Below are 57,671 nucleotides of genomic sequence, written 5' to 3' on the forward strand. Positions count from 1 at the left end.
TTTACGGCGTGGCAACAGCAGCAGGATGCGCAGGAAGCCACGCAGCAGCAGCAACTGCAGCAGCGCGAAAATGCGGCGCGAGCGTTACAACAGGCCAAAGACGCGCATCTGGTACAGCAACAACAGTGGCAGCAGCAGCATAGCGCACAACTGCTGGCACAACAGCAACTGAACAACCTGCAGCAAACGCTGGATGAACTTAATCAGCGGGAAACGCAGGAACATAGCGCCTGGCAGCAGTTAGCGCAGCAACTGGAACAGCAGCTTACGGCACATCAGTTTGCGCTGCCCGAACGCGATGCCCGTGCCAGTTGGCTGGCTACGTTGCAGCAGCGCTGGCAAGCCTGGCAGCAGAGTGAGCGCTTGCTGGCTGAGTTACAGCCGCAACTGGCTAAAGCCGACAGCGAGCAGAACAACCTGCAAAGCAACCTGACGCGCGAGCAGCAGCAGCTGGAGACATTGCAGCACGCGCTCAGCAGCCTGCAACAGCAGCACGCAGAACAGCAGCAGCAGCGTCAGCAACTGTTTGGCGATCGTCAGGTGAGCGTTGCGCGTCAGCAGCAGCAGGCCTTGCTGCAACAGTGCGAACAGGCGCTGGCGCAGCAGTTACAACTGTGGCAGCAGGCACAAAGTCAGCTGCACAGCCTGAATGGTCAGTGTGAGCAAATTGATAGCCAACTTCAGGCCATGCATCTGCGTATGCAGGCGGCAGAAACGGCGTTTAACAGCGCACTCCAGCAGAGCGACTTCGCCGACGAGCAGGCATTGCGCAGCGCGTTGCTGGACGAACAGGACATTCAGCATCTGCGCCAGCATCTGCAAGCCCTGGAGCAACAGCGTCAGCAGCAGATTACCCTGCACCAACAGCTGGCGCAGCGCGTCACTGCCCATCAGCAACAGCGCCCTGCCACGCTAAGTGACGAAGTGGCGGCGGGTATCACTGAACAGCTGGAATCCCTGCGTCTGGCCCTGCGCGACAATGCCCGTCAGCAGGGTGAAGCGCAGCAGCAGTTGCACAGTGATGCCCAACAGCGTCAGCAGCAGCAATCATTACTGACGCAGATTGCCAATGACGAGGTGGAGCTGACGCAACTGGGTCGCCTGAATGATTTAATCGGTTCAGCCAAAGGCGATAAATTCCGCCGCTTCGCCCAGGGATTAACGCTCGATCATCTGGTATGGCTGGCGAACCGTCAGCTTGATCGCTTACACGGACGCTACCTGTTGCAACGCCGTGTCACCGATGAGCTGGAGCTGGAAGTGGTCGATACCTGGCAGGCCGATGCCACGCGCGATACCCGCACGCTGTCCGGCGGCGAGAGCTTCCTGGTGAGTCTGGCACTGGCGCTGGCGCTGTCTGATTTGGTCAGCCATAAAACGCGCATTGAATCGCTGTTCCTTGATGAAGGCTTCGGCACGCTGGACGCCGAAACACTCGACACCGCGCTGGATGCCCTCGACGCATTGAACGCCAGCGGTAAAACCATCGGCGTGATCAGTCACGTTGAAGCGATGAAAGAACGTATTCCGGTGCAGATCAGGGTGCGGAAGATGAATGGACTGGGTTACAGCAAGCTGGAGTTGCCGGGGGAATAAACGTCCGTCCCGCCATCAAATGAGCCTCTTTTCACAGGGTGCGGCTGTCTGGCCGCACCTGACATTCAGCTGTGCGTCGTGCGAGCCATTGAGCGAAAAATTCTGGATCTAATCAGAGTCAGAGAAATGCCATAGCAATCCCCTTACTGCTCGGTAAACTGGCCACCATGTTTTGCAAATCCGGGCAAATAGATGAACGTATTTCGCCGTATTGCTGGCACATTGTTGTTGAGTACCCTACTCAGCGCCTGCCAGCATGCCCCATCGCATCCCATGGAAAGTATGACCAACCTGTGCCAGCCACAGAGCGAACCGGGCAGCGCATCCTGCAAATGGACTGATGAGATGCAGCGACAGCTCAACCGGCAATTTTCCGATGCGGCACATTACGCGGGACAGCAATGTATGGTGCGACTGGAGTGGCAAAACAGCGGGCGCTATGCAGTCACGCAGACGCAAGGTGATGAAACCCTGTGCCTGCGCGCCTGGCAGTTGATTGGTCAGTCGAAAGGATTACCGCCGCCACCGGATCGCACCCAACCCGCGTGGTTCGGCTTTGCGCCGCATCAGGCTAACTCGCCAGCCCATCCTGTCGCCACTGGCGCGGGCTAATGCCAAACCAGCGCCGGAAGGCGCGTGAAAACGCACTGACTTCGGAATAGCCCAGTAGCAGCGCCATCTCCGAGATCGGCAACTGCTTTTGTTGCAGGTAGTGCGTGGCCATTTCGCAACGCACTTTATCCACCAGCGCGGTGAAGCTGATGCCCTCTTCGCGCAGCCGCCGTTGCAACGACCAGCTCGACAGCCCCATTTTATCCGCGATCTCTTCCAGCACCGGTTCGCCCTGCATCAACGATAAGTTGACCTGCGAACGCGCCTGCTCCACCACGCTTTGCAGTGAAGCGCTGCTATTCAGACGGCGGATGGCATCCTGCATCACCATTAACAACATCTGATCCTGCTCTGGCATGGTGCGCAGCAGATCGCGTTTGGGGATCAGCAGTGAGTTGAACGGTTGATCGAACCACACTGGCGCATCAAACACTTTGCAGTGCTCGTGCCACTGCTCCGGCCGGGGATGCTCAAAATGCACCTCGCGCGGCGCCCAGTTTTTGCCGGCCACGTGACGGATCAGATTGAGGAACATGCCGAGCGTCAATTCCGCATCCTGCCGACGTGAGAGGATCGCCCCGTGTCGCACCTGATAATCCAGCCGCCAGCAGTCGCCTTTATCGACCAGGCGCGTCAGCGTATCGTGCTGATGCCAGGGGAAAGCATTCACCACGTTGTGCAGCGCCTGCTCCAGCGTCGGTGAGCATAAGCCGATATAGCCAATCAGCCCTAATGACTGCGGTTTGAACTGCTTGCCGTAATGCAAACCGAAGTTATCAAAACCAGAGTGGCGCGCCGCTTCTTCCATCACTCGGCAATAGTTGACCAGACCAAGGCTGAGCGTCGGGCTGGCCAGCAGTTCGGAATCAATGCCGCTGATACCAAAAATACGATCAACATCGCCGCCTTTGTCGGTGATAAAGGTGCTTAAGCCGGTTGCAGCTGCTGCCAGCACGCCACGGTTGTTGGCTTGTGCCGAGAACGAGCTGTACGCTTCAGAAGGAGTCATCAGTGATTGCATCGGAACCTCACAGGGATCGCGCGAGTGAAACTAATGGTGGGATCCAGCAAGATTCGTACCATGACGCTTGAGGAGGCCGCCATCAATGACGACCCGACTAGATTCGGTACCCTTTCTCTGCGTGCGCGTTGATGCCCACCTTGCTAAAAGTCCAGTGGCATGCTGAAGCCTGTTCATTGGATTACATCTTGCTAAAGGTCCGGTGTCATGCCGAAGCCTGTGCAGTGATGCGCATCTGGCTAAGCGCAGCTCAAGGATACGGAGGCATTCCGTTGCGCCCCGCTCACGCTCAGCACACAGCATCAGGGAGCGATTTATGGCGCAACGGCGTGAAAGTCACCCCCAGAGATCGCAATTGATTGCGCTGCTACGACGCACTGCTGCCCGCTACTGGTGCAACTCAAACACCAACCGGCAGCTGATTGGTTTCCAGATAGCGACGGCATAGACGCACCGAGTGATCGGCCCAACGCGGCCCCAGGCTCAGCGCCATCTCGGTGTCTGCATGGGTGCCCATCCATGCGGTCATCTGGATACGACGTTGAATCAACAGCGTCGGCACCAGCGCCATCTCCTCATCAGTGATGTGCGCCACACGCTCGTAGCCCTGGATCCAGTTATCCACCCATTCGGCGGCACGCGGATGATGCTCAACAAAACTGATCGCCGCCGCCAGATCGTGCAGATACCAGCCCATGCCGCAGTCATCAAAATCGATCACCCGGGTTTCACCTTTGTGCAGCAGCAAATTGGTGAGGCGCAGATCAGCGTGGATCAAGCCATAACGATCCTGTCCTTTACCAAAGCCCTGCAACTCTTGCCCGACCCGCGCCACCGCTTCAGCGACAATGCCATGATCGGCAGGATTGAGATTGGGCGCATCCTGCCAGCGGCCCCAGTGGCTGTGATCGCTGACCATGGTGTGATGATCCCAAATGATACGCTGGAAGCCAGCCGGTTTTTGCCAGCTGCGACTGTGCTGATGCAGGCGCGCAGTGATGTGCCCGAGCTGCTGGAAGGCTTTGGGATCGACCTCGGTGGTGGGCATCTCGCCCTCGATCCAGTGGAACAGTACCGCATGTCGCACGCCGCCATCGGGCATGGCTATTGTCAGCACCGTTTCGCCATCACTGGCCGGGATCGCCTGCGGCACTATAATGCCAATCTCACGCAGCGCGTCGAGCCACAGCAGCTCACTCTGGATATCCGCTTTGCTGTGATAGTCAGGTCGATGCAGGCGCAACGCATAACGCTTACCGCCCGCCAGCAACAGGAAGGTGGCGTTCTCCGAGCGACAAAGTAGCTTCAGCTCGCCCTGCAAGGGCGCGGGATAACAGGCCAGCGCCTGCTGTGCCAGCACGGTGGTTTCCGCATCAGTAAGGGTATCGGATTGTTTGGCGCTCATTCATCTGTCTCCAGCATCAATCTTAAAGGAAGCAAGTGTTATCAGCATGGGATGACGGCGTTCTGACTGCTTGACCGCAGATAACCCAAAGTTGACCGCAGCGTACATCTGGCACTTTTCTTGCCTCAGAGTTGACCGTGGAGGACAAAACTCACTGCGCCTGCGTCAAGTTTTCCCGCTGCAGGCGGCGGCATTATCACTTCACTGTAGTGCATAGAACAAAACAGCGCGGTGCAGCCGCCGCACAACAATCACGACGGGGAGACGAATATGACGAGTAAGCTCAAACCCACGCTGGGCACTCTGCATTTGTGGGGTATAGCGGTTGGACTGGTAATTTCCGGGGAGTATTTTGGCTGGAGTTATGGCTGGGGCGTGGCGGGCACGTTGGGGTTCCTGATCACTACCGCACTGATCGCCACCATGTACACCTGTTTTATTTTTAGCTTTACCGAACTGACCACCGCCATTCCACACGCCGGTGGCCCGTTTGCTTACAGTCGCCGCGCCTTTGGTGAAACCGGTGGTTTGATTGCCGGTCTGGCGACGCTGATTGAGTTTGTGTTCGCCCCACCAGCGATTGCCATGGCGATCGGTGCTTATCTCAACGTGCAGTACCCGGATCTCAACCCGAAAACCGCTGCGGTCGGCGCTTATCTGGTTTTCATGACCCTCAATATCCTCGGCGTGAAGCTGGCAGCGATGTTTGAACTGGTGGTGACGGTGCTGGCGGTGCTGGAACTGCTGGTGTTTATGGGCGTAGTGTCACCGGGCTTCAGTATCGCCAACTTTGCCGCTAACGGTTGGGCGGGAAGCGATCATTTCGGTATGCCAGCCCTTTCCGGCATCTTCGCGGCTATTCCTTTTGCCATCTGGTTCTTCCTCGCCATTGAAGGCGCCGCCATGGCCGCCGAAGAGGCCAAAGATCCGAAGCGCACCATTCCCAAAGCTTACATCACCGGGATTCTGACGCTGGTGGTACTGGCGATTGGCGTGATGCTGCTGGCGGGCGGCGCAGGCGACTGGCGTAAACTGTCTGACATCAACGATCCGTTGCCGCAGGCGATGAAGATGATCGTCGGCGAGCATTCAAACTGGATGCATATGCTGGTGTGGATTGGCTTATTCGGACTGGTCGCCAGCTTCCACGGCATTATCCTCGGCTATTCACGTCAATTCTTTGCCCTGGCGCGCGCCGGTTATCTGCCGCAGGGTCTGGCGAAACTGTCACGTTTCCAGACGCCGCATCGCGCCATTATTGCCGGTGGCGTAATTGGTATCGCGGCAATCTACAGTGATGGTCTGATCAACCTGCAGGGCATGACGCTGACGGCGGCGATGATCACCATGGCAGTATTTGGCGCCATCGTGATGTACCTGATGAGTATGCTGAGCCTGTTCAAATTGCGCCGCACCGCACCCGACATGGAACGCAGCTTCCGCGCGCCGGGTTATCCGATTATTCCCGGTATCGCGCTGGTGCTGTCACTGGTGTGTCTGATTGCCATGCTGTGGTTCAACCCGGTGATTGGCGGCCTGTTCGTGGGGATTATGGTGGTGGGATATATTTACTTCCTCGCGACCAAAACTCAGCGTCAGAATGCGCCGCAGGATGCGATGTTGATGGGTGAGTAATCGCGGGACCAGAGGGCGCAAAACTGCGCCCCTGTCCAAAGGTCGCTATTGAGGCGACCTTTTTTCTAGGATTTCAGCGGCCACAACCATGCCGCACCGCGCACACCGCTTGAATCGCCGTGCACCGCTTTCAGCACTGGCGTTTCGCACTCGCGGCCAAACACCCACTGCTTCATCAGGGCTGGCACTGTCTGATACAGGCGATCGTTATTACTCATCCCGCCGCCCAGCACGATCACATCCGGATCGAGCAAATTCACTACCTGCGCCAGCGACTTAGCTAAGCGCATTTCGTAACGGCTCATCGCCAGCTCTGCTACCGGATCCTGCTGCTCAATCAGTTTGATGATCTCTGCGCCCTTCAATGCTTTACCGCTCAAACGCTGATAATCGATGGCAAAGCCGGTACCCGATACAAAGGTTTCAATACAGCCCTGCAAACCGCAATAGCAAGGTACTTCTTCGCGATGGCGAAGTTCATCTTCATCCATCCACGGCAAAGGATTGTGGCCCCACTCGCCCGCATTACCATTGCCGCCAATGCGCGATTCACCGCCAATCGCCACGCCCGCGCCCGAACCGGTGCCGATGATCACCGCGAACACCAACGGCTGACCCGCGCCTGCACCATCCACCGCTTCGGAAACCGCTAAACAATTCGCGTCATTGGCGATGCGCACGTCACGATTCAGCGCCTGCGCCAAATCCTTGTCCAGCGGCTGTCCATTCAGCCAGGTGGAGTTGGCGTTTTTTACCCGCTGGGTGTACGGCGAAATCGTGCCGGGAATGCCAATGCCCACCGTGCCTTTTTCCCCGGTTTTCTCCTCTGCCAGCAGCACTAAATCCACAATCGCCTGGACTGTGGCGGCATAGTCATCGCGCGGGGTATTGACGCGGTGACGGAACAGCTCTTGCCCCTGATCGGAGAGCGCAATCACTTCAATCTTGGTACCGCCTAAATCAATCCCAATACGCACGATTTATTCCTCATTATTCGTTCAGGTGACAGATACAGTAGAAGGCTGAATCGGGAAAGGCAATGAAACCAATCCGATGTTTCGCTATCATGCGCGCTGACTTTGAGACTTGTGCGCCCGATCGCACCCACGGTAAGGAATCCCGATGTTGTGGTTTAAAAATATGATGGTTTATCGTCTGAATCGTGACATCCCGCTGTCCGCAGACGATCTGGAAAAACAGCTCGACGCCTTCACGTTTTCGCCGTGCGGCAGCCAGGATATGGCGAAAACCGGCTGGGTGTCACCGATGGGCAACCGCGGCGAAGCGCTGACGCATGAAATCAACGGCCAGATCGTGATTTGCGCCCGCACTGAGCAGAAGATCCTGCCTTCGCCGGTGGTGAAGCAGGCGCTGGAAGCGAAGATCGACAAGCTGGAAGCGGAACAGAGCCGCAAGCTGAAGAAGACCGAGAAAGACTCGCTTAAAGATGAAGTGCTGCATAGCCTGCTGCCACGCGCGTTTAGCCGTTTCAGTCAGACGTTTATGTGGATCGACACCGTGAACAACCTGATCATTGTCGATTGCGCCAGCGCTAAAAAAGCAGAAGACACCCTGGCGCTGTTGCGTAAAAGCATCGGTTCGCTGCCGGTGGTGCCGCTAACGCTGGAAACCCCGATTGAGCTGACGCTGACCGAATGGGTGCGTTCTGGTGAATTGCCGGCCGGTTTCGCGCTGATGGATGAAGCAGAGCTGAAAGCGATTCTGAAAGACGGCGGCGTGATCCGGTGTAAGAAACAGGATCTGATCTCCGATGAGATCGCCACCCACATCGAAGCTGGCAAAGTGGTGACCAAACTGGCTCTGGACTGGCAGGAGCGTATTCAGCTGGTGATTGCCGACGATGCCTCGATCAAGCGTCTGAAGTTCAGCGACACGTTGCGTGAGCAGAATGACGACATCGACCGCGATGATTTTGCCCAGCGTTTTGATGCCGATTTCACCCTGATGACCGGCGAACTGGCCGCGTTGATCAGTAATCTGGTGGAAGCGTTAGGCGGCGAAGCCAAGCGCTGAAGCCTGAATCGTTTACCCCCCACCTGGCTACGCTGAAGCCAAAAAGAAACCGGGAATGCTAAAAGCATTCCCGGTTTAATGATGACTCATGCTGAAAGTCAGCGTTTACAGATAGCGGCACAGATAAGACGTTGGCTCAGCCACCTGCAAGTGGAATTCGCTGTGACCCGGCACGTTGAAAACCGAACCGGCTTCGTACCATTTCCACTCGGTTTCACCTGGCAGCAGCACTTTCAGTGCGCCACTCACGACCGTCATCTCTTCCGGCTGTCCTGTACCGAAGGTGTACTCACCTTCTGCCATCACGCCAACGCTGGCACGGCCAATGGTTACGCTGTCGAAACCAATGGATTTCACTTTTCCGTCGAAATACTCACTTACGTTGAGCATGTTACTTCCTCACAGCACATTATGGTGTCTGGCAGATTACAAGGGAACTCGCTGATCTGTCACGCGAAAAAGCAATACAGATCGCGACTTGTGATCGGCCTCAGTCAGACGATCAACTCTGCCGCTAACTTCGCCACCAGCACGTTGGATAACAGTACCGGAATGCCCAGCATTTTCTGCAGGAAATCCCGGTGCTTCTGGTGATAGCCAATACAGTCGAGCACCACCACATCTGCCCCCTGCTCTTGCAGCGACAGGCCCGCCTCGATCAAATCATTCTGCTGTGCCAGATAAGGGCTGGCGACGGCAAAGCATGGCGCGCTGTTCAGATTCCGCCATTTACTGGCCTGCTCAGCGATCTGCTCTTCTACCGGCACGACAATCCGCACTTTATGTTCCTGCACGATGGCCTTGACCAACGGTGGGATAATGCGGTCCGGCTCCAGCAACAGCGCCTTTTCGGTTTTCAGCGTGCCAAATTCACCGGTGCACAGCAGCAAAATCGTATCGTAGCCCTGCTGTTCCAGCGCCGTAATCTTGCGTTGCAGTCCCTGCTCAACTTTTGGCCCCGACAGGCGCACCTGCTCGCCGGTGGTCATACGCGAAACCAGCACTTTCTCACCCGCTTCAGGCGAGAAGAACTGCTCCACCTCAGCGAGTGTCAGGCCGTCGAGTAATCCGGCGTGAGCGACTTGCTCTTCCGGTAAGTGATCCTGCAGCAGCGGCAGAATATCGCTACGCGGGGATTGACCAATCGTTAAGGTAACCAGGGACTGTTTCATCATTAAGCTTTCCGCGTACGCAGGTGATTGAGACTACCATACAAAGAGTGTAGTAATGCGTACTCTTGTTTGTCATAGAACTGACAGGTTTCACGGCCAAACTCTTTCGCCACTTCCACCGCAAACTTCACGGTCGCCGCGATATCGACTTCATGGCTGGCACCGGTGCCGCAACCTGGCACGACCGATTCCGCGCAGATCGCCACGCCAACCACTGGCACATCGGTGGCGGTTGACGGCTGCAGGATGCTGTTAAGGTGATACACACCATTGCCATAAGGCGTGATGTCCTGCGTAGTGATCGGGAAGGTCACAGCAGGAAGACCGCTGGTCATCTCCATAATGCGCAGCAGATCTTCTGATACGCGCAGGATGTAACCCTCTTTCACTGTCGGCGAGATCGCGTAGCCTTTATAATTCAGGATACGGTTACCTTTGGTGGTATCGATGGAGAGAATCGCGTCCACGCCGTCGATCACTTCGTTGTCATTCATGGTGATGTCATCGCATGGCGAGTCCATGAAATCCACCGGCTCATGCGGACGGGTTGGCGCATCCGGGCAGATGTGAGTAGTGATAATCACGTCACCCGCCAGCACATCGCCTTTGGTCTGCATCTGTGTCAGCTTCAGCGCACTGCTCACTGCCGCTACTGCACCATCCGCATCCGACACCATACCGATACGCGTTGGACGCGCACCGATGCCGCCTAAACGACCGACAATGCCCAGCGTGGGTGCGGTGGCGCCTTTGCTCTTGCCCTGCGCACCAGGAATATCAATGCGCACGAAATCAGTACGCCCTTTCGGGCCGGTGACGCGCTTGAAGCTGGCGGTCACGCCTGGGTAGCCGGCAAAAAGATCCACCACCTGCTGGCCATCCACGTAGGCGCTATCGAGTAACTCAAAAACCTGCAGTGTCTGCTGTAAACTCATATTGAATTCCCTGGGTTATTTCTTGGTGCTACTGGCAAAAAGAGAATGGAAGAAGCTGTACAGCGCGTCGCCCGCAATAAAGCCTGCGGCCATCACCTCCATCGGTGAACGTCCACGCTCGCCCCACACTCGAATGATCAGGATACGCAGTGCGATCCCCACCATCACCGCCCAACCTGCTGCGGCGTTGTTGATTAACAAACCGGTCGCCAGCAATACGCCTAACTGACGCTTCGGCCCACCGATAAACTGAATAATCGCACCCGGAATCGCCCACATCAGCAAGCTTCCGGCAATGCCTGGCTCGGCACCGGCCTGAATGGTTTTGGCGTAAACGCGTGCCACTGGTGGCAGCAGGTTTTCGGCGAAGAACAGGTTGTGTGCGTACCACACCACTGGAATACAGATCACAAAGGCGATCATCGCGGCGATTAACTGGATACGGCGGCCCCACAGCTCTTGCTGTAGATCGGCACCGTTACCGCGCAGGATAAAGCCGGCTTTCAGGTCGTAGCCCATATCGGCAAAGGCCGGTCCTGTTGCGGCGGTGAAGCCACACAACAGGCAGAGCGCCAGCGGCGGGAAGCCGAGCAAAATACCGAGGATCAGGGTTATCAGCGCTACGGCAAAGGCCGGGAACCAGCCTGAGTGCATCGCGGCGATGCCGACAATCAATTCATGCACGAAGGCAGCAAACGCGGCATACACGATAAACAGCACCAGCATCGGCAAGCCCATCTGGCTCCACAAACCGCCCGCCAGTGCCAGCAGCGTGGAGATGATGATGTAGCCAACGGTGCCTAAGCCGAGAGAACGCTTCACTTCGCTGTCGCTGCGGCTGACATTCAGCTGATCGTTGCGACGGCTGACAATCACCTGCACGACCTGAATCAGCGCCACCAATCCAGCGCCGACCATCATGCCGTGTGGGATATACAACGCATTGATATCGATACCAGCAACCGGTTGCGCATATGCACGCAACAGAAAACCAATACCCAACATGCTCAGCGCCCAGATATTGCCAATAAAAGCAGTACCGAAGGCTGACATGGGGATTTTCAACATCGAACCGGCAATGCCGCCGACAATACCCACCACCAGCAACCACGCCTGACGGCCGCCTTTATCGCCGGCTTTGATCGCTTCCGCGGCTGCCACGCCCGGTGGCCACGCATTGCTGGCCGGGAACACGCGGGTATCGAACAGGCGGTATAGCAGATAGGCATCCAGCAGCATCGCCGCACTGACACCGACAAACAGCGGCAGTACCAGCTGCGGTTCACCCAGCGCCCACGGCACGGCAATCGGCATCAGCAGACTGTTCGCCGCACCAAAGGTGGCAGAAGAGATGGCGGTTTGCGCAAGGTTCTGTACTTCGATGGAGCGATAACGACGGAACCATTGCAGAGGAATGCGCGCCAGCAACATGGCAAACAGCGCACCGATAATAGAGGTATTGGGTGTCACCCCAATGGTGGTAATCAGCTGAACCCCGATGATGGCACCTGCTACAGACAGCAGAACCAGCATTAAGCCCACGCCGATACTTTTTATTGGATTATGTTGACGCATATTATCCCCGTATTTTCACCCTGTAGAAAACGCGTAATACGTTTTATGCCCGACACGCGGGACATCAACGCTTTTAATAAATCGTTCCCTGATTTTTGAAATAGGCAGGTCCGAAGACCTGCTATTTCCCTGGTGTGGCGCGAATAAACGCCTTTAAATCGAAAATAAGGTTATGCGCCGTATTTCTCGGCCATCAATGCAGCCGTTGCGCGCAGTTCGCTGAGCAGCGCGTCCGGATAACCCGGGGCCGCTTCTTGCGAGAGAAACGAGAGACACAGTGCGGCACTTTCGCCGCGATGTTTATTGGTGACCGCCACCGCCAGTGAGCTGATGCCCGGCAACGTCTCATTGCGTGCCAGTGCCCAGCCCTGCTGGCGAATCACCGCTAATTCTTTACAGAGTGCATCAATGTTCAGAGGCGAGTTTGCGGATGCGGCTTGCCAGTCATCGGCAAAACGCGCACGCACTTCGTCATCACTCAATTGTGCCAGCAGCACGCGCCCGGTAGAGGTACCGGAAAGGGAAACACGCGTACCTGGCGGCGTGACGAGTTGGGTGAAAAAACGGCCGTGATACATGCGCATCACCAGAACGTCTTGCCCATCCAGCACGGAGATGTACCCCATACAACCACTGCTGGCCGCCAACTGCGCCATCGGCGCAGAAGCACTATCAACCAACGGCGTTGATAAGTAGTGCCCCGCAACTGAAAGCAACACACGACCAATCTGGAAACAGCGACTATCGGGATCACGCTCAAGCAATCCTTCACTTTCCATGGTCGCCAGCAGGCGAGAAACGGTGCTTTTCGGCAATCCCAACGCGTCAACCACCTCGGTGAAGGTCAGGCCCGGATGGCCCTGCGTCACGCCAAAGCGCTGGAAAAGCTTAAGTACGGCAGCGGCGTTTTCGAGTGTGGTCATGGCGTCGGTTTCACTATGTGGAACTGAGTTCCTATATCAATACAGTGAAAGTAATTCGCTCTGCTGATCGGGTCAAGCGCAAATTTTGAACCGGCTATATTTGCGTCGATTTAACGCAGCATAAAATACGGCGCAAACTGAAAATAAAGTGACGTCATCAGGCAAGCAGGAATAACAGCAGAAAAGGATGGCGGTTCTGGCGGGCATATTAGTCATTTAAGGCAGTTGAAAATAACTGTTTAGCCACGGAAAGTAATCACTGATTAACAGGCGTCCCTGCCCGCGAGATTTACTCTTTATCCGCGTCTTCATAACGCGCTTTGGCATCCTGCGCTTCGGCTTCAGTTTTGTGCTCACTGATCAGTGAATCGGGCTTCGGATGGTCAGCGCGTAACTCATACCACGTCACAGTATTGCCTGCCGCGCCTTTCTCAACGGCAACGATGCGCGCTTCTCGCGGGTACGGTGGTTTGGTTGGCATAGATTTCCCTCTTATGTCTGGTTTCCACACAGACAGCGGCGATCCCCCTGTCTCTAATAAAGTATAGACAATGGAGGATCGCGAGAAAAAAGAGGGATAAATCTGAAGGGGTTAGCTGGCGCGGGCGAGCGAGAGGGATTGCAGAATTTGATCAACAACCTGTTCTGGCGCCTGCATGGCATTCACTTCATGGTGCGCGGTCTGGCGGTAAAGATGCGCGCGCTCGCGCAGAATATCGCTCATCTCCTCGCCAATCGGACGACCGGTTAGCGTCGGGCGCTGTGCGGCTTCGGGCTGACGTTCAAGACGATCGGCCAGTACCGTTGACGGGGCATTTAACCAAATCACCTGCCCATGTTCGCGCATAAAGCGACGATTCACCTCAGCCAACACCATCCCGCCGCCGGTGGCAATCACCGTAGCCGGCGCTGTGACCGCCCGCAGCGATTCAGTTTCGCGCGCACGGAAGCTGTCCCAGCCTTCAGCCGCGACGATTTCCGCCACGGTGCGCTGCGTCGTGAGCTGCAGGTTATGATCGGTATCGCTAAAGGCATAACCAAGCGCCTGAGAAAGGGCCTGGCCGATAGTGGTTTTACCGCAACCGCGTGCGCCGATCAGATAGATGGGTAATGACATCCGGGCTCATCCTCCGCCGTATTTATGCCGCACGGGCAAGGTCATCAGGTCAATATTGCGTCGCATGATACCTGGATTTTATTTTATCAGCCACCCGCGAAGCACGATTTACGCGTATTTACGGCCATGAATTCACTATCAACATGATTAATAAAGATAAAATGATGCGTATTTCGTGCATCAACCTATTTGTAAGCACGGGCAACATTTCCTTACCAGGCCATTGATTTACTTTCTGTCACGTTGACCACATATAAGAAGGTACGAATCATTGGAGGTTCACACCATGCAGAATGAAGAACAACAGTTAATTGATAATCTCTTTAGCCGACTGAAACAGGCTGAAACCCAGAGCGGACCGCGTGATGCCGGTGCCGAACAGCTGATTAAACAGCACTTGCAGAGCCAGCCTGGTGCGCCTTATTACATGTCACAGGCAATCCTGATTCAGGAAGCAGCGCTGAAAAAACTCAACGCTCAGGTGGCCGACCTGGAGAATCGCCTGGCACAGGCTCAGCAACAACAACAGCAAGCACCGCAGCAAAGCAGCGGTGGTTTCCTGTCGAGTCTGTTTGGCGGCGGTTCTCGCCAGTCTGCACCGCAGCAGCAACAGCCAGTGTGGGGCAGCGCGCCGCAGCAGACTCAACAGCAATACGCGCAGCCCCAACAGCAATATGCGGCTCCGCCTGCGCGCGGCACTGGTTTCCTCGGTGGTGCATTACAGACAGCTGTAGGTGTGGCCGGGGGCGTGGTGATGGCCGATATGCTCACCAGCATGTTCCATCATTCTCAGCCGGAAGAGATTGTGAATATCATCAACGAACCGGCGCTGCCGCAGGTGGATAACAGCCTCGATACCTTTAACGGTAATGACAGCAACAATGCCTTCCTGAACGACAACGCCAGCTGGGATAACAACAGCTTTGCGGATAACAACGACTTCAGTGACTTTGGTGGCGGCGACTACGACGACGATGACAGCTTCGTCTGATTAGCGCTGGCGTAACCACTTATCCAATTCGTTAGCAAACAGCTGGCGGTCACGTTGGTTTAGCGCCGACGGGCCGCCACTTTGCACGCCACTCGCTCGCATTGTTTCCATAAAATCACGCATAGTCAGACGCTGACGAATGGTATCCGGTGAGTAGCGCTCGCCGCGCGGATTCAACGCCGCAGCGCCCTTCTCCAGCACTTCTGCCGCTAAGGGAATATCCCCGGTGATCACCAGCTCGCCCGGCTGCACACGCTTCACAATCTCGTTATCAGCCACATCAAATCCCGCCGCGACCTGCAGCGTTTTCAGCCACGGTGATGGCGGTACGCGCAGCGGCTGATTCGCCACGAAAGTCACGGTGATTTTGGCGCGTTCGGCGGCTCGGTACAGCACTTCTTTGATGACATTGGGGCAGGCATCGGCATCAACCCAAATCGACATGTGTTTTCCTTTTTCCTACAGAATTGCAAGCGATCTTGCCCGCTTGCGGCAGAATGGCAAATATTTTTACGCGGCTTGTTATTCAGCACAGCTGTCGTAAGCTAACTCGCACGAGAAAATGAACACTTAAAGGATAGAGCGATGCTGGAGAAGAAAATCGGGTTTATCGGCTGCGGCAATATGGCGAAGGCCATTATCAGCGGACTGGTCAACAGCGGGCTGATTGCCCCGGCTAACATCTGGGTTTGCGACCGCAAACCGGCCACCAATCAGGCGATGGCAGAGCAATATGGCGTGACAGCGGCTGAAAGCCCAGAGAGTCTGGCACGTGAAGTCGATATCCTGTTTGGTGCCGTGAAACCGAATGTGATTCTCAAAGTGCTGAAAGATCTCGCGGGTCAATTGAAGAAGGATTCGCTGGTGGTGTCGATCGCCGCAGGCGTCACCCTCGATTCACTGGCTGCCGTGCTGGGGCACGACCGCAAAATCATCCGCGTGATGCCGAATACGCCGTCGCTGGTGAACGAAGGCATGACTTCGATTACCCCTAATGTACTGGTGGAACCGCATGAAGTCGACGAAGTGGTTGGCATCTTCGAGAGCTTCGGCAAAGCGGCGGTGGTGAATGAATATCTGATTCATGCCGTGGTCGGTGTGAGTGGTTCGGCTCCGGCCTACGTATTTATGTTTATCGAAGCAATGGCAGATGCTGCTCTGCTCGGCGGCATGCCGCGTGCGCAGGCCTATCAGTTCGCGGCACAGGCGGTGAAGGGTTCCGCGCAGATGGTGCTGGAAACCGGCAAACATCCTGGCGAATTGAAAGATATGGTGTGCTCACCCGGCGGTACCACCATCGAAGCGGTGAAAGTGCTGGAAGAGAAAGGCTTCCGCGCGGCGGTGATCAACGCGATGCAGCAGTGCATGGCCAAGTCCGAAGCATTAAGTAAGCAGTAACCTACCCGGTTTAATCAGGTGCGCATGCCTGCGCACCTGAATCCGTCCAATGTTGTGCAGCCCTCTTTACGCGCCCTGCCCCTGATACGCTTCAAACAGCGCCAGCCCTTGCGCCAGCGTCATCGGTTGCTGCATGGTTTCCACCAGCGCCGCTGTCAGCGTGTACATCCCTGCTGAACACACCGCCGCGATGATGCCCTGACGACAGTAAAAGGCGATAAAACTTTTGTCCTGAAGCGATCCCAGCAGTCGGTAGTCGTCCCACTCTTCGGCATGGCCCAGATATTCGTAGCGCGTACCGTAGTGTGCGGTCCAGAAAAACGGCACGCGATCATACATCATACCTTTGCCCAGTATATTGAGAGCCGCGATTCGCCCCTGCTGCTGCGCCACACGATAATGCTCAATACGCTGCGGGCCACGCGGCGTGAGATAACTGGCGATATCGCCCGCGACCCAGATATTGTCAGCAACGCGTAGCTGCCCGTCGGCCAGCAGGCTGCCATCGTCCTGCAGTGGCAAATCATGGATGAAATCCGTCGCCGGTTTCACGCCAGTGGCAAACAGCACCTGACTTGCTGGCACCGATTTGCCCCCTTTCAGACGCACCGCTTGCACCTGTTCTTTCCCTTCCAGCGCTTCCGGCTCACCCTCAACAAATTTCACCCCATTGCTGCGGTGCAGATCGTGAAAATAGCGTCCAATCTCTTCACCAAACTGCTTAGCAAACGGCAATGGATGGCGGGCAATCACCGTGACATCCACATCACGATTGCGCAGTGCACCCGCCATCTCCATACCGATAAAACTATTGCCGATGATCACCAGCTGCTCTGTTTGATCCACCTGTTTGAGCAGTTCATCCGCCTGATTTAGCGAACGTAACAGATGCACACCCTGCAAATCCTTACCGGGGATGTTAAGAGGCTGCGGCACGCCGCCGCTGGCAATAATTAGCTGGTCAAATTTCACTGTCTGACCATCAGCAAGAATCAACGTCTGATCCTGCGCCTTGAGTTGCGCGACCTCGCCCTGAATACGCTGTAGCGAACCCAGCACATCCGGCTTAAGGAGTTTAGGCACATCCTCAATCGCCATTTTTCCCGAAGGCACAAACTTGCTCAGCGCGGTGCGATCGTAAGGGGCGGCGGATTCGCGCTCCACCAGCACAATGCGCCCGCTGAAACCTTCATCGCGGAGCGTCCAGATCGCCGCACTGCCTGCGGCTCCGGAACCTAAAATCACGCACACCGGTGATTCGCCCTGAGCGGCGGGCGCACTGGCGGGTGTCATCGCTTGTGGATTCACCAGCACCTTGCCCTGTTCAACACGCACCGGATAGCGTTTGAGGTTGGCCAATGCCAGCGGCTCACACATCTTGCCATCGCGCAGTTGAAATACCGCCTTGTGCCACGGACACACCAGCTTGTCGCCGCAAATTGCACCCTGCTCTAACGGCGCTCCCGCATGGGGGCACTTTGCCTGCAACGCCTGCACCCGTTCGCCATCGCGAACCAGTACCATATCGATATCACCCACGGTGAATTTGGTGGGTTTGTGCTGCGCCAGCGACTTGAGTTCCACGACAGATTGATAGCTCACGATTAGCCTCCTGCGTTGATATTGGATTTGACGACATTAAATCCCTACAAACAGTAAGCCTGGCAAAGCAGGAGAATTTCGCTGAAGAAACAAAGCGTAACGGCGGATAAGCTATTACTTATCACACCGTTAGCGAGGAAAATAAAATCGCGCTTCAGGCTGAGGCGGCTTGCCACACCTTTTTGCCCTGTTTGAGACAGGCGACTAACGCCACGCCCCCATCTGGCTGGGGTTTCAGCAACAACACATCCGCCGGCGCACCGGGTGCCAACCCATGCTGCTGTGGCAAATCTAACTGCCGTGCCGGACGAATCGATGCCATCTCAATCGCCTGCTGCAAAGAGGCTAAATGTTGCCGCAGCAGAAAATTGACGCCATCCAGCAGGCCCCGCGCGGAACCGGCCAGCAGCTGTGGCGCATCCGCCATGCTCAGCCGCCCTTCCGCACTCAGTTGCACGCGTCCGCCTATTGCCGAATCGTAGATGCCCGGCGGCTGCCCGGCAAAGCAGGTCACATCACTCACCAGCAGCGCCTGCTCGCCCTTCGCCCGTAAAAAGACTTTCAATACCTCAGCGGGCAGATGATCACCATCGGCAATCAGCGTGGCCGCCAGCGCATCTTCCGCCAGCTGCTGCCAGATGTAATTGGGATGGCGCGGCAGTTGCAGGTGCGCGCCATTGCCCAGATGAGTTGAAAGCGAAGCGCCCGCCAGCACCGCATCATGAATCTGCGCGGCAGAGGCTGAGGTGTGCCCAATCGCCACCCGCACCTGCTGCTTCACGCAATGCTGGATGAGCTCGCTGCTTTGCGGCCATTCCGGTGAGAGCGTCAGCAAACCAATGCGCTGCTGCGCGGCCCGTTGCCAGCTTTCAAACAGAAACACATCCGGCGCACAGATCGCCTCCCGTGGATGCGCACCGCGCGGGCCGTCCTCCGGTGACAAAAATGGCCCTTCCAGATGAAAACCCGGCACCGCCAGCGCGACGTCCGAATAGTGTTCACAGGCGCTGGCCAGTCGCTGCAACGCTTGCGCAATCTCTCCGGGCTGAGCGGTGATCACCGTCGGCATAAAGCTGGTGACCCCTTGTTGCCACAACGCGTGCGTGGCATTCAGCACATCCTGTTCGCTAAAAGGAAAGTGATTAAAGTCCACGCCCTGAAAGCCGTTAACTTGCAGATCCACCAGCCCCGGCGCCAGAATCAGATCGTTATCGGGCTCTGGCAACGATCGCACCTCTGCCAGCAGGCCTTCACACATGTAGAGCTCAATCGGATCCAGCGTGCGGTAATCGCGACCGCGTAATAGCATTTCAGTCAAAAATCACCTCCGCGCAGGCATCGGCGTCGGTATATAGCGTGCAGTTGGGATGCTGGCGCAATCGGGTTGCCGGGCAAGCCGTGGATATCGCGTCGTGCAATGTTGCCTGCACCGCTGCGCGTTTGGTCGCGCCCGGCACCATGCAGAACAGCCTGGTGCCACGCATCAAAGCGGGAATCGTCAGCGTCACCGCGTGCGTCGGCACCTGCTCGAGTGTGGGGAAACAGCCGTCGTTGACCTGCTGCTGACGGCAGGCGTGATCCAGTTGCACTGTCTTGACGCTAAGCGGATCGCTGAAATCCGCTACCGGCGGATCGTTAAAGGCCAGATGGCCATTTTCACCAATGCCCAGACAGACCACATCGATCGGTGCCGCCTCCAACTTGCGCGCATATTCGCGACACACTCCCGCTGGATCGCCACCTGAAGGGATGAGATACACTTCGCCAGGTTGTACCCGGTCAAACAGATGTTCACGCAGGAAATGGCTAAAGCGCTGCGGCGCATCTTCATTCAACCCAATGTATTCATCCATATGAAACGCGTGAATACGCGACCAGTCGAGATTCGGCGCGGCAGCCAGCGCGGCAAGAAACTCATGTTGTGAGGGGGCGGCAGCAAATACCATCCGCACCACCGCCTGCTGTTGCAGTAATTGCTGCAAATAGGCGATGGCATCCTCTGCCGCCGCGATGCCTAATGCATCACGATGGGCGAAGCGCTTGACCCACAAGCAGTCGCGCTTTCCCTGTTGTAAAAGCGTCATTCTTATCCCTCCTGAGAAGCGTTGTGACTTTTCGGCCAGTGCGCACTGGCGGGCATATCCTGATCCTGATTGAGTGCCGCGAGCAGCGCGTCGACTTCCGGACTGACCGGTGCACGACGCAGCCATCCCATCACCACAAACAGCACCAGCGATGACATCACGGGGGCGGCCACCTGAGTGGCAGTGCTGACATCAGTAAAGATAAATTTCACGCAGAAAAAGGTGCCCACGCCCACGGCCCAACTCACCAGCGCCGCGGCACTGCCGCTACGACGAAATGCGGGCAGTAAGCCTAAAAGCATCGGAATCGAAATGGGCCCCACTAATCCACCGAACCAGATAATCAGCAGAGACAGCACACCGCCGAAACGGCTGGCATTCATGGCGATAATCAACGTTGTGATGATGAAGAGAAAAGCCGTCAGACGCGCGACGAGCAGCGAGCTTTTACCGCGCTGAAAATGGCGCGGCAGCATGCCGGGCAGAATGTCACGCGTAACCACCGCCGTGATGGCATTGGCATCTGATGAAGTCATCGACAGTGTGTGAGTGAACATCGCCACCAGCACTAATCCTATTAACCCATTCGGCAGTAATTCCATCGCCATCACAGAGTATGAACGTGAGGGATCGCTAAGATTGGGGAACAGCAGCGGTGCCGCCCACATCGGCCAGAACAGTATTAGCGGCCAGATCAGGTAAAGTGCGGCCGAGAGCAACGCCGCTTTACGTGCATCGCGACCCGCCGGTGCGGCGATGAAGCGCTGTGCCAGATTCCAGGTGCCGCCGTTGTAGCTCAGGGTGTAAATCACAAAGTAGGCGAGGATAAAGCCGAGCGTATACGGCTCCTGAACGATGTCGGTGTGCGTGGCGGGCAAGTGCTGCCAGATGGTGAACAGTTCGCCGAAACCGCCCAGATGCATCGCCACGGCCACCATCATGACCATCGCGGCAACAAACTGCACCACAAACTGGCCGAAATCATTACAGGCATCGGCCCATAAACCGCCCATCACGGTATAAAACAGGCTAAGCGCCCCGGAGATGCAGATGCCAATCAACGGATTTAACCCGGTAAAGACATTGATGATCACGGCAATGGCGGCCCATTTGGCTCCGACGTCGAAGGTTTTCAGCAGCACCCCACTCCACGCCAGCACCATTTGCGTTGGCAGGTTATAACGCGTCGCGAGGTACTCCATCGGCGATTCGATATTCATATGGATTCGCAGTCTGGCCCAGCGTGGGGCAAACAGGCGCGACCCGATTAATACCGCAACGGAGATGGGAAACGCCCACCAGAAATAGATGGTGATGCCCATGTTATAAGCCACTGCCGCATAGGCCACGAACACGGCCGCACTGTAGCCGGACATATGATGCGAGACGCCCGACAACCACCAGGGCATTTTCCCGCCTGCCGCAAAGAAATCACGCGTGCTGCCGACTTTACGCATCGCCCAGAGCGTAATGGCCACTATCATCAGCGCATAGAGCGCCATCACAGCATAATCAAGCACATTCATAGCCGTCTCCACAGGTCAAAGCTGCCCGACGAAAGCATCCGGTTCGAGGGGAAGGATAGATTATTTTTTAATTAGTCCTTGTTTAGGATTAATGCATCCTGGCAGCATTACCGCGTTTAAAATGTGACAACGCTCCGGCTATTAATTTTTCTTCTGAACGGTGAATGGGAGCGAGTGAGAAGCAATAAAAAAGGGCTCATACACAGTATGAACCCTTAAATCAGGTGCAATTCGATTAGGCTTTTTTCAGGCAGGAACTCATAAAGGTCTTGCGTGCATCGCCGCTGAGTTTTTTATCAGCCGCGTCGGTATTACAGGTTTTCATCTTCATTTGCTGCGGCGTCATGCTGCCCATCTTGCTGTCTTTTTTCAGACAGTCGCTCATGAAGGATTTACGCGCATCCCCTTTTAAATCCTGAGAAGATGCGTGTTGATTACACATGGTCATTTTATTTTGTTGGGCGGTTTTCTCTGCTGCACCCGCATTGCCCGCCAACAGCAGGCCTGCTGCTATCATTGCCAAAAGACACGATTTCATTGCCGGAATCTCCATAGAATTATTGCCTCTTAATCATGGCAGGAAATAAGCAATGCAGAAAAAAATATATTCCCTCGTCCAAAGCTTGCTGCGAGCACGCTAACAGCAAAATCGGTTCTTCAGCGTGGCGTGACACTTACACGCGGGGATGATTCAGCAGCTTTTCAACGTAGTTACGCAGCAGAGTGGTATCTGGGGTTTCTGCCGCAGGGGCAAGTGGAGGCATCGCGGTGGCGATACCGGCCGCAATCTCGTTGAATTGTTCAGGATCCAGCTTACGCAGCATGGCCGTCAGCACAATTTCTAATGCCTCTACCTGGACCACTAATTCTTTTGACTCTTCTTCTTTCTCAGCCAGTTTTAGCAGAAGTTCCGCGATAAGGTTTTTCATGCGACAGGCTCAATAAGAGATGGAAAACAGACGTTAGCATTGAGGGGGTTAAAACAACAGGGATTTTTGGCGGTTTGCTTAAAATTTAGAATAAGCGCAGCGTTAAAAAAGAAACGGAATTTCAATATGTAACGGCGAAACGTTTCACTTCATTGATAGGGCTTTTTCGAAACGTTTCGCGCGTAATCATGCATTAACGTCTGGCGCTAATTAATGGGGTCCCATAAAGCCACGACCTGGACCGCCACCGCCGCCAGGACCACCCCAACCGCCTCCGCCACCCGGCGGTGGGAAGATACAACCGCTCAACGCGGTCACCAATGCCACAACGGCAGCGAGTTTAATAATACGGACCATAATTACCTCTGGATGGTGAAATCGGGCTGAGTGTATGAGGCGGTAACGGGCACGACAATACAGAATTCTCTGCAACCCGGCGCTATTCATCTCTGCTCACCACGCTTAACAAATTACTGGCACTACGCCCGCAAAAAAACCACAGAGGCATCATCATATTGTAGAAAATTTCAACCATTGCGGGCGGTCGATCACTTTACACGCCGCACGAAATGACGCAATGTGAGCGCATTACAATCAATGAGATCTTACCATGACCCTGCCCACCCTTTCTCTCAGTGATATCCTGGCGCGTCGCGACTGGGAAAATCCGGTGATCACTAGCCTGAACCGTCTGGATGCCCATCCGCCGTTTTCCAGCTGGCGCGATGAAGTCAGTGCGCGCGACGATGCCCCTTCCCCATCACGCCAGTTACTGAATGGACAGTGGAGTTTCAGCTATTTCTCACAGCCTGAAGCGGTGCCACAAAGTTGGTTGCTGCAGGATTTGCCTGGCGCGCATTCCCTGCCCGTGCCTGCAAACTGGCAGCTGCATGGCTTTGACGCGCCAATCTACACTAACGTGCAATATCCGATTCCTGTGAACCCGCCGTTTGTTCCCAAGGAAAACCCCACCGGATGTTATTCGCTCACATTCAATGTCGATGAGAGTTGGCTGACGCAAGGACAAACGCGCATTGTGTTTGACGGTGTTAACTCGGCCTTTTTCCTGTGGTGTAACGGCCAGTGGATCGGCTATTCACAGGACAGCCGCCTGCCAGCCGAGTTTGATCTCAGTCAGGCATTACAGCGTGGCCAGAACCGACTGGCAGTGATGGTGTTGCGCTGGAGCGATGGCAGCTATTTAGAAGATCAGGATATGTGGCGCATGAGCGGGATTTTCCGCGACGTCAGCCTGCTCCATAAGCCATCAACCCAACTGGCCGACGTGCAAATCGAAACGGCGCTGAGCCCGGAATATATCCGTGGCGATCTGCGCGTGAGTGTCAAAATTAACGCCGGTGAACGACCGCTTAATCAGTGCCGTCTGCGTGTGAGCCTGTGGCAGGATGAAACCTGCATCGGCAGTGAAGAACAAGCGCCGGGCAGTGCGGTGATTGACGAACGTGGGCATTACCCAGAGCGCGCGCTGCTGGTGCTGCCGATAAAAAATCCCCTGCTGTGGAGTGCGGAAACGCCCCATCTCTATCGTGCCGTGGTGACGCTATTGGATGAGTACGGGCAGGTGATTGAAGCCGAAGCCTACGATGTCGGCTTCCGGCGTGTCAGCATTGAAAACGGTCAACTGTGCGTCAACGGCAAGGCTCTGCTGATTCGCGGCGTGAACCGTCATGAACATCATCCGGAAAATGGCCAGGTGGTGGATGAAGCCAGCATGCGGCGCGATATTGAATTAATGAAGCGCCACAACTTCAACGCCGTTCGCTGTGCGCATTATCCCAACCATCCGCTGTGGTATCGCCTGTGCGATGAATATGGCCTGTATGTCGTCGATGAGGCCAATATTGAAACCCACGGCATGCAGCCAATGAACCGTTTATCGGCCGATCCACGCTGGTTCGCCGCCTATAGCGAGCGCATCACGCGCATGGTGCAGCGCGATCGTAACCACGCTTGTATCATCATCTGGTCACTCGGCAATGAGTCCGGCCATGGCAGTACCCATGATGCGCTCTATCAATGGGTGAAAAGCAGCGATCCGACCCGTCCGGTGCAATATGAAGGCGGTGGCGCCAATACTGCCGCCACCGATATTGTCTGCCCAATGTATGCGCGCGTCGATCAGGATCAGCCCTTCCCTGCCGTACCGAAGTGGTCATTGAAAAAATGGATTGGCCTGCCGGGTGAAACGCGTCCGCTGATCCTGTGCGAGTATGCGCACGCGATGGGCAATAGCTTCGGTGGCTTCGCCAAATACTGGCAGGCCTTCCGTCAGTTCCCGCGCCTGCAGGGCGGTTTTGTCTGGGATTGGGTCGATCAAAGCCTGATGCGTTATGACGAACAAGGCCAGCCATGGCAGGCTTACGGCGGCGATTTTGGCGACACGCCTAACGACCGCCAGTTCTGTATGAACGGTCTGGTGTTTGCCGATCGAACGCCGCATCCGGCTTTGTTTGAAGCGCAGCGTGCACAGCAATTTTTCCAGTTCCAACGCGATGCCAGTAACGCCTGGCGTTTCACGATCTCCAGCGAGTACCTGTTCCGCAGCAGCGATAATGAAGTGCTGCGCTGGTCGATTGAACAGGATGGCGTTTCCGTCGCGCAGGGCGAACTGCCGCTGCATCTCACCGCGCAGGGCAGCCAGACGATTGATATTCCAGCCGCTGAACATTTACAGGGGAATGCGTGGCTGAATCTCGCGGTGCATCAGATCGCTGCCACCGCATGGTCGGAAGCCGATGCCCGCGTGGCCTGGGATCAGTGGCCGCTGCCCGCCGCGTTAATGCCTCGTGTGATTGATGCCACGCCCACCGCGCCAGAGCTGATTGCCAATCACGATTTGGTTGCCGTGCAACTGCCGCAACAGCGTTGGCACTTCTCGCGCCGCAGTGGGGAGTTGGTGCAATGGTTTGTTCACGATGAAGAGACGATGCTGACGTCATTGCAAGAGTGCTTTGCACGCGCGCCGATTGATAACGATATCGGCACCAGTGAAGCCGCCAATGTCGATCCCAATGCCTGGGTGGAGCGCTGGAAACACGCGGGCTATAACCAGCTGGAAGCGGTGCTGCTGGATATGCAGGTCGATAGTCTGAAACACAGCGTGCTGATTGAAACCTGGCATCAGTGGGAGGCCAATGGGCAGGTGATCTTTACCAGCCACAAGCGTTATCAGATCGGTGGCAACGGTGAGTTGAGCGTCAGTGTCGAGGTGCAACAGGCGCCGGGCTTGCCTGCTCCCGCGCGCATCGGGTTGCGTTGTCAGTTGAGGAGCGCGCCGCAGAGTGTGAGCTGGCTCGGCCTGGGCCCGCATGAAAACTATCCGGATCGTCAGCTGGCGGCGCAGTTTTCACACTGGCAGCAGCCGCTGACTTCGCTGAGTACCGCCTATGTGTTTCCCGGTGAAAACGGATTGCGCTGCGGTACGCGCCAGCTTGATACCGGCAGCTGGCAGGCGAGCGGCGATTTTGCGTTCTCGCTCAGCCGCTACAGCCTCGAACAGCTGCGTGATACCTCGCATCGCCATCTGTTGCGGGAAGAAGAAGGCTGCTGGCTGCACCTTGATGGCTTCCATATGGGCGTGGGCGGTGACGACTCATGGAGCCCCAGCGTCAGCCCGGAGTTTTTGCTTTCTCAGCAGCAGTGGCACTACGCGCTGACGCTGCGCCAGTAGACTTCTTCGCCGCCTCACCTTGCTGGCTCAGCGGTGGAACCAGCTCGGTTTTCGGGCGGCGATAGAAGCGGCGCAGAAGCAGGACATTCAACAGCACCACCACGGCGGTAGCGAAGAAGACCCAGCGATAGCCGGTCGCAGCAGACACCGCCGCACCCAATAGCGGGCCGGCCACGTTGCCGAGATACATAAAGGATTGGTTGTAGCCAAAGATGCGTCCGGTGACATTATCGCGCGAGTGGCGTACCAGCAGCGTTTGTACTGCAGGCATCATCGCGCCATCGGCAAAGCCCAGCAGGAAACGCAGCACGCCTAACTGAGTGGCGCTGGTAACGAATGACATCGCCATCAGCAACACCAGAGAAAACAGCATGGTGCCCATCAGAATGCGCTGCGTGCCAATGCGATCGCCCAGCTTACCCAAACGAGGGGCGGAGATCAGCGCCGAAACGCCCGGCAGTGCGGCAATCACACCACTGAGGAAGGCAAGATTCTGCGCATCGGGCGCCAGCTCACGCACGAACAGCGTCAGGATCGGGTTCACAGAGCCGTTACACATCTGGATCACCATGGTGGTGACGAACAGACACATCATCAGGCGAGGATTGTCGAGGCTGCGGAACACCTCGCGTCCGCTCATTTTGTCCTGCTTGCTCACTGGCGTGTAGCCGGTCTCTTTGATCAGGAACAACGTGACAAGGAAGCTCACCATCAACAGCACTGCCGTGACAATAAACACCATGCGCAGTCCCAGCCAGTCAGCCAGCAGCCCGCCAATCATCGGCCCCAGAATCACACCGCCAATTTGCCCGGTGGAGACACAGCTCAATGCCCAGCCGCTGCGCTCACGCGGAACCTGAGCGGCCACCAGCGCCATCGCATTAGGAATATAACCGGATGTCAGGCCCATTAGCGCACGCAGCAGCAGCAGTTGCCATGCTTCGGTCACAAACGCCTGCAACAGAATCACCGCGCCCATGCCAAAGGATGCGCGTAACAGCATCAGCTTGCGCCCTTTGCGGTCAGCCAGACTGCCCCACAGCGGTGCCACCGCAGCAGATACGATGAAGGTGATACTGAAGGTGAGACCCGACCAGACGCTCAGTGCATTGGCGCCATGGATACCGAGTTCCTCAACGTAGAGCGGCAGGAAGGGAATGATCTGGCTGATGGCCAATCCAGTGAAAAAGCAGCCAAACCAGACCGAAATCAGATTGACCTTCCAGGACTCGATGGAGCGTAGCATGGGCATCTACATCAGAAAAAATGAAATGAGGGTTCAGTCTAACAACCTCATAACATCGCTGGACGGCAAAACATGGCATCGGGTTAAAAACGCGGTTTTCCGCTGCCTTGCGTGATTCTGCTCACAGCAAATAGTGTAAGGGACACGATTTATAGTGTCTTTATGTGCTGTAACAAACAACTCAGCAAGATAAGCGCGTCGCGACGAAGCGCAAACGTGAAAAAATATGTCTATCCATTACTGACAATATTCGACGCCGCATCTATGTTTAAAAAATCACCGGCCATCGCTGGCGAGGCGCTGCCCGTTCTGGACAGTTCCCATGCTTAACCCATATTTCCCAATGCTGCCAATAACCGGCGGTGGGCATCGTTGTCTCTGCGGAGGTCAGCCATGAGAATACATCCTAACAGCGCCAGTCGGGCGATTACCGACTACTTTAACAGCCCTGCCTGGCATGCGCCGCACGAGAGCGATCTGCTGGCAGCGATCATGCGCGAATTGATGGATGATGGTCAGCCCGCTACCAGCAAAGCGATCATTGCGCGGGTGATTGCCAAACTGGAGTTTGAAGGGGATGAGCAGCAGCTCCAAAGCTATCGTAATTTGCTGGCGCAGTTGCTGGAAGACAGGCAACAAAAGCCGTAAGGTACCGTCATTAAACCACCGAAGAAATCGCCTTATGTGCGGTGGATTTAAAGGACATCTGCAGCGTTCAGGGACTTCAAGACGCGCCGTAAGCGGGCGCGCCTCAATATCGTGTTACTTCACTGCGCGCAGGTGATCGGCCTCGCTGACCACCGCTTTTCCGCTTGTACGCTGGTACAGGCACAGCTCACGCCCAATCTGATTTTTCATGTGCTTCTGCGGATAACGCCCTTCCAGCAGTACCGCGTCGTAGCCGACGCTGTCGTCATACTGAATCGGTTTCCCCACCACCTTCACCCCTTTCAGGCCGCTGGCTTTCAGACAGGCTTGCTGCCGGGTTTGGCTGTTTTGCTGCCAGGCGGCTTCGCTCGAGGCGTGCGTCAGTGGACTTAATAGCAGGGTGATTAGCAGAATTTTTTTGGTGTGTCTCATCGTCGCTCCTCATCAATCCAGTACGGATTAATAGATAAAAAAATTCCCGCCGAGGCGGGAAGAAACAAGACGAGCATTGCATATTCGAGAGTGACGAGGAAATCTCCGTAATGCGCAGCTATCCTCGCCCGGCGCCATGACAGCCCAATGACAATGCGATGTCCGTTTGAATTTATCCGCAATAAACCCGCGAAATTTTACCACTCTGATCAGCAGTAAAGTTCAGGCGGCGCAGGTTGAAGTCCATGGTGACGGCACCGTTCCACGGAATGGCGCGCACCGGCACCGCAAAGCGTTGGGTATCAAGGCTGCTCAGTGGCTGGCCGATATAATTCTGATATTGCGATGCGCCACACTGATCGGTTTCGGGATCGTGGCTGGCGGCAGCGGTGCTGTCCGGTTTGCTGGCTGACTGGCAGGCGGTTAAGGCAAAAAAGGCCGTGGCCAGTAACGCTTTTCCATAATGGGTCACAAGTTTCTCCTCCTGGATAGTAAACGAACCATTCCCGAGAGTAACAAAGCAAGCCGTTGATGTGAAAACAATGCCAGCGGATTGGTCGAAGAATTGTGCTGTAACACGCGATCTTCCTCTCATTTTCCAGGATTAATCGCACGCGCTGTCTAAAAATTACGCACTCAGTCACTATAATTAACTAAGAATTATCTGAGGAGACGATGATGGAACTTGCTATTTTTATCGGCTTTGCCATCCTGATGACCGTGGTTGCGGTTCGGGTGCGCTAAGCCACGATAATGCTGGCGGCAAAACGGCCGCCATCAACGAGAGGCCGCCTATTGAGCGGCCTCTTTTTCATCCTGCAAACGCGCATTAAATGCCGCAAGCGGCATCGGTTTGCCAAGAAAATAGCCCTGCCCCTCTTCACACGACAGCGCTTTTAGCTCGTTGAGTTGCGCTTCGGTTTCAATCCCTTCTGCCGTGATGGTGAGCGCAAAGGCGCGTGCCAATCCGACAATCCCCGCCACCACTGATTGCGCCTGCCTGGATTCCGGGAACTCTTTCATCCACGATCGATCGATTTTCAAACCATTGAACGGGAAGGTTTTCAGGTAACCCAATGCGGCATAGCCGGTGCCAAAATCATCGACCGTTAGCCGCACGCCAAGCGCACGCAGCCCCTGCATGATTTCCAGCGCACGATCGGGATGCTCGAAGGTGACGTTTTCAGTGATCTCCAGCTCCAGTCGGGTGGCCGGTAAGCCGCTAACCGCCAGCGCATGCGCCACACGATCCACCAGATCGCTGTTGCGGAACTCCACCGGTGAAATGTTCACGGATACATAGCGCTGGTCGCCCCAATCGCTGGCATCATGGCAGGCGCGCATGAGCACCCAGTCACTGATGGCAGCGATCAGCCCATTCTCTTCCGCCAGCGGAATAAAGCGGTCAGGGGTAATCCATTTATCCTCGCCCACCTGCCAGCGAATCAGCGCCTCTGCGCCAGCCAGCTGTCCCGTTTGCAGTTGATAGCGCGGCTGGTAGTGCAGTGAAAATGTGTTGTTGCGCAGCGCCTCTTCAATCGCCTGCACCATATCGCGCTTCGATTGAATATGGTTGGCCATATCGTTGGAGTACCATACCCAGCGATCGCGTCCAGCCGTGCGTGCCTGGCCGAGAGCGATGTCCGCAAGCCGTAGCAAGGCTTCCGGTTGGCTGGCGTCCTGCGGTGCGCTGACGATGCCCATGCTGGCTGTAAGACTCAGTTGATGCGATCCGCTGATAATCGGCTGATGTACGGCGCGTTGCAGTGCGCGGCAGCGATACTCCAGACCGGCGCGCGAGCTTTCGCGCAGCAGTAGAATAAACTCATCTCCGCCCAGTCGTGCCGCCAGTTCATCTGGGCCGATCAGGTTTTTCAGCCGTTGAGAGATCTCATTCAGCACCACATCGCCCACCGCGTGGCCCCAAGAATCGTTGATCGGTTTGAACTGATCGAGATCGAAGCTGATCACAAACAGCGGTGCCTCTTGCGTGGCATTTTCCAGATGTGTGGTCAGGAATTCCTGTAGCTGCATGCGGTTGGCGAGGCCAGTGAGCAAATCATGACGTGACAGGAACTGGATGCGCGCTTCTGCATCCACCTCATGGGTAATATCGGACACCGTGCCGCGAAAGCCGGTGCGCAGTCCATTACGACGAATGGTTTTCGCCATCAATTCGCCGATGCGGCGCTCACCATTGGCGGCCATAAACTGGCAGCGCAGCGGCACATGCTGCATTTCATCGCCCTGACGCAACAGCCAGGCCACCAGCGAATGGCTGGGATGACTGAGGAGTTGATCCAGCGGCCGCCCAATCCAGCTTTTGACCTCGTGTCCTGTCACGGCGGCAAACCGCGAGGAGAGATAGCAAAGGCGGCCCTGATCGTCCACTTCCCAAATCCAGTCCGAGGCCGCTTCTGCAAGATCGCGAAAACGCTCTTCACTGTTCGCCAGTTCACGCTGGCTGATGGCCAGCATTTCAAAGCGACGATCGGAAATAACTGCATTATGCAGCGCATGGCGAATCACCCGGCGCGTCACCAGCGCAACCGCTAACGCCGTAAACAGCAACAGCGGCATCATCAGCCATATCACACCAAAACCGGGATTTTTGGCCTGCCAGCGCAATACCAGCGATTCGCCCTGAATCACCGGTTCGACCAGACGCGGTTCATACAACGCATCGTTTAAGCCATTCGCAATACGCGGCGCAATCACATTGAGCGATTTGCCCAGCGCCTGCAGTTTTTCCGGAGTCATGATGTTGACGAACACCATCACCGAAGAAGGGCCAGAGATGGTGGGGAGATCGGGCACCTTGCCTGGGGTGATCGGTGCGGCCACCACCAATGCCGGCTGCTGATTGATTATCACGTTACGTGTGATGCCATCTTCGGGCTGGTGACGTGCGGCGGCCAGCAATAGTGCAGCTTGCCCACCTAACCAGCTCTCCAGCGACGCCTCTGACAATTTGCCATTCACCACCGCATAGCGCGTTTTGCCGGCGCCATCGATCACAAACACGCCATCGTAGTGATACTCTTTGTACAGGCTGGGGCCAAAGTTCTCTTCGTCCCACGCCCAGACTTTATTCACCGTCAGGTGCAAATTTTTCCAGCCTTCCCCCCAGTTCGCATAATCACGCACATCGATGATCATCTTCTCCTGCTGCTGTAGCCAGGCCTGGCGCATCAGGTTGACATCCTGCTGGATCGAGTCGCTGTTTTGTCGGTGGGCTATCACCAGCACCATCACGACTGAAAGCAGCAGCACGCCAAACAGCAGCGATGTCAGAGTGCGCAGACTGCGTCGCGTCACCCGAACGGTGTGTGCTTCCATATTAGCCCTGGCAGGCAAGGTCGCGTGCCGGTGATACTCAGAATTCATGCAATATGCTCGCAAAACAGAGGCAGCAAAAAAGAAGACAGGGTGCGCGTTCATGGCGCCTCTGTCCTGTAATGGTTTTTTCGGTTATCGGCGCAGGCCGCCGCAGATTTAGTCCTCACGGCGGAATTTTTGAGCAGTGCGATTCTGTGTGGGGCCATCTCGACAGCAATGATCGCCATTGCTACTATGCGTTTTCCTCTGCCCATTGAGCTGACTATGGACACCCAATCCGACAAGGTGACGCTGACGCTGTTCTACGCCGCGAGCTTTGTGGTGTATTACGTCGTGACCATGCTGATTACGCTGTTTCCCAACTATGGGGCGCTGCGTAATAACGGTTTACTGGTGCCGGTGCTCTGCTTATTCGAATTCGCGGTGATTTACCCGCTGTATCGTTTTTACTGCCAACGCCGCACTGACATTCCGCTGGGATATCTCCGTCCCGGTCAGGCGCTGCTGTTTGTGGGTGCACTGGTAGCGCTGATGGTGGCGCAAACGCAATTCCTGCAACCGGAAGGCTGGTTGATTGCCCAGAGCCAACAGGGTCGCAGTTCGATGTTGATCCTGCTGCTGACCGCCGTGCTGCTCGCGCCAGTGTTTGAAGAGGTGTTGTTCCGCGGTTTTCTGTTACAGGGGTTTCTGTTATGGGCGCCGAAAAGTCGCTTCGCCTGCATGCTACTCACCTCGCTGCTGTTCGCCGCGATGCACACGCAGTACGTGCACTGGGAGACCATCGTGGCCCTGACGCTGTTTTCACTGTTGCTGTGTTACGCCCGTCTGCGCAGCAATAGCCTCGCGCTGCCCATCTTCCTGCATACGCTGAATAACCTGATCGCGATTCTGCCCGCCTGGTTCTATGCATAAAAAAACAGCGCAAGAGATTGCGCTGTTTTCAGAATAAAAGCATCAGGAAATGGCCGAGTCTTTGTGTTTGTCCGCCTCAAAATGGGCTTTGAACTGCTCGTAAATAGAAATCATGTTTGAAGCATCGCCTTGCATTGGGCTGAGTTTGCCTGCACGCACCAGTTCAATCACCAGTTGCAGCGCGGCTTGTTTTGGGCTGCTGGCCGGATGGGCAATTTCGTTCAACATTGGTCACTCACTCATCATTTTTGTCAGGGCCGCACAGTTTAGCTCAGATTGTCATGCTGTTGTGCGTCCGGCTGGTTATAATCTCACCGTTCGCACCACCAGGCCGCTCAGGGTGATCATTGACTCTCGTGCCGTTTGGCTATACTGGATTAAAAAAGGAACGAACAGCCACTGCTTCCGTATCATCAGGAACGTGTTTAAGGAGTCCAATCATGCTGATTGGTTTTGTGTTGTTAGTGAGCGCGTGTGGACATGATGCCTGTGACGCCTTACCGGTGTCAGAACGTATCTACCCGACCAAAGTGGCCTGTGAGCAAATGGCCGACCGCATCCATAAAGTTCGACCGAATGTGGTCCTGCTGTGCGGGGAAGTGCACCGTTAATTCGGTGCCAGTTTTATTTGAGCTGTACAAAAATAAGCCAGACGGCATTGCAAGATCGGCGCATAGCGTCCAAAATATAAGCTGCTTTACACTATTACCGTTGTGAATCCCATGAAGAAGACTCGCCCCCGTCGTCCAAACGGACGCTGGGTTTATTACATTTTGTATGATGGCATTCTCTGGCCCTGCCCGGTGCGCTGGGAGTGGGAGAGCAGCTTTGAAGGCTGGTTGCCATTCTACTACTCGCCGACCTTTGAGTTTGTGGCGGGCGACCCACGCAAGGCCTATCGCATTGCGCGCAGCAGTGTGCGTAACGTTCGCCATCCAGACAGCGAGTACGCCTGAATCAACCGAGTTGCCATGGCAACCAGGAGGCGGTCAGCAGATAGTGCACCCCTTCCAGCACCAAAATCACCATCACTAGCACGCCGAGCTTATGGCGGCAGATCCAGTCTTTCAGCCCCATATCATCGCCGCCCAGCGAATCAGCATCAGCGCGCCGCAGATGCACAGCAGCACCACAATCATTTTCCAGTGTTTAGTTGCAGCCAGTTTTTTCCCCACGCATCCTCCAGACGGCAGAAAGCAACGATGCGCCCTAAGGCGCATCGCTATTCTACCGCTGGTAACCCGTAAGGGCGATTAATTATTCAGCGTGTAGTCCAGGCTAATCTCGGCATTAAGCACCTGAGATACCGGGCAGCCCGCTTTGGCTTTCTGAATAATCTCATCAAATTTGGCACTGTCGATGCCTGGCAGCGCGATGGTGCTGGTGAGTGCAATTTTGGTAATGGCAAAACCTTCACCTTTCTTGTCCAGGGACACATCCGCGGTGGTGTCGATGCTTTTAGGCGGATGCCCAGCCTGACCCAGCATCAGCGACAACGCCATGGAGAAGCACGCCGCATGTGCAGCACCGATCAGCTCTTCCGGATTGGTGCCCTTCTCACCCTCAAAGCGGGTATTGAAGCCATAAGGCTGGTTGCTCAGCACGCCACTTTCGGTGCTCACGGTACCCTTGCCTTTGATGTCGCCTTCCCAATGGGCCGATCCTTTCTTATGAATGGTCATGTCATTCCTCCTGTTAGTCAGACAGCAGTCAGTATAGACAACCCCTCTCATTTTGCTTTCCGCAACTCAGCTCACGGCACGTGGTCGAGCCGGATGTAAACCCGCTTCGCTCAGCAGCGCATTCGCCTGCACCAGCGAGTCCTGGGTGATCTCGGCAATGGTTTTGGCCCCGGTCAGCGTCATCGCCACTTTCATCTCTTTTTCGATCAAATTCAGCAAATTCTCAACGCCACGCTGACCATGCGTCGCCAGCGCATAGATAAAGGCGCGACCCAGCAGGACAGTGTCTGCACCGAGGGCGATCATGCGCACCACATCCAACCCGTTGCGGATACCGCTGTCGGCCAGAATGGCAATATCGCCTTTCACGGCGTCTGCAATGGCGGGCAGTGCGCGCGCCGATGACAGCACGCCATCCAGCTGGCGTCCACCGTGGTTCGAGACCACAATGCCGTCCGCGCCGAAGCGCACCGCATCACGCGCATCTTCGGGATCCAGAATGCCTTTGATCACCATTGGCCCATCCCAAAACTCACGAATCCACTCCAGATCTTTCCATGAGATCGACGGGTCAAAGTTGTTCGCCAGCCAGCCAATATAATCTTCCAGTCCGGTAGGCTTGCCAAGATAAGCGGAGATATTACCGAGATCGTGCGGACGCCCATGCACCCCGACATCCCACGCCCACTGCGGATGCGTCACCGCCTGCCAGTAGCGACGCATCGCCGCATTTGGCCCGCTCATGCCCGAATGCGCATCACGATAACGCGCGCCCGGCGTCGGCATATCCACGGTAAAGACCAGCGTCGAGCAGCCCGCCGCTTTCGCGCGTTCCAGTGCGTTGCGCATAAAACCACGATCGCGCAGCACATACAGCTGGAACCACATCGGACGATTAATGGCTGGCGCTACCTCTTCAATCGGGCACAGCGATACCGTGGAGAGCGTGAACGGAATACCTTTCAGTGCCGCTGCACGCGCGGCCTGCACTTCCCCGCGTCGCGCGTACATGCCGCACAACCCCACGGGCGCTAACGCGACCGGCATCGACAGCGTTTCGTTGAACAGTTTGGTTTCCAGACTGAGATCGGACATGTTCTTCAGCACCCGCTGACGCAGCGCCACGTCCGACAGATCGGACACATTGCGCTTCAGGGTGTGTTCGGCATACGCGCCGCCGTCAAGATAGTGGAACAGGAACGGGGGCAGGATGCGTTGCGCCGCGGCGCGATAGTCACTGGCTGCAGAGATGATCATCAGTTTTTTTCCTTACGATTATCCAGGGATTCGCCTGGCAAGCGGGTAATGCGCGCCTGCCGGGCTTCATCTTCATGGAGTGATTTCAAGGTGGTATGCACAAAGCCGAGGTGATCCATCGCTGCCTGGCGTGCCGCCTCGGCATCACCGGCCATCACCGCATCGAACATCGCCTGGTGCTGTTCATTCAGGCGATTAAAAATCACCGGCTGGGTGTACATGCGCTGGCGGCTATGCAGTACCGAAGACTGCAGCAAATCGAAGAAACCACGCATGGTTTGCAGCAGCACTACATTGTGCGAGGCCTCAGCGATGGCGAGATGGAAGCGCAGGTCGGCCTGCGCCGCGATATCGGGATCGTCACAGTCGTGCATCTTGAGCAGAGCATCAAAAGCGAGGCGCAGCTTCTCTTTATCCGCTTCAGTGGCACGCAAGGCGGCGTGCCAGGCGGTGCTGGCTTCGATGGCGTGGCGCGCTTCCAGAATATCCCAGCGATAATCGGGATCGTCCGCCAGCAGTTGGCGAATCGGCTCAACAATACGCTGTTCCGACCAGGGCTCCTGCGGCTCACACAGCCAGGTACCGCCGCCGCGTTTACTGATTAACACGCCGCTACTGATCAGCTGCTGAATCGCCTCACGCAATGATGAGCGTGACACACCGAACTCAGCGGCCAGCTGGCGCTCGGCCGGTAAGCGCATACCCGGCTCCAGCTGGTGTTCCTCAATCCAGGCGAGCAATCGCGCCCGTAGCGTTTCCGCTAATCGCGGCGTGTTTTCTGTCATGGAATCATCCAGGTTAAGACATAAGCTTGCAGCGTTGTGATCACCCCCACCATGCAGGTGAAGATCAGACTGTGTTTAACGGTAAAGCGGAACAGATCCGACTCTTTACCCACCAGCCCCACGGCGGCGCAGGCGATGGCGATCGACTGAGGTGAAATCATCTTACCCGTCACGCCACCCGTGGTGTTGGCGGCCACCAGCAGCACATCCGACACACCAATCTGCTGCGCGGTGGTGGCCTGCAACGCCGCGAACAACGCATTTGAAGAGGTATCAGATCCTGTCAGAAACACGCCAAGCCAGCCAAGGAACGGCGAGAAGAAAGTAAAGGCATTGCCGGTGTGCGCCAGCGCTAAGGCCAGTGTGGCAGACAATCCGGAGTAGTTGGAGATAAAGGCGAAGGCCAGCACCATACCGATGGAGTAGATGGGCAGTGCCAGTTCTTTCAGCGTCTCACCGAAGGTCTGGATCGCCGCAGCGGGCTTCATACGCAGCCAGATCACGGACAGCACCGCCGCCACGATAATCGCTGTACCGGTGGCTGACAGCACATCAAACTTGAAGATGGCCGCATAAGGCGTTGCCGCACTCACCACCGGCGGCATACGTGCCACCAGCTCATGCAGCAGCGGTACCGGAACGCTAAACACCCAGTCATACATCACGCCACCTTTAGCAAACAGCGCCTTGAACGGCGGAATGCTCCACAGAGTGACGGTAGCCGTGAGGAACAGGAATGGCATCCACGCGCGCACAATCTGGCCCAGCGTATAGCGCTGAGAGGTTTGCGTCGGGTCAACGGCGGTTTTCTCATCGAAACGGAAAATACGTACTGGCTTCCAGCGGCGCAGGAACAGCGTGAGGCAGACAAGAGAGGCCAGTGACGAGATGATGTCCGGCAATTCCGGGCCAAGGAAGTTGGAGCTGAGGAACTGCGCAATGGCAAACGATCCACCCGCGACGATCACTGCTGGCCATGTTTCCTTGATACCGCGCCAGCCATCCATAATCGCCATGATCCAGAACAGCACAATGAGGGTCAGGAACGGCAATTGACGCCCGGCCATCTGGCCAATCTGGAAGCTGTCGAGTCCGGTGACTTGCCCGGCGACAATAATCGGAATCCCCATCGCACCAAAGGCTACTGGCGCGGTGTTGACGATCAAGCATAAGCCAGCCGCGTACAGCGGATTAAAGCCCAATCCCACCAGCAGGGCTGCGGTGATTGCCACCGGTGCGCCAAAACCCGCCGCCCCTTCGAGAAACGCGCCGAAGGAGAATCCGACGATCAGCATCTGCAAGCGCTGATCGGGTGTGATGGAGAGGATCGAAGCACGGATGATGTCGAATTGCCCGGTTTTCACCGAGATTTTATACACAAATACTGCCGCGACGATGATCCAGGCGATTGGCCACAGGCCGTACAGGAAGCCATAGACCACGGAAGCCAGCGCCTGGCCCAACGGCATGCCATACAGGAACAGCGCCACCAGCAGTGCAATCACCACCGTGGCGGTGCCCGCCTGATAGCCTTTCAGCTTGAGCTTCAGCAGGGCGAAGAAGAAGAACACAATCGGGATCACCGCCACCAGGCTGGAGAGCCACAGATTGTTGAGAGGATCGTAGTTTTGTTGCCACACCGGCATGCCGTTATCTCCAGAGGTTACCAGATGAGTGCAGCGCAACGGCAATGCAGGTTTGCGCCGCAGGTCTTGCCCTTCTGCTCACTGAAATTGGTAGGACCAAATTGCAGTGTGGGGCTTTCTGGCTCCAGATAGTTAATGCATTGTTAACCTAAAGCAACGAGGCTGGGGTTATTTTTTGTGTTATGTGACGATGTGGCAACATTTAAATCGCTTTGGTAGGACCAATCATCATTCTGTCTGACCAAAGGCCCGACGATAACTGTGGGGATGAAAGCGAAGATTCAGCACGATCAATCCCACCGTTACGGCGCCCTGCATCATCCACACGCTGGTAAAACTGCGCGTCAGCACCTGCAACTGACCGGCGATAAACGGCATACACCCGGCGATGATGAAACCTGCGCCCTGCATAAACGCCACCAGGCGTGCACCCGCCTGCGGATGTGGCAGGTGATCGAGCGCCAGCACCATCGCCAGCGGGAACGCAGCCCCTAAACCAAATCCGGCAATCGCCGCCCACAACCATGGCGCCAGCAGGGGAGCAAACAGGAAACCGCACATACCGACCAGCTGGCAAACCAGACTGATGATCAGCTGTGGACGACGATCCGCCTTGCGCGCCAGCAAGGGCATCAATAATGCGCCAGCCACCTGGCAAAGGATCATCACCCCCAGTAACGAGCCGCCCGCCTGTGCTGACCAGCCAAGGTGGTGATAAGCATCCGGAAGCCAGGCGACGCACGTGGCATAACCGCCATTGACCAGGCCAAAACTGAGTGCCAGCGACCAGGCGCGCGGTTTTCGCCATAGCGAGGGCATAGATACCGACTCTGCGCTTTGCGCCACCGGCACACGCACGATCCACCACAGCACAATCGCCAGCAATACGGGCAGTGCCCAACCGGTGAGCGCCAGTGACCAGCCGAAATGCGCACTGAGCCACGGCGAGAGTGCTGCCCCCAATCCTCCGCCGCCCATCAACGCGCCCGCCCACAACCCGGTAACGGGGGCGCTGCGCTGGGCAAAGCGCTGGCGGATCAACCCTGGCATCGCCATCTGCACCACGCCAACCCCCAGCCCGGCAAAAAGCGCGCTGACAACCAGCCATTGCCCGTCGTGAATCACACCGCGTGCGGCCAGCGCCAGCAGCAGCAGGGCCAGCCCGGCGGTCAACAAACGTTGCAGCGGAACACGTTGCATCAGGGAGGCACTGAGTAGCGCCACCGCGCCCATCATCACCATCGGTACGGCGGGTAACAACGAAGCGGCAATGGAAGAGAGACTCATGGCCTGGCGCAGTTCGCCCAGCAATGGGCTAACAGAAGTCAGTAACGGACGCATATTGAGCCCGGCCAGCACCAAAGCGGCGAGCGTCAATCCGTTGGAATGTCGGTTCATACACAATCCTGCAGTAGAAAGGTTGTCAGGGTCGCAGCAATGGTTACTATTTGGAAATGAAATAACACCATAGCGATCAGTGGAAAAATGAATCGTCAGCCGATGTTTACGCCGCAGCAGTTACTCAGTTTTGTTGCGGTATGCGAAACCGCCAGCTTTACGCGCGCCGCCGACCGCGTGCATCTATCGCAATCCACCGTCAGCCAGCAGGTGCGCCGCCTGGAGGAGATGATTGGCAAATCGTTGCTGGAGCGCACCTCGCATCAGGTGGTGTTAACTGAAGAGGGAGAGAAATTACTGGGCTATGCCCGCCGCATTATTGCGCTCAACGGTGAAGCGCACGATGTGCTGAGCGACAAGTGGCGCGATGGCGTCCTGCGCCTCGGCGTACCGGAGGATTTTGCTGCCCCCACCGCAGCACTGCTGGCGCAGTTCAGCCGCGAGCATCCGCAGCTGCGCCTCGACGTGATGAGCGGCATGTATGTCGACTTGCATCGTGCGTGGCAGCGAGAAGAGCTGGATATCATGCTGATCAAGCAACCCGGCGGTGAACGCCCATTGGCAGCGCGACCGGAGCCCCTGCTGTGGCTGGACAGCGCCGAACACCCCTGCTTTGAGCAGACGCCAGTGCCGCTGGTGGTATTTCCCCAGCAGGGACTGTATCGCGAGGAGATGTGTCAGACGCTGGATGCGCTGGGCCGCAGCTGGCGCATCAGCTACAGCAGCGCCAGTCTGGTGGCACTCGCCAGTGCCAGCGCGGCCGGATTAGGTTTAACGCTGCTGCCTGCCAGTTGTCGCCTGCCCGGCCATCGTGTGCTGGACGAAGCCGCAGGCTTACCGCCGATCAGCCACTTTGAGCTGGCGCTGTTTTGCCGCTCTCCACAGGATGATTTGCAACAGGCGCTGGCCGTGGCGTTAGTGGAATTTTGCCAGTTAAAGTGGCAGTGATTTTTCCACTGCTCAGCAGTGGGAAATATCGCAGCGCCGCGCCCTGGGTTTTGCCAGATTAACGTTTTCCTTGTTGACTGGAGCCTCTGATGCACCTCACTTCACCTAGCCGTCGCGATTTCATTAGCCAGGGCGTCCGCCTCACCGCAGCCGGAAGCCTACTGGCTGCCGGCATGAGCGCCGCCGCTCCCTCGCACTCTTCCGCCGCAGCGCCAATCTCTACGCCGCCGCCGCGCGTGGATCATTACCAATTGCTCAACGTACGCCTCGAGGAAGGCTTTGAGCGTGAGGGCAACGACATCATCGCGACGCGTACTGCGCTTTACGATATCACTGTTAAAGACGGCAAATTTGCCGCCATCGAAGCCGCTGGTAAAGCGCGCAACGCCGACATTCCGCAGTGGGATGCCGAAGGCTCGCTGCTGTTGCCACGCACCCGCGACATGCACATCCACCTGGACAAAACATTTTACAGCGGCCCCTGGCAAGCCCCACGTCCGCGCCAGGGCAAAACCATCATGGATATGATCGCCCGTGAGCAGGTATTAATCCCGCAGTTGCTCCCAACCTCGCAGGCGCGTGCCGAAGCTTTGATCGGTTTGCTGCACAGTAAAGGCACCACCGAAGCACGCAGCCACTGCAACATTGATCCGGTGAGTGGCCTAAAAAGCCTGGAGCATCTGAAGCGGGCGCTGGCGAACCACCCCGAATTTCCCTGTGAAATTGTCGCCTTCCCACAGCACGGTTTACTGCATTCCAAAGTGGATGGCCTGATGCGCGAAGCGATGCAGATGGGCGTGCAGTACGTTGGCGGATTGGATCCCACCAATGTGGATGGCGCGATGCAGGCCTCGCTGGATGCCATGTTCCAGATTGCGCTCGATTTTGATCGTGGCGTCGATATCCATCTGCACGAAACCGCACCTTCTGGCGTGGCGGCCATTCAGTATATGGTGGACACCATCGCGAAGAACCCGCCGCTCAAAGGCAGAGTGACGCTGAGCCATGGCTTTGCGCTGGCCACGCTGGAAGGCAAAACGCTCGATAAGATGATTGCAGGCATGGCTGAACAACAGATGAGCGTGGCGTCCACCATCCCCATCGGCAAACTCACCATGCCGTTACCGCAATTGCAGGCCGCGGGCATCACGGTAATGACCGGCACCGACAGCGTGATCGATCACTGGTCACCGTTTGGCACCGGCAGCATGCTGGAGAAAGCCAACCTGTATGCACAACTCTATCGCGGTTCGGATGAGTTTGGTTTGAGCCGGGCACTGCACATTGCCACCGGCGGCATCTTGCCGCTATCGAACCAGGGCGAGCGCCAGTGGCCAAAAGTCCAGGATGACGCCAGCATGATGCTGGTTGAGGCGAGCTGCTCCGCTGAGGCTGTCGCCCGCATCTCGCTGGTACGAGCCACCTTCCACAGCGGTATGCCGGTGTTCAGCGTCTGAGATCAAAAAAGCCTCCTTACGGAGGCTTGATGAACGGTAAATGCAGGGGCGGCAAGCGCCCCATACGAGTTGCTGGATTTACGATAACATCTGAATCGCCAGCGCATACAAACGCTGGTTTTCATCGTCGCTAGCTGGCTCTTCTTCCGCGTAACAGGCAATCATGGAGCTGACTTTATCCGAAGATAAGGTCTCTCCGTGCAGATGCAGGGTTAACACGGCGCGGCCGACGATTTTCAGAATGTCTTCGTTTTGTCCCTGGACGTAAAGACTCAAAGTGGACCTCTGAAGATATTATTGTTTGCCAAATGGCGCGCCAAATATAAAGCAAAACGGCAGGGTATTTTAATCGGAATTTTACCCATCTTAAGTGACACATAAGCGTAACATAGACAAAAACAGGTCAAAAAGACGCTACATAGTCCCTTTATCAACGCTAATTGCACCTTTTCATTCAGGAAAGACGTTTCACATCTTTTGAAGCAACCGGTCACAAAGAATAAAATGATTAGAATTTTACACCTATTAAAGGCGAAAATTTAATCAAACGATCATCACGCTAATTGATTTCAATATGTTATCAATTGCGCGATTTGCATTGCCGATAGCAGCCCTTTCTGCGAGACTGACCGCCGCAATCCTGACCGCTATTTGAGACATTCCCGTGACCGCTTTTTCTACCCTGACGCAACTCCCTGCCAGCCAACTCGACAACCTGCGCGAGATGGGCTTCGACGCCATGACACCTATTCAGGCGGCTTCATTGCCCGCCATTCTTGAAGGGCGCGATGTGCGTGCGCAGGCGAAAACCGGCAGCGGTAAAACGGCCGCCTTTGGTATTGGCTTGCTGCAGCGCATTGACAACACCCGCACCCAAACTCAGGCGTTGATTCTGTGTCCAACGCGTGAACTGGCCGATCAGGTGAGTAATGTGCTGCGTCAGCTGGCACGTTTTACCCGCAACATCAAAATATTGACGCTGTGCGGCGGTCAACCGATGAGTGCGCAGCGCGATTCGCTGGTGCACGCACCGCATATTGTGGTCGGCACGCCGGGCCGCATCCTTGATCACCTGAAGCGCGACAACCTCGATCTCACCGCACTGCAAACGCTGGTGTTAGATGAAGCCGATCGCATGCTGGAGATGGGCTTCCGCGACGATATGGAAGCGATCATTGGTTTCACGCCGGATGCACGCCAGACGCTGCTGTTCTCTGCCACCTGGCCGGATACCATCGCCAGCCTCAGCCAGCGTTTCCAGCGCGATGCATTGGCCGTGGCCACGGAAGACAAAGCGGAACTGCCTGCTATTGAACAGCAATTTATCGAAGCCAGCGTCAGTGAGCGTGGCAATCTGCTCAGTGCCCTGCTCAGCCAGCAGCAGCCCGCTTCTTGCGTGGTGTTCTGTAATACCAAACGTGAGTGTGATGACGTCGCAGCGGCATTGAACGATCGTCAGATCAGTGCACTGGCACTGCATGGCGATTTGGAGCAGCGCGATCGTGAACGTGTGCTGATCCGTTTCGCCAACGGCAGCATCCGCGTGCTGATTGCCACCGACGTGGCTGCACGCGGACTGGATATCAAATCGCTGGCGTTGGTGGTGAACTTCCAGCTGGCATGGGATCCTGAAGTGCACATCCACCGCATCGGCCGCACCGGTCGTGCAGGCGAAAAAGGACTGGCGGTCAGCTTCGTCGCGCCCGATGAAATGGTGCGCGCTAATGCGCTGGAAGAGTATCTGAGCCAGAAACTCAACTGGGTTTCCTCCGCTACTCTGAAAGGAAAAGCGGCGCAAGCTCTGCCTGCCACTAAAATGACGCTGTGCATTGATGGTGGTCGCAAAGCCAAAATCCGCCCTGGTGATATCCTCGGCGCGCTTACCGGTGAAGCCGGATTCAGCGGCGATCAAATTGGTAAGATCGATCTGACGCAAACCCACGCTTATGTGGCGATCGATGCGGCACAGGCGAAGAAAGCGCTGATCAAGCTGAAAGAAGGCAAGATCAAAGGCAAAAGCGTCCGCGCCATCCTGCTGAAGTAATCCCCTATGCGCGAGGGTATTCACTCTCGCGCTAAATTTTCTGCCCCGCCCCTTCATTTTTTTTCCGCGCTGCCGATAAGTTAATCATTGCCCCTTTACCCAGCCCAGATTCCGCTTGAGGCCATGATGGATAATTTTCAGAAAGAGATCGATGAACGCGCTAACCTTGCGCTTTCCAATAAATTCGAACTGCTGCTGTTCCGCCTGGGTTCCGATCAGCTGAAAGGCAAATCTGAGCTATACGGCATTAACGTATTTAAACTGCGCGAAATCGTACCGATGCCGACCATTACCCGTGCCGCGGGTATGCAGTCACCGCTACTCGGCATGGCCAGTATTCGCGGTCAGTTTATCCCGGTCATCGACCTGCCCGCAGTGACCGGTTGTAAACCGGAAACCGGCCTCAATCTGCTGCTGGTGACCGAATATGCGCGCAGCACCCAGGCCTTCGCGGTGGAGTCGGTGGAGAATATCGTTCGTCTCGACTGGAACCAGGTGCACACTGCCGAAGCCGGCATTGGCAGCCGCAATATCACCAGTATCGCCTGCCTCGATACCGACGGTCAGAGCAACAATCTGGCAATGGTGCTGGACGTTGAGCAGATTCTGTATGACATCATCCCTTCGGTGCGTGGCGTTGAGCCAAGTGCTGAGACGGCGAAAGATTTCAACCTCAAGCCTGGCCAGGTGGCGATTGTCGCGGAAGACTCCAAAGTGGCGCGTCAGTTGCTGGAACAGGGTCTGAAAAGCATGGGCATTCCGGCCATCATGCATAACACCGGTCTGGAAGCCTGGATCAAAATTAACGAGATGCAGAAAGAAGCCGCAGCGGCAGGCGAGTCGATCCACGACAAAATCGCGCTGGTGTTAACCGATCTGGAAATGCCAGAGATGGATGGGTTTACCCTGACGCGTAATATCAAACGTGATGATGCATTGCGTCAGATTCCGGTGGTGATCCACTCCTCTCTCTCCGGCAGTGCCAACGAAGACCACGTGCGTAAAGTCGGCGCCGATGGCTATGTGGCGAAATTTGAGATTAATGAACTGTCGAGCGTGATCCATCGCGTGCTGGAAAAGAAACGTTAATCCTTTCTCATCTCACCTACCTCCCTATAAGGCGCGTTATTCGCGCCTTTTTTCACGTCCTGCCTTCCCAGATAAAACCGATCCACTCATTAATCATGTTAACGGTTTTGTGACGCACCTCTAAAAAATTAAAGTTAAAACATTAACAACCGATAACTGATAGCGCTTGAACCGGTGCTGCCATACCAGATTAATTACGCCCGGAAAGTATCTTTACCTTATAAAACATCAGCCTGATGCGGGCCCTCAGCCTGCTTTTCCGTCTTGAAAACAACACTATTTAGCATTACGGGGAGAACCAATGTTGAGCTTAAAGAATATGAAAGTGGGCGTCCGTTTAGGGATAGCCTTCGCACTTGTTGTGGCCCTTCTGGGGGTAGTCGGTGTGACGTCGATTATGAAAATCAACAACATTAAAAACGGCATCACCTCCATTGTGGAAGACCGCTATGTCAAAGTCCGTCTGGGTTTTGACGTGCGCGATGGTGTGAACGATCAGATCAAATACTTACGCGGCATGGTGATTGATACGCTGCGCCCGGAAAACAACGTACAGCGTTTTAAGCAGCTGGATGAGGCAACCGAGCGCACCAACAGCGCTATGAAAAAGATCGAAGCCATTCAGATTACCGAAATCGGTAAAAAGAAAATCGCCGGTCTGCTGGCCGCCAGCCAGCTGTTTGAGCAGCAAAAGAATGAAGTGTTGGACTTAGTGCGCGCAGGAAAACTGGATGAGGCGAGCACGTTTGTGCTGAAAAAAATCACCAGCACCCAGAATACCTTCCTTGATAGTGCGGTGGCTTTCGCCAACTCACAGTCCGATCAGCTGCGCAAAGAAGGCACTGGCATTATTGATGACGGCTCGACTGCGATTGAAATCACGCTGATCTTCTCAGCCATCGCGATTGCTGCCTCTGTGCTGCTGGGCTTTATGTTGACGCGCTCAATTGTCCGCCCGTTAAATGAAGCGGTAGGCATCGCCGAGAAAGTCGCGGCGGGCGATCTCAGCTCGCACATTGAAGTCAGCGGCAAAGATGAAACCGCCGTGCTGATGCAGGCACTGCAGGCGATGAACGATAACCTGCTGACCATCGTGTCCAACGTACGCGCCGGTTCTGACACCATTGCCGTGGCCTCAAATCAAATCTCCAGCGGTAACATTGATCTCTCATCCCGTACCGAGCAGCAGGCCAGCTCGCTGGAAGAGACCGCCTCCGCCATGGAGCAGATGACCGCGACCGTGAAGCACAATGCGGATAACGCGCGTGAAGCCAATCAGCTGGTGGCCACCACCTCAACCGTTGCCAAAGAGGGTGGCGTGGTGATGGAACAGGTCATCGAGAAGATGGAGGCGATCACTCTCTCTTCTAAAAAGATTGTCGATATCATCAGCGTGATCGACTCCATTGCCTTCCAGACCAACATTCTCTCGCTTAACGCTGCGGTTGAAGCTGCTCGCGCCGGTGAACAAGGCCGTGGATTTGCTGTGGTCGCCACCGAAGTGCGTAATCTGGCACAGCGCTCCGCCTCTGCCGCGAAAGAGATCAAAGTCCTGATTGAAGACTCAGTCTCGAAAGTGGATGAAGGCAGCCGTCTGGTGACGCACGCGGGAACCACCATTGGTGAAGTGGTGAACAGCGTGAAGAGCGTGGCGGATATCATGAGTGAAATTACCATTGCCAGCAGCGAGCAGAGCAGTGGTATTAGTGAGATCAATCTGGCCATAACCCAGATGGAAGCGGTCACTCAGCAGAATGCCGCGTTGGTGCAGGAAGCCTCTGCCGCTTCACAAGCGTTGCAGGAACAGGCCGATCGTCTGGCGCAGTCAATGAGCGTCTTCAAGACAGCGGCAGTGTAAGACAGAGCGGCGCGAGGAGTCGCGCCGCCCTTTTGCATCAATGCATCAGCGAATACGCAATCGACGAAATCGCTAACAGGCCAACAATCACCACAAACACATTGCTGATTTTGCCACTGTACTGACGCATCGCCGGGACTTTCTGAATCGCGTACATCGGCATCAGGAACAGAATCATCGCAATGATCGGCCCGCCGAGGGTTTCAATCATGCCGAGAATACTCGGGTTCCAGGTGGCAACCAGCCAGGTCGTCAGCAGCATAAAGCCGGTTGTGACGCGGTTCAGACGCTGAGGCGACACGTTTTTTCCCCGGCTGCGCAGCGATTTCACCACCATTCCATTGAAGCCTTCACGCGCACCCAGATAGTGGCCGAGGAACGATTTGGTGATCGCCACCATCGCCACAATCGGTCCCATCCAGGCAATCATCGGCACATTAAAGTGGTTTGCCAGATAGGAGAGAATGGTGATGTTCTGCTCTTTCGCCGCCTGCAAATCCGCCGGTGACAGGCTCAGCACACAGCTGAACACAAAGAACATCACCGTCACCACCATCATCAAGTGTGCGCTAGCGAGAATGCGTGAGCATTTCTTTTCCGCTGCTGCGCCATACTCGTTGCGCTTCGCCACCGCGAACGACGAGATAATCGGCGAGTGGTTAAAGGAGAACACCATCACCGGAATTGCCAGCCACAGCGTCATCCAGATGCTGCTATCGCCAGCGCTTTGGCTAAACGACAGCGTTTCCAGTGCAGCGCCGTGCCAGTGTGGCACCAGATAGGCGGCCAGTAGCATCAGCACCGCGACAAACGGGAACACCAGCACGCTCATTGCCTTGACGATCATCTGCTCGCCAAAGCGTACCACCGTCATCATGCCGATGATCAGTACCAATGACAGCACCACGCGCGGCGGCGAGACCATCCCGAGTTGATGCACGATAAAGCTGTCGACGGTGTTGGTGATCGCCACGCTGTACATCAGCAGGATCGGGAAAATAGCGAAGAAATAGAGCAAGGTGATGATCTTGCCTGCGCCCACACCGAAATGCTCTTCCACCACTTCAGTAATATCTTCACCGGGGTTTTTACCCGACAGCACAAAGCGCGTCAGAGCTCGGTGTGCATAGTAGGTCATGGGGAACGCGAGGATGGTCATAATAATCAGGGGGATTAGACCACCTGCACCTGCATTGATAGGCAGGAACAAAACGCCTGCGCCTATCGCTGTACCGTAGAGGCCCAGCATCCACACGGTATCACTCTTACGCCAGCCTGTTGAACGGGCCTCAACCGTGCCCTGCGCAACGGTTTGTGAGTTGTCCATCTGTCTCTCCAGAATTTAAAGCTTTTTAAACAATGCAGCCGAAATCACGGCGGCTAAACATGCCATTGGTGCGACGGGGCACATGCTACGCGTTTTTGACGACTTAAGGTTGCCTGAACGCAAGACATGCATCACAAAGCCGTCATAAATGCGCGAATCGGTTATTAAATCAACAAAAATGCATGATTCGCGCACGCAAACGTTTGCATGGGGCGCTATTTGACCTGAGAGCATGAAGGAGTGCAAGGATTTGTCGGGTTCGATTTGCAGGCTGAACGGGATGCTGACAGGAGAGTGATGCGCGAGTGGGAGGCGTTGAAAGTGGGCTATGCGGACGGGGAAAATGTGGCAACGGCGAACCGTTGCCACAGGCACTGCAGTAGAGAAAGGTGAAACTCCCCCGGCAACTGCTCTCTGGCGAAGCCAATGTTCCACTCGGTATTCTGAGGAATATCCGCAGCAGACAATGACAGAGAATAATCCCGGGAGAATTTCAAATCAGAATGCGCGCATTCTGTAGAGTGCATAGAGGAAATAGTACGCTGTGATAGTATTCAAATTCATAATCATGTACTTCAGTTTTTCATTTTTATTCAGCAGAATGAAAATCCCTTTCGAGTATTTCCCCCGCTTTATTTCATTAATTTCCTGCGCGATATCTGCAGGTGAAAACGACGAATGATACATCGCCGTGACAATTTGCATATCTAACGCCAGCACGCGTTTTGAAATGCCCTTTAGCAGGTAATCGAGATTACTCCCCTGATATTTCTCAACGATAGAATCATACAGCGTGGTCAGAAACTGTTTTCTGACTTTGAGCTCGCTGTAATGCACCTTTTGCTTGGATAATGAACCGGCAACATCTTCATAATGGTAAGCCGTTCCCTGAGTGACCAGAAAATTGCTAATACAGCTGAAGAATTTGAGGTTAAATAAAAGATCCTCACTCATTGAGATCCCCTCAATAAAGCGAAGATTCAGCTCACTCAGTATCTGACGGCGATAACACTTATTATGCAAATAACCAATGTTGTCGCTCATCTCCAGCTCACCGAGCACATAAGGAATATCCTCGTTGCTGAAGAAGCCAGCCTGAGAGACCTTGCCCACACGGCCGTCGTTGAGGTTTCCTACCATCAAATCTACCGACTCCGTTGGCCATGCATCCAGATTCAGTTTGAAGATCATTAGAAAATCATCATCCACCCAATCATCTGCATCGAGGAAAAGAACATATTCCCCACTGGCCTGTTGCAATCCGCTGTTGCGAGCCGCGCTGACACCGGCGTTCCTTTGGTTTATTACCGTGACCTGAGAATAACGTGAAAACTCCTCCAGTACGTTTAGGGTTGAATCAGTGCTACCATCATTTACCACCACAATTTCATAATCGCTGAACGTCTGATTAAGCACACTCAGCAATGTCCGCTTGATGGTTTTTTGTGAGTTATAGACGGGAATAATAATACTGAAAAGTGGTTTTTCATTCATGATAAACTCTCTTTACTGTCTGAGGTTTTGTAATTGACAAATAACTGCCATAGTTTCCTGGGGTTGATAAAAATCTGATGAATACGCATCACCGGTTGCGCAGTGAAGAAATAATTAAGCAGCGAGAAAGAGAGGAATTCGGTTAATACCACGCTGAGGGCAGCGCCGGTTAAACCCAAAAGCGGCACCAATAAAATGGACGATGCCAGGCAGATAATTAATACCGCAAAGGTCTTTTTCACTAAAAAGCGATAACCGTTGTACTTAATAATAAAACGGTCCATGAGGCTGCTGAGCACACCACACATCGCGCCCACACTGAGCAGCAGCGTCGGCGCGATGGCATCGAGATACGCCTCGCCGTAAAAGTCACGGATAAACCAGCCTGCGAGTTGCCATATCGCCATGATCACAATGGCGGACACCCCCACGACCAGCAGATGCAGTTTTTGCGCTTTGACAATTGACTGCTCATCATCACGCTCGGCAAAGAACGCCGGAAAAAATGAGGCCAACAAGGCATTAGGTAAAAACACCCATGAGGTTGCCAGCGTCATGGCAACAGCAAATATCCCCGCCTCCTTTACACCGAGGAAATACGAAACGCTGAGTTGGTTGACGCGGGTATAAATCGCGATAGCGATCACCGAGAACACCAGCGAAATGCCAGAAGCCACCATGTAGCGCGAATACTTTTTGATGTGGCGCAGCGCCGGAATCGGCCCCTGGCGATGATAGCGCCAGAAAATCGCCAGCTTGATGCTGAACGGCAGCAACGTAGCCAGCACAATGGGGATCGCCAGAAACTGAGGGTCCAGTTGCAGATACGAAATAATGAAGCGCACTGACAGACTGATGGCGAGGCCGATCACGTTGGCGATCACATTGAGTCGAGCGTTGAGCATGGCCTCGTTGTAGATATTGACCAGATCAATCGACGAGAACAGACAGGCCATCGCCGCTGCGCAGATAAATACCAGCGCTTCACGGCTCCACGCCTCTCCCATGATCACCATGCCGCTGAGCGCTAAACCGCAGTAAATCAGCATCACCAGCAGAAAAGTCGCCATCATCAGGCGAATACCTGAATGACGATTTTGCGAAATACGCTTCAGCAAAATCACATCGCTGCCCATCACGGCGATCGACTGAATAAACTGAAACACCAGCATGGAGAGTGAGATAATGCCGAAGGTGGTCGGTCCAACATATTTCGCGACATAGGACGTCACAAAAATCAGACCAAACACTGCGATGAGTTTTTCAGCAATCATCCACATCGAATTTTTTAATTTATCTTTCACAGATCAACCTCAGTGAGAATCATGACTAAGCCAAACTTCACGTCCCTTTCGCCCGGCTTAACATTAAATTTGATTTATTTAGGAGTTTCCTCAGGCAGAAATCGCCGGCCTTTTAACTCTCATAAAACGGTGGGTTAAATAAGATTATCGCTAATCAAATCGTGCAATTTTATTGTTCATTCATTTAACTAAATACGCAGGCTACCGCCCCTGGCTTACAGCTACCAGTGTACTGACTACCTGTTACGGGCTATTTTTGCCGCAAGGAACCGCACTGTACTCAGACGAGTTCAGTTAAATATCATGTAGTTACATTAATTCTTATTTCGAAGACAAGATGACACTTAGTGCAATCACCGTGACATCAATAAGAAACGCCAATTATCAATATGCCATTCAATATGATTAAAACAGGTGCAGCCTACTGAATTTTTTTGCACCACAAGAAATGCCGACCGGGATTGAAAAGGTACATCTAAAGACGGCCTTCTCAACGAACGTTACGACATTCACGATTTTGCTGTATGCCCTGCCTTTTTATTATCTCGATGCGTCTTTCGCCGTTCGATAATGGCAAGTGGCGTTAATTCAACATGACTCTAGCAGCCGTGTTGCAATGGGCTCAGGGCCCTAATTTTGCGATCTGATTCAAACTTTTAATCGCATTCTCACCAGACATTGCGATGAGGTCAATGGCCTGGAGGCCAATACGGAATTTACTTAGCTGGAAATGGGATATCGCAGAAGGGGAAAGATTAGCGCGGATGAATCGGTTTTCAGAAAATTGATTAAGGCGACAGTCAAATACTGTTAGGAATAATAAGATCGAAATGGACTTACAAGACCATTTTTCGCTAACACCTTGTTCTGTAAGTTAACCTGCAAATTATCCGGGCAAATTAAACTGTAATGAATCTGGAGATAAGAACGGACCTGATATATCGAACCGTTTTATTGCCTGGTGCCGTACTGAAAACTACACCATCTCCAGATTAACGTTTTTTTGTACGCATTAACGTAAATAAAAAGAGAATTAACACATTCCATCTGAGAATATCGCCATCCTATGCGGCTGGCGTGCCAGGAACCACTGTTAAAGAGACAACGAACCTGAGACGCTCTGCGTGTATTTTGGTCAAAAAAAAAGCGAGGCCGCAGCCTCGCCAGATAGATGGGTCTCAGTCGTAATAGGGAAGTTTACGATCGACACCGTTGATATTCACCAGCACAAAGCCGGTTGGCGCGGTTTTATTGGTTGGCGTTCCGGCGGCGGTGGCCATCGTCAGCACGCCCTTCTCATTAGCCCCAATCCCCGCCAGCCCATTGTGCATGCCAAAGCGTGCGGCTGGCTTCAGTGTGCCCATGTTGGTGGTATCGGTAACAACTGACAGATCAGACTGGAACAGCGAGCATGAGCCTGAATCGAAACGCGTTGGGCCGGTGGTTTTCAGGTTCAGCATGGTGTCGCCACTGTTCGCTTTCAGCTTCACCCACACCACGGCATAAGTGGTACCGACACGGCCGTAACGCATATCCAGGATGGCGGGCTGCCCCATATGAAAAGCATCCGCCCACACCGTTTCCAGCCGTTGCAAATTGATCCAGGTTTTGCCGCTACTTGCCACGTTAACCGGGGTGCCGGCAGTGCCGGTGGGCTGGGTGGCATCGGCTTTACCAATAAACTCCATCACCCACTGCTGGTTCGCATTCGGGAAGAACAGCTGCCCCAGGCGATACCAGTTGTCAGTTGACGTGTTATTGGTGATCTTGTAGCCGCTATAATAGCCGGCACGTAGCGATCCGGTCAGGAAACTACCGTAGCTCTCGTCGCGACGATAACCATATTCGAAGGTGGAGAGCCATCTGCCGGCCACCAGATCGTTCGACACTTTCGCGCCAGACTGCAGGTTGATTTGACGCATCACCACGCGCGCATTATTGAGATTGAAAGGATTGCCGCAATCCTCAATATTGAGCGTATCAATGGTCCAGCCACCATCCGACAAGTCTCCTGGATTGCGCGTGTGCTCGATCCACACATTGCGCAAAATCCCCTGTGTACAGCGCGGCATATACAACGTGGCGTCACCATAACCCGTCTGGAAGTTACAGTTACAAATCTCAATCGCGGTAGAGTGATCCCATACCCCATTCGGTGAATTTGACCAGCCCACATCGAAGACGCGCGCATAGGTGTAGAGGGTATAAATCTGGTCAAATTTGGTGTCCAGCGTATCCAGCACTTTAATCACCGTGCCGCCGTTATTCTGTGCGCGGAAACAGTAGATGTTTACCGTGGTGCCTTCGATACAGGTATTTTCGAAGAACGGCTGCACGTTGCTGCACATATCGGCCGTGATGGTGCCTTTGTTGGTGGTGATATCTGCTGAAGCCTGACCATTCCAGGCAATGCCTCGAATCGAGGTGCGACGCGCCTTCACCTTGAATACCGGGTTGGCACTCTTATCCGAGATAATCGTGGTACGCGGCAACGAACCCAGCTCAACATCATCACCCTGCAGACCGAAGAAGGCGTTATCGGTGCCGCTGATATCAATTGGACTGATCAGAAACTTCCCGCCGGGAAAACGAATCGGCAGGTCCTTAATATTACCGCTGTAATTCTGCGTCCAGGTTAGCATGCGATTAACCGCGTCCGTGTCATTGGCATAACCGTCTCCTTTGGCACCAAAGTGGTAAACGTTGATGTCGGACGGATCGTTAATCACACGTTTCCAGTAAAAGCCATTACCTACCGCCAGCGTCCCGCCATCATCAGTGGCAGTGGTGGTGCCGATAAAACCGGTGAAGTCACCGCCACCGTGGAAGGTAGAGTCCGCGTTATAGCGACGCAAAAACGCCAAATCGCCGTTTTTGCTGGGAACGGTAGTACGCAGTTCAGCATAAGAGTTAACTTCGATCATCATAGCCTCCTCGGCCTTTTCAGGTTTGCAATGCAAGTGTGGGAACAGCGTTAGTGCGCCGATGTGCCGCAGTGCTGATCCCAGAGATCGTTGTGGTTGTTGATGGCGCGCACGGTGCGAACATCCATACGCTCGGCATCGTTGCCGTGGGTGTAAATCGGGGAGAAAAGCGTGCAAGCAGAGTCGATAACGACGGGGGATTCAGGGCTGGTTGTATTTCGAGTGCTGCAGCTTGTCGCGAGCAGCAGCGTCATCAAGATTAAGATTGCTGGCTTCCACACGTTTAGCCTCCTCGCGCAACTGTTGTTGCTGCTGGTTAACCGCGACAGCCTGCACGGCCGCTTTGTTCGCGGAGTCCACCTCTGATTTGGCTTGTTGCTGCACCTTGCCAATCTTTCTGCCACCGAAGTAGCTGGCCACCAGTGCCGCAACAATGCCCGCCAGTGCAGCCAGCCAGTGCCAGCTGCCGCCAAGCAGTGAAGTAATAAGCGTCATGGTTTCTCCTCCAGCGTCTTGCGCTGTTCAATCAGGTTTTTCTGTCGGACAAACTGCGCCAGAACCCCCATCGCCACCATGAAGGCACCAATCAACCCGAGGTAGTTGTGGGGAAGAATGTCTTTGATGTCCTGAGGCAATGCATTCCAGGCATCCAGCGCGGATGAGGGGAAGGATTGCGCCCAGGCGCTGAGCATCGAACCCAATGAAGCCAGCCATACTGACCAGGTTTTGAACAACAGTCGCGCATGCTTCACAAACTCCAGCGTGGTAAAACGCTGGAGCAACAACAGCACAATCACTGCTGCCAGCACCGCGATGACAAACACCATCCATCTCATGTTCATAACAGCCCCCGATAAATGTCGTAGCTGCCGCTGCGCATGACTTCAGCGTGACGCCGTGCGCGCCCGGGCGTTTGCCGTGCCCACAAGCTGTCGAGCATGGCATTGGCGGCGCCATTAAAGTCCCCTTGGGTGATGGCGCTCAGCATGCCGCGAAACAGGGATAACCCATCAACGCCCAATTGATATGCCATGCTGATCAGCACATCACAGCGCGCCTCACTGCACTTGCTTAGGGCTTGCTGCACCAGAGCGCGCTGGTTCATCTCCAGCACTTTGTTTTCCACAATGCACTGCTTCCACACATCCCCGACTCGTCGCGGTACCTGGAAGATGTAGTTGCTGAGTGAGGCTCCTTTAGGCCCGATGCGGATACCGCCGGCCACGGTAGGAAACCCTTGCGTATCAAGGTAGGGCGCCTCGCGGTAGCCCTCTTCAAAATTCAAAATGGCAATAATCTGGCTCATAGCGATTCCTCTTTGACGGGCGCAACGATGCAAAAATGACTGCGCAAAGACTCCAAAACATAAATCTCACTGATCTATCCGCCCTTCTGAGACCACGCGTAATCCGCGCTACGCTCAAGCGAGGCTAAACAGTGAGCAATAACGAAACGTTCCGCTTAAAGCTGGGAAATATGACAAGGATTTAGCGCACGGCGTACAAATGGACGTGGGGCAGACAGCAGTTGTCGAAGCTGGCGCTTTCGGCCTGACGTGGTGTGGGGGCCATTACCGCACAGTCGACTCGCGATTGCGTCTGGCGCTGGCAGATGCGCTCTGCGCTACGCAGGCTTGGGTTATCGGGCTCAAGGCCTAAGGCGCAGTCGATACTGCGCTTCAGGCGGCTAAGTGACTGGCGGCGTCGGTGACGGCGGGTGCGCGCGTTCCCGGTGAAGACTGACTTGCCATACTGGATAATCGCCATAACTCCTCCTGTGAATGAGTCTTTGGCGATGGGGTGGCAGGCGCGGCGTGTCGGCTGAAGCCGAGGCGTCCGTGATTCCACTGCAAACACTCGACATCGACCCGCCCGGCTGCGTTCGCGGCCAGGGATAAGCAGAGGAGAGTGAAGTCAGAAGAGAGCTGACGACGCTGCATAATGCGCATCCACCCCATCCCAAAATTCACTGACTTTGGGTGGTGGGTATCGCGCTTGTGCAGCGCCTCAATTGTTTAAGAGCGGGCTCATCCGGGAGCAGTGATGTCGTCCTTCCATGGTCAAATTATTAACAGGTTCTAATGCATTGGCAAACACCAACAGTTAATTTTTTATTTACCATCGGTTAAATTTATGATTTCAGCCGGAATATTTTTTTACCTGCTCAGCGCGTTTTGTGATCAACCTAAAATCTGGTAATCACGCGCCTGGCTCATGATGACGCGCGCCACGACCTGCAATGAGGCCGCCTCATCCAGCGTTAAGTACCAGGTCTCATAGCGCTTGTTGTCGGAGATGACCGCGACCTTTCTGTGCTGCAGCTGCAGACGTTTGAGATAAAGTTGATCATCCAGCGTAAACAGGTAAATCCCGTCTCCGTCAAAGCGATGCACGCTGATGTCCACGAACAGCTGATCACGTGGCGCAAAGGTGCCGGCCATCGAATCATTGTTTAGCGCGATGAGGCGGATGCTCTCTGCCGGACGGCCGCTGAACAGCACGCGTGCCTCATCCAGCCCATACTCGATAGCCTGAATGGTTTCGACCAGTTCATCACGCGCAGCAATGCCCTGAGCGCTTCGCTGCCCAATATCCAGACTCTCGACGCGGAACCGATGTTGCGGGTCAATAAGTGCATGCTGGCTCACCGTGGCATCGGGTTGCTCCATGCCAAACTGCAGCCACTCTACGCGCACGTCCAGCAACTGGCTGAGCGCCAGTAGATTACTGTCATCCGGAATCGATTGAGCGTTAAACCATTTCCAGACCCCCGGTGTTGAGATCCTGCATCCCCTTTTCTGCAGCGCCTGTGCAACCTGTTTGTTTCGTCCATGTCCGACAATTCCCGCGCTATCACACGCGGCAATCAGCCTGGCAGTAAAAGCTTGTCTGTTACTCTCTTTTTTAACCATCAGTTAATAATCTGCCATCAGTTAAAGACTGAATGTTATTTTCTTTTTTGCTACCAGTTCATTTTATATTACCGTCAGTTTACTACCCAACAGCTTTTATCAATGAAGCTGGATGATCATTATCCTCTTCGACGGGGTGGAAACCAGCAATGAATGCCCTACAGCTTGTTCTGACAGGGGTTTTCAGGATTGTTCTGTGACGCTGATACCAGCACCTAAAACAAAAAATGCGCGAAAAAGCGCGTCGGCGCCATAGATGACAGAAATAAATCAAAAAGCTCTGGAAATAATTGGATCGGAAGCAAAAAAAATGGGCACCCTTACGGTGCCCATTGTGTTGCAGAAGTGAAAATTAGCCGCGCAGCGTATCGTCGCCCCAGCCAATCCACTTGTAGGTCGTCAGCGCTTCCAGACCCATCGGGCCACGCGCATGCAGCTTCTGCGTACTGACCGCGACTTCCGCACCCAGACCGAACTGCCCGCCATCGGTGAAACGCGTACTGGCATTGACATAAACGGCGGAGGAATCGACCTGATTCACAAAGCGGTTGGCGTTGCCAATGCTGCGCGTCAGGATGCCATCCGAATGCTGCGTACCGTGTTCGCGAATGTGCGCAACCGCATCGTCGAGATCCGCCACCAGCTTGACGTTAAGGTCGTTGGATAACCACTCATCGTCATACTGTTCGGTTTTCACCGCTACCACGCTGGCCGGGCCGTTTTG

At 55.1% G+C, this 57,671-nt stretch carries 56 protein-coding genes (2 of these 56 cut by a window edge); 16 read left to right on the top strand and 40 right to left on the bottom strand.

Annotated elements, in window-relative coordinates:
* Positions 1-1,596: the 3' end of an SbcC/MukB-like Walker B domain-containing protein gene (locus CRO33_RS06520; protein WP_097117513.1), read on the top strand. The gene continues 2,082 nt to the left of window position 1, outside the view; the window shows 1,596 of its 3,678 coding nt (coding positions 2,083-3,678); the start codon falls outside the window, past its left edge; the stop codon is at positions 1,594-1,596.
* Positions 1,597-1,788: 192 nt separating this feature from the next.
* On the top strand, positions 1,789-2,208 hold the full coding sequence (locus CRO33_RS06525) for a cell envelope integrity TolA C-terminal domain-containing protein (RefSeq protein ID WP_160834007.1): 420 nt from the start codon (positions 1,789-1,791) through the stop codon (positions 2,206-2,208).
* On the opposite strand, the gene qhpR is transcribed toward CRO33_RS06525, so the two are convergent.
* Both qhpR and CRO33_RS06535 read right to left on the bottom strand, forming a co-directional pair.
* Positions 2,168-3,229, bottom strand: coding sequence for an AraC-like transcriptional regulator QhpR (gene qhpR, locus CRO33_RS06530; RefSeq protein ID WP_097117515.1), 1,062 nt, complete (start codon positions 3,227-3,229; stop codon positions 2,168-2,170). The genes CRO33_RS06525 and qhpR overlap by 41 nt on opposite strands.
* Before the next feature lie 400 nt (positions 3,230-3,629).
* Positions 3,630-4,634, bottom strand: a complete 1,005-nt coding sequence (locus CRO33_RS06535) for a phosphotransferase enzyme family protein (protein WP_097117516.1) — start codon at positions 4,632-4,634, stop codon at positions 3,630-3,632.
* A 270-nt stretch (positions 4,635-4,904) separates the two neighbouring features.
* Between CRO33_RS06535 and eat the strand changes: the two genes are divergently transcribed.
* Entirely contained in the window at positions 4,905-6,269 is a 1,365-nt protein-coding gene (eat, locus tag CRO33_RS06540) for an ethanolamine permease (RefSeq protein WP_034830527.1), read from the top strand.
* A 65-nt stretch (positions 6,270-6,334) separates the two neighbouring features.
* Here eat and mak read toward each other — a convergent pair whose 3' ends face one another.
* Entirely contained in the window at positions 6,335-7,246 is a 912-nt protein-coding gene (mak, locus tag CRO33_RS06545; protein WP_058961461.1) for a fructokinase, read from the bottom strand.
* Positions 7,247-7,391: 145 nt separating this feature from the next.
* Between mak and rdgC the strand changes: the two genes are divergently transcribed.
* A complete protein-coding gene (gene rdgC, locus CRO33_RS06550) occupies positions 7,392-8,303 on the top strand; it encodes a recombination-associated protein RdgC (protein WP_097117517.1) in 912 nt (303 codons plus the stop codon).
* Between the two features lie 105 nt (positions 8,304-8,408).
* Here rdgC and ppnP read toward each other — a convergent pair whose 3' ends face one another.
* The 7 genes from ppnP to aroL form a co-directional block, all read right to left on the bottom strand.
* Positions 8,409-8,693: a pyrimidine/purine nucleoside phosphorylase gene (ppnP, locus tag CRO33_RS06555; RefSeq protein ID WP_034830521.1), complete on the bottom strand. Its 285-nt coding sequence runs from the start codon at positions 8,691-8,693 to the stop codon at positions 8,409-8,411.
* 104 nt (positions 8,694-8,797) lie between these two features.
* A complete protein-coding gene (locus CRO33_RS06560; protein ID WP_097117594.1) occupies positions 8,798-9,475 on the bottom strand; it encodes an AroM family protein in 678 nt (225 codons plus the stop codon).
* A gap of 2 nt (positions 9,476-9,477) precedes the next feature.
* Positions 9,478-10,410 carry a DUF1177 domain-containing protein gene (locus tag CRO33_RS06565; protein ID WP_097117518.1) on the bottom strand — a complete coding sequence of 311 codons (933 nt, stop codon included), beginning with the start codon at positions 10,408-10,410 and terminating at the stop codon, positions 9,478-9,480.
* A 15-nt stretch (positions 10,411-10,425) separates the two neighbouring features.
* Entirely contained in the window at positions 10,426-11,985 is a 1,560-nt protein-coding gene (locus CRO33_RS06570; protein WP_097117519.1) for an OPT/YSL family transporter, read from the bottom strand.
* A gap of 170 nt (positions 11,986-12,155) precedes the next feature.
* Positions 12,156-12,908, bottom strand: a complete 753-nt coding sequence (locus tag CRO33_RS06575) for an IclR family transcriptional regulator (RefSeq protein ID WP_034830515.1) — start codon at positions 12,906-12,908, stop codon at positions 12,156-12,158.
* 289 nt (positions 12,909-13,197) lie between these two features.
* Positions 13,198-13,389 (bottom strand): YaiA family protein, encoded by a 192-nt coding sequence (locus CRO33_RS06580; protein WP_034830514.1) that lies wholly within the window; start codon positions 13,387-13,389, stop codon positions 13,198-13,200.
* 111 nt (positions 13,390-13,500) lie between these two features.
* Complete coding sequence (aroL, locus tag CRO33_RS06585; protein WP_097117520.1) at positions 13,501-14,025, bottom strand: shikimate kinase AroL; 525 nt, start codon at positions 14,023-14,025, stop codon at positions 13,501-13,503.
* A 286-nt stretch (positions 14,026-14,311) separates the two neighbouring features.
* On the opposite strand from aroL, the gene CRO33_RS06590 reads away from it, so the two are divergent.
* Positions 14,312-15,016: a DUF2076 domain-containing protein gene (locus tag CRO33_RS06590; protein ID WP_097117521.1), complete on the top strand. Its 705-nt coding sequence runs from the start codon at positions 14,312-14,314 to the stop codon at positions 15,014-15,016.
* On the opposite strand, the gene CRO33_RS06595 is transcribed toward CRO33_RS06590, so the two are convergent.
* Positions 15,017-15,460, bottom strand: coding sequence for a YaiI/YqxD family protein (locus CRO33_RS06595; protein WP_034830508.1), 444 nt, complete (start codon positions 15,458-15,460; stop codon positions 15,017-15,019).
* A 141-nt stretch (positions 15,461-15,601) separates the two neighbouring features.
* Here CRO33_RS06595 and proC point away from each other — a divergent pair, with 141 nt between their 5' ends.
* Positions 15,602-16,414, top strand: coding sequence for a pyrroline-5-carboxylate reductase (gene proC, locus CRO33_RS06600; protein WP_097117522.1), 813 nt, complete (start codon positions 15,602-15,604; stop codon positions 16,412-16,414).
* Between the two features lie 66 nt (positions 16,415-16,480).
* Here proC and CRO33_RS06605 read toward each other — a convergent pair whose 3' ends face one another.
* The 7 genes from CRO33_RS06605 to CRO33_RS24555 all read right to left on the bottom strand — a co-directional run bounded on the left by CRO33_RS06605 (position 16,481) and on the right by CRO33_RS24555 (position 22,912).
* Positions 16,481-18,016 (bottom strand): FAD-dependent oxidoreductase, encoded by a 1,536-nt coding sequence (locus CRO33_RS06605; protein WP_097117523.1) that lies wholly within the window; start codon positions 18,014-18,016, stop codon positions 16,481-16,483.
* Positions 18,017-18,170: 154 nt separating this feature from the next.
* Positions 18,171-19,325 carry an N-acetylglucosamine-6-phosphate deacetylase gene (locus tag CRO33_RS06610; RefSeq protein WP_255253244.1) on the bottom strand — a complete coding sequence of 385 codons (1,155 nt, stop codon included), beginning with the start codon at positions 19,323-19,325 and terminating at the stop codon, positions 18,171-18,173.
* Position 19,326: 1 nt separating this feature from the next.
* Positions 19,327-20,100, bottom strand: coding sequence for a 6-phosphogluconolactonase (locus CRO33_RS06615; protein ID WP_097117525.1), 774 nt, complete (start codon positions 20,098-20,100; stop codon positions 19,327-19,329).
* 2 nt (positions 20,101-20,102) lie between these two features.
* On the bottom strand, positions 20,103-21,626 hold the full coding sequence (locus tag CRO33_RS06620; RefSeq protein ID WP_097117526.1) for a sodium:solute symporter family protein: 1,524 nt from the start codon (positions 21,624-21,626) through the stop codon (positions 20,103-20,105).
* A gap of 235 nt (positions 21,627-21,861) precedes the next feature.
* Positions 21,862-22,164 carry a PsiF family protein gene (locus CRO33_RS06625; protein WP_034830548.1) on the bottom strand — a complete coding sequence of 101 codons (303 nt, stop codon included), beginning with the start codon at positions 22,162-22,164 and terminating at the stop codon, positions 21,862-21,864.
* 136 nt (positions 22,165-22,300) lie between these two features.
* Complete coding sequence (gene iraP, locus CRO33_RS06630) at positions 22,301-22,555, bottom strand: anti-adapter protein IraP (protein WP_034830496.1); 255 nt, start codon at positions 22,553-22,555, stop codon at positions 22,301-22,303.
* Between the two features lie 210 nt (positions 22,556-22,765).
* The gene (locus tag CRO33_RS24555) at positions 22,766-22,912 is read right to left on the bottom strand and encodes a hypothetical protein (protein WP_166933682.1); all 147 of its coding nucleotides are present in this window, start codon (positions 22,910-22,912) and stop codon (positions 22,766-22,768) included.
* A 253-nt stretch (positions 22,913-23,165) separates the two neighbouring features.
* Between CRO33_RS24555 and CRO33_RS06635 the strand changes: the two genes are divergently transcribed.
* Positions 23,166-26,246, top strand: coding sequence for a beta-galactosidase (locus tag CRO33_RS06635; RefSeq protein WP_097117527.1), 3,081 nt, complete (start codon positions 23,166-23,168; stop codon positions 26,244-26,246).
* Here CRO33_RS06635 and CRO33_RS06640 read toward each other — a convergent pair.
* On the bottom strand, positions 26,185-27,492 hold the full coding sequence (locus tag CRO33_RS06640; RefSeq protein WP_097117528.1) for a multidrug efflux MFS transporter: 1,308 nt from the start codon (positions 27,490-27,492) through the stop codon (positions 26,185-26,187). The genes CRO33_RS06635 and CRO33_RS06640 overlap by 62 nt on opposite strands.
* Before the next feature lie 393 nt (positions 27,493-27,885).
* On the opposite strand from CRO33_RS06640, the gene CRO33_RS06645 reads away from it, so the two are divergent.
* Entirely contained in the window at positions 27,886-28,140 is a 255-nt protein-coding gene (locus CRO33_RS06645; RefSeq protein ID WP_097117529.1) for a biofilm development regulator YmgB/AriR family protein, read from the top strand.
* Between the two features lie 114 nt (positions 28,141-28,254).
* On the opposite strand, the gene CRO33_RS06650 is transcribed toward CRO33_RS06645, so the two are convergent.
* The 3 genes from CRO33_RS06650 to CRO33_RS06660 all read right to left on the bottom strand — a co-directional run bounded on the left by CRO33_RS06650 (position 28,255) and on the right by CRO33_RS06660 (position 31,959).
* A complete protein-coding gene (locus CRO33_RS06650) occupies positions 28,255-28,572 on the bottom strand; it encodes a hypothetical protein (RefSeq protein ID WP_097117530.1) in 318 nt (105 codons plus the stop codon).
* 172 nt (positions 28,573-28,744) lie between these two features.
* A complete protein-coding gene (locus tag CRO33_RS06655; protein WP_097117531.1) occupies positions 28,745-29,044 on the bottom strand; it encodes an I78 family peptidase inhibitor in 300 nt (99 codons plus the stop codon).
* Between the two features lie 320 nt (positions 29,045-29,364).
* The gene (locus CRO33_RS06660; RefSeq protein WP_097117532.1) at positions 29,365-31,959 is read right to left on the bottom strand and encodes a bifunctional diguanylate cyclase/phosphodiesterase; all 2,595 of its coding nucleotides are present in this window, start codon (positions 31,957-31,959) and stop codon (positions 29,365-29,367) included.
* A 216-nt stretch (positions 31,960-32,175) separates the two neighbouring features.
* Here CRO33_RS06660 and CRO33_RS06665 point away from each other — a divergent pair, with 216 nt between their 5' ends.
* Positions 32,176-32,823 (top strand): CPBP family intramembrane glutamic endopeptidase, encoded by a 648-nt coding sequence (locus CRO33_RS06665; protein ID WP_034830547.1) that lies wholly within the window; start codon positions 32,176-32,178, stop codon positions 32,821-32,823.
* Between the two features lie 42 nt (positions 32,824-32,865).
* Here the strand turns inward: CRO33_RS06665 and CRO33_RS06670 are convergent, their stop codons facing one another.
* Positions 32,866-33,051 (bottom strand): hypothetical protein, encoded by a 186-nt coding sequence (locus CRO33_RS06670; protein ID WP_034830477.1) that lies wholly within the window; start codon positions 33,049-33,051, stop codon positions 32,866-32,868.
* A 212-nt stretch (positions 33,052-33,263) separates the two neighbouring features.
* Here CRO33_RS06670 and CRO33_RS24560 point away from each other — a divergent pair, with 212 nt between their 5' ends.
* Positions 33,264-33,434 (top strand): hypothetical protein, encoded by a 171-nt coding sequence (locus CRO33_RS24560; RefSeq protein ID WP_007887091.1) that lies wholly within the window; start codon positions 33,264-33,266, stop codon positions 33,432-33,434.
* Between the two features lie 111 nt (positions 33,435-33,545).
* Positions 33,546-33,779, top strand: coding sequence for a hypothetical protein (locus CRO33_RS06680; protein ID WP_034830475.1), 234 nt, complete (start codon positions 33,546-33,548; stop codon positions 33,777-33,779).
* Positions 33,780-33,890: 111 nt separating this feature from the next.
* On the opposite strand, the gene yniD is transcribed toward CRO33_RS06680, so the two are convergent.
* From yniD to CRO33_RS06710, 6 genes are all read right to left on the bottom strand, one after another.
* The gene (gene yniD, locus CRO33_RS24935) at positions 33,891-33,998 is read right to left on the bottom strand and encodes a small membrane protein YniD (RefSeq protein WP_097117533.1); all 108 of its coding nucleotides are present in this window, start codon (positions 33,996-33,998) and stop codon (positions 33,891-33,893) included.
* Between the two features lie 78 nt (positions 33,999-34,076).
* Positions 34,077-34,505, bottom strand: coding sequence for an OsmC family protein (locus tag CRO33_RS06690; RefSeq protein ID WP_034830472.1), 429 nt, complete (start codon positions 34,503-34,505; stop codon positions 34,077-34,079).
* 66 nt (positions 34,506-34,571) lie between these two features.
* On the bottom strand, positions 34,572-35,762 hold the full coding sequence (lldD, locus tag CRO33_RS06695; RefSeq protein WP_097117534.1) for an FMN-dependent L-lactate dehydrogenase LldD: 1,191 nt from the start codon (positions 35,760-35,762) through the stop codon (positions 34,572-34,574).
* Positions 35,762-36,547, bottom strand: a complete 786-nt coding sequence (lldR, locus tag CRO33_RS06700; protein WP_034830467.1) for a transcriptional regulator LldR — start codon at positions 36,545-36,547, stop codon at positions 35,762-35,764. Before lldR ends, lldD begins: the two co-directional genes overlap by 1 nt.
* Entirely contained in the window at positions 36,544-38,193 is a 1,650-nt protein-coding gene (lldP, locus tag CRO33_RS06705) for an L-lactate permease (RefSeq protein WP_097117535.1), read from the bottom strand. Before lldP ends, lldR begins: the two co-directional genes overlap by 4 nt.
* A 228-nt stretch (positions 38,194-38,421) precedes the next feature.
* Positions 38,422-39,591, bottom strand: coding sequence for a cyanate transporter (locus CRO33_RS06710; protein WP_097117536.1), 1,170 nt, complete (start codon positions 39,589-39,591; stop codon positions 38,422-38,424).
* Between the two features lie 87 nt (positions 39,592-39,678).
* On the opposite strand from CRO33_RS06710, the gene CRO33_RS06715 reads away from it, so the two are divergent.
* Entirely contained in the window at positions 39,679-40,539 is an 861-nt protein-coding gene (locus CRO33_RS06715) for a LysR substrate-binding domain-containing protein (protein ID WP_097117537.1), read from the top strand.
* 89 nt (positions 40,540-40,628) lie between these two features.
* Entirely contained in the window at positions 40,629-41,996 is a 1,368-nt protein-coding gene (locus tag CRO33_RS06720; protein ID WP_097117538.1) for an amidohydrolase family protein, read from the top strand.
* 78 nt (positions 41,997-42,074) lie between these two features.
* Here the strand turns inward: CRO33_RS06720 and CRO33_RS06725 are convergent, their stop codons facing one another.
* On the bottom strand, positions 42,075-42,272 hold the full coding sequence (locus CRO33_RS06725) for a hypothetical protein (RefSeq protein WP_034825302.1): 198 nt from the start codon (positions 42,270-42,272) through the stop codon (positions 42,075-42,077).
* Between the two features lie 388 nt (positions 42,273-42,660).
* Between CRO33_RS06725 and dbpA the strand changes: the two genes are divergently transcribed.
* From dbpA to CRO33_RS06740, 3 genes are all read left to right on the top strand, one after another.
* Complete coding sequence (gene dbpA, locus CRO33_RS06730; protein ID WP_097117539.1) at positions 42,661-44,040, top strand: ATP-dependent RNA helicase DbpA; 1,380 nt, start codon at positions 42,661-42,663, stop codon at positions 44,038-44,040.
* 126 nt (positions 44,041-44,166) lie between these two features.
* Positions 44,167-45,129 (top strand): chemotaxis protein, encoded by a 963-nt coding sequence (locus CRO33_RS06735; RefSeq protein ID WP_034825306.1) that lies wholly within the window; start codon positions 44,167-44,169, stop codon positions 45,127-45,129.
* A gap of 301 nt (positions 45,130-45,430) precedes the next feature.
* Positions 45,431-46,987 carry a methyl-accepting chemotaxis protein gene (locus CRO33_RS06740; RefSeq protein ID WP_097117540.1) on the top strand — a complete coding sequence of 519 codons (1,557 nt, stop codon included), beginning with the start codon at positions 45,431-45,433 and terminating at the stop codon, positions 46,985-46,987.
* Positions 46,988-47,024: 37 nt separating this feature from the next.
* Here the strand turns inward: CRO33_RS06740 and CRO33_RS06745 are convergent, their stop codons facing one another.
* From CRO33_RS06745 to proA, 10 genes are all read right to left on the bottom strand, one after another.
* On the bottom strand, positions 47,025-48,314 hold the full coding sequence (locus CRO33_RS06745; protein ID WP_097117541.1) for an HAAAP family serine/threonine permease: 1,290 nt from the start codon (positions 48,312-48,314) through the stop codon (positions 47,025-47,027).
* A gap of 498 nt (positions 48,315-48,812) precedes the next feature.
* Entirely contained in the window at positions 48,813-49,808 is a 996-nt protein-coding gene (locus CRO33_RS06750) for a glycosyltransferase family 2 protein (RefSeq protein ID WP_097117542.1), read from the bottom strand.
* The gene (locus tag CRO33_RS06755) at positions 49,805-51,112 is read right to left on the bottom strand and encodes an oligosaccharide flippase family protein (RefSeq protein ID WP_058961536.1); all 1,308 of its coding nucleotides are present in this window, start codon (positions 51,110-51,112) and stop codon (positions 49,805-49,807) included. The genes CRO33_RS06750 and CRO33_RS06755 overlap by 4 nt, the downstream gene beginning before the upstream one ends.
* Positions 51,113-52,290: 1,178 nt before the next feature.
* The gene (locus CRO33_RS06760) at positions 52,291-54,036 is read right to left on the bottom strand and encodes an amylovoran biosynthesis protein AmsF (RefSeq protein WP_097117543.1); all 1,746 of its coding nucleotides are present in this window, start codon (positions 54,034-54,036) and stop codon (positions 52,291-52,293) included.
* A gap of 201 nt (positions 54,037-54,237) precedes the next feature.
* Positions 54,238-54,531, bottom strand: coding sequence for a hypothetical protein (locus CRO33_RS06765; protein WP_097117544.1), 294 nt, complete (start codon positions 54,529-54,531; stop codon positions 54,238-54,240).
* A complete protein-coding gene (locus CRO33_RS06770; protein WP_176505737.1) occupies positions 54,528-54,872 on the bottom strand; it encodes a DUF7940 domain-containing protein in 345 nt (114 codons plus the stop codon). Before CRO33_RS06770 ends, CRO33_RS06765 begins: the two co-directional genes overlap by 4 nt.
* 2 nt (positions 54,873-54,874) lie before the next feature.
* Positions 54,875-55,342 (bottom strand): glycoside hydrolase family protein, encoded by a 468-nt coding sequence (locus tag CRO33_RS06775; protein ID WP_034825324.1) that lies wholly within the window; start codon positions 55,340-55,342, stop codon positions 54,875-54,877.
* Between the two features lie 181 nt (positions 55,343-55,523).
* Complete coding sequence (locus CRO33_RS06780) at positions 55,524-55,802, bottom strand: transcriptional antitermination N peptide (protein WP_034825325.1); 279 nt, start codon at positions 55,800-55,802, stop codon at positions 55,524-55,526.
* A gap of 413 nt (positions 55,803-56,215) precedes the next feature.
* Positions 56,216-56,947 carry a S24 family peptidase gene (locus CRO33_RS06785; protein WP_097117545.1) on the bottom strand — a complete coding sequence of 244 codons (732 nt, stop codon included), beginning with the start codon at positions 56,945-56,947 and terminating at the stop codon, positions 56,216-56,218.
* A 352-nt stretch (positions 56,948-57,299) separates the two neighbouring features.
* Positions 57,300-57,671, bottom strand: the final stretch of a protein-coding gene (proA, locus tag CRO33_RS06790; RefSeq protein ID WP_097117546.1) for a glutamate-5-semialdehyde dehydrogenase. The gene runs 882 nt beyond the window's last position; 372 of the gene's 1,254 nt are visible here — the last part of the coding sequence; the start codon falls outside the window, past its right edge; the stop codon is at positions 57,300-57,302.

The sequence above is a fragment of the Pantoea sp. GL120224-02 genome (assembly GCF_900215395.1).
In the GTDB taxonomy this organism is placed as follows: Bacteria; Pseudomonadota; Gammaproteobacteria; order Enterobacterales; family Enterobacteriaceae; genus Pantoea; species Pantoea communis.

Bases quoted from the DNA above. Each gene is read 5' to 3' on its own strand.
- CRO33_RS06750 (WP_097117542.1), bottom strand. From the start codon at position 49,808: ATGAATGAAAAACCACTTTTCAGTATTATTATTCCCGTCTATAACTCA.
- CRO33_RS24560 (WP_007887091.1), top strand. From the start codon at position 33,264: ATGCTGATTGGTTTTGTGTTGTTAGTGAGCGCGTGTGGACATGATGCC.
- lldD (WP_097117534.1), bottom strand. From the start codon at position 35,762: ATGATCATCTCTGCAGCCAGTGACTATCGCGCCGCGGCGCAACGCATC.
- CRO33_RS06710 (WP_097117536.1), bottom strand. From the start codon at position 39,591: ATGAACCGACATTCCAACGGATTGACGCTCGCCGCTTTGGTGCTGGCC.
- CRO33_RS06690 (WP_034830472.1), bottom strand. From the start codon at position 34,505: ATGACCATTCATAAGAAAGGATCGGCCCATTGGGAAGGCGACATCAAA.
- CRO33_RS06610 (WP_255253244.1), bottom strand. From the start codon at position 19,325: ATGCTATTACGCGGTCGCGATTACCGCACGCTGGATCCGATTGAGCTC.
- CRO33_RS06625 (WP_034830548.1), bottom strand. From the start codon at position 22,164: ATGAAATCGTGTCTTTTGGCAATGATAGCAGCAGGCCTGCTGTTGGCG.
- CRO33_RS06525 (WP_160834007.1), top strand. From the start codon at position 1,789: ATGAACGTATTTCGCCGTATTGCTGGCACATTGTTGTTGAGTACCCTA.
- proC (WP_097117522.1), top strand. From the start codon at position 15,602: ATGCTGGAGAAGAAAATCGGGTTTATCGGCTGCGGCAATATGGCGAAG.
- CRO33_RS06620 (WP_097117526.1), bottom strand. From the start codon at position 21,626: ATGAATGTGCTTGATTATGCTGTGATGGCGCTCTATGCGCTGATGATA.
- CRO33_RS06595 (WP_034830508.1), bottom strand. From the start codon at position 15,460: ATGTCGATTTGGGTTGATGCCGATGCCTGCCCCAATGTCATCAAAGAA.
- CRO33_RS06775 (WP_034825324.1), bottom strand. From the start codon at position 55,342: ATGAGCCAGATTATTGCCATTTTGAATTTTGAAGAGGGCTACCGCGAG.
- CRO33_RS06650 (WP_097117530.1), bottom strand. From the start codon at position 28,572: ATGAGACACACCAAAAAAATTCTGCTAATCACCCTGCTATTAAGTCCA.
- CRO33_RS06575 (WP_034830515.1), bottom strand. From the start codon at position 12,908: ATGACCACACTCGAAAACGCCGCTGCCGTACTTAAGCTTTTCCAGCGC.
- CRO33_RS06640 (WP_097117528.1), bottom strand. From the start codon at position 27,492: ATGCTACGCTCCATCGAGTCCTGGAAGGTCAATCTGATTTCGGTCTGG.
- lldR (WP_034830467.1), bottom strand. From the start codon at position 36,547: ATGACAGAAAACACGCCGCGATTAGCGGAAACGCTACGGGCGCGATTG.
- CRO33_RS06680 (WP_034830475.1), top strand. From the start codon at position 33,546: ATGAAGAAGACTCGCCCCCGTCGTCCAAACGGACGCTGGGTTTATTAC.
- CRO33_RS06580 (WP_034830514.1), bottom strand. From the start codon at position 13,389: ATGCCAACCAAACCACCGTACCCGCGAGAAGCGCGCATCGTTGCCGTT.
- CRO33_RS24555 (WP_166933682.1), bottom strand. From the start codon at position 22,912: ATGGTCCGTATTATTAAACTCGCTGCCGTTGTGGCATTGGTGACCGCG.
- CRO33_RS06560 (WP_097117594.1), bottom strand. From the start codon at position 9,475: ATGAAACAGTCCCTGGTTACCTTAACGATTGGTCAATCCCCGCGTAGC.
- CRO33_RS06565 (WP_097117518.1), bottom strand. From the start codon at position 10,410: ATGAGTTTACAGCAGACACTGCAGGTTTTTGAGTTACTCGATAGCGCC.
- qhpR (WP_097117515.1), bottom strand. From the start codon at position 3,229: ATGCAATCACTGATGACTCCTTCTGAAGCGTACAGCTCGTTCTCGGCA.
- CRO33_RS06720 (WP_097117538.1), top strand. From the start codon at position 40,629: ATGCACCTCACTTCACCTAGCCGTCGCGATTTCATTAGCCAGGGCGTC.
- rdgC (WP_097117517.1), top strand. From the start codon at position 7,392: ATGTTGTGGTTTAAAAATATGATGGTTTATCGTCTGAATCGTGACATC.
- CRO33_RS06765 (WP_097117544.1), bottom strand. From the start codon at position 54,531: ATGACGCTTATTACTTCACTGCTTGGCGGCAGCTGGCACTGGCTGGCT.
- CRO33_RS06760 (WP_097117543.1), bottom strand. From the start codon at position 54,036: ATGATCGAAGTTAACTCTTATGCTGAACTGCGTACTACCGTTCCCAGC.
- ppnP (WP_034830521.1), bottom strand. From the start codon at position 8,693: ATGCTCAACGTAAGTGAGTATTTCGACGGAAAAGTGAAATCCATTGGT.
- CRO33_RS06535 (WP_097117516.1), bottom strand. From the start codon at position 4,634: ATGAGCGCCAAACAATCCGATACCCTTACTGATGCGGAAACCACCGTG.
- eat (WP_034830527.1), top strand. From the start codon at position 4,905: ATGACGAGTAAGCTCAAACCCACGCTGGGCACTCTGCATTTGTGGGGT.
- CRO33_RS06740 (WP_097117540.1), top strand. From the start codon at position 45,431: ATGTTGAGCTTAAAGAATATGAAAGTGGGCGTCCGTTTAGGGATAGCC.
- CRO33_RS06785 (WP_097117545.1), bottom strand. From the start codon at position 56,947: ATGGTTAAAAAAGAGAGTAACAGACAAGCTTTTACTGCCAGGCTGATT.
- CRO33_RS06635 (WP_097117527.1), top strand. From the start codon at position 23,166: ATGACCCTGCCCACCCTTTCTCTCAGTGATATCCTGGCGCGTCGCGAC.
- CRO33_RS06670 (WP_034830477.1), bottom strand. From the start codon at position 33,051: ATGTTGAACGAAATTGCCCATCCGGCCAGCAGCCCAAAACAAGCCGCG.
- CRO33_RS06590 (WP_097117521.1), top strand. From the start codon at position 14,312: ATGCAGAATGAAGAACAACAGTTAATTGATAATCTCTTTAGCCGACTG.
- CRO33_RS06665 (WP_034830547.1), top strand. From the start codon at position 32,176: ATGGACACCCAATCCGACAAGGTGACGCTGACGCTGTTCTACGCCGCG.
- CRO33_RS06645 (WP_097117529.1), top strand. From the start codon at position 27,886: ATGAGAATACATCCTAACAGCGCCAGTCGGGCGATTACCGACTACTTT.
- lldP (WP_097117535.1), bottom strand. From the start codon at position 38,193: ATGCCGGTGTGGCAACAAAACTACGATCCTCTCAACAATCTGTGGCTC.
- CRO33_RS06715 (WP_097117537.1), top strand. From the start codon at position 39,679: ATGAATCGTCAGCCGATGTTTACGCCGCAGCAGTTACTCAGTTTTGTT.
- CRO33_RS06745 (WP_097117541.1), bottom strand. From the start codon at position 48,314: ATGGACAACTCACAAACCGTTGCGCAGGGCACGGTTGAGGCCCGTTCA.
- CRO33_RS06735 (WP_034825306.1), top strand. From the start codon at position 44,167: ATGGATAATTTTCAGAAAGAGATCGATGAACGCGCTAACCTTGCGCTT.
- CRO33_RS06660 (WP_097117532.1), bottom strand. From the start codon at position 31,959: ATGAATTCTGAGTATCACCGGCACGCGACCTTGCCTGCCAGGGCTAAT.
- CRO33_RS06780 (WP_034825325.1), bottom strand. From the start codon at position 55,802: ATGGCGATTATCCAGTATGGCAAGTCAGTCTTCACCGGGAACGCGCGC.
- aroL (WP_097117520.1), bottom strand. From the start codon at position 14,025: ATGTCATTACCCATCTATCTGATCGGCGCACGCGGTTGCGGTAAAACC.
- iraP (WP_034830496.1), bottom strand. From the start codon at position 22,555: ATGAAAAACCTTATCGCGGAACTTCTGCTAAAACTGGCTGAGAAAGAA.
- CRO33_RS06770 (WP_176505737.1), bottom strand. From the start codon at position 54,872: ATGAGATGGATGGTGTTTGTCATCGCGGTGCTGGCAGCAGTGATTGTG.
- CRO33_RS06615 (WP_097117525.1), bottom strand. From the start codon at position 20,100: ATGACGCTTTTACAACAGGGAAAGCGCGACTGCTTGTGGGTCAAGCGC.
- CRO33_RS06570 (WP_097117519.1), bottom strand. From the start codon at position 11,985: ATGCGTCAACATAATCCAATAAAAAGTATCGGCGTGGGCTTAATGCTG.